This is a genomic window from Marivita cryptomonadis, from assembly GCF_002115725.1.
GTDB classification, from domain to species: domain Bacteria; phylum Pseudomonadota; class Alphaproteobacteria; order Rhodobacterales; family Rhodobacteraceae; genus Marivita; species Marivita cryptomonadis.
The window spans coordinates 1-57,671 of sequence record NZ_JFKD01000020.1; the positions used below are offsets into that span (position 1 = coordinate 1).

52 protein-coding genes and 2 pseudogenes are annotated in these 57,671 nt (G+C 59.3%); 25 read left to right on the forward strand and 29 right to left on the reverse strand.

Features of this window, described 5'->3' with window-relative positions:
* The 13 genes and pseudogenes from MCRY_RS18235 to MCRY_RS18295 all read right to left on the reverse strand — a co-directional run.
* A partial coding sequence (locus tag MCRY_RS18235) for a dimethylsulfonioproprionate lyase family protein (RefSeq protein ID WP_244897934.1) occupies positions 1–551 on the reverse strand: 551 nt, incomplete at its 3' end.
* A gap of 64 nt (positions 552–615) precedes the next feature.
* Positions 616–1,461 carry an ATP-binding cassette domain-containing protein gene (locus MCRY_RS18240; protein ID WP_244897929.1) on the reverse strand — a complete coding sequence of 282 codons (846 nt, stop codon included), beginning with the start codon at positions 1,459–1,461 and terminating at the stop codon, positions 616–618.
* 5 nt (positions 1,462–1,466) lie between these two features.
* A pseudogene (locus MCRY_RS18245) lies at positions 1,467–2,276 on the reverse strand (ISL3 family transposase); the annotation flags it as partial.
* A gap of 163 nt (positions 2,277–2,439) precedes the next feature.
* Positions 2,440–2,892, reverse strand: coding sequence for a hypothetical protein (locus tag MCRY_RS18250; protein WP_085632552.1), 453 nt, complete (start codon positions 2,890–2,892; stop codon positions 2,440–2,442).
* Positions 2,889–3,638: a tail fiber domain-containing protein gene (locus tag MCRY_RS18255; protein ID WP_085632554.1), complete on the reverse strand. Its 750-nt coding sequence runs from the start codon at positions 3,636–3,638 to the stop codon at positions 2,889–2,891. The genes MCRY_RS18250 and MCRY_RS18255 overlap by 4 nt, the downstream gene beginning before the upstream one ends.
* A 3-nt stretch (positions 3,639–3,641) precedes the next feature.
* A complete protein-coding gene (locus MCRY_RS18260; protein WP_139834115.1) occupies positions 3,642–4,703 on the reverse strand; it encodes a phage tail fiber repeat family protein in 1,062 nt (353 codons plus the stop codon).
* 308 nt (positions 4,704–5,011) lie between these two features.
* A complete protein-coding gene (locus MCRY_RS18265; RefSeq protein ID WP_085632556.1) occupies positions 5,012–5,938 on the reverse strand; it encodes a choline kinase family protein in 927 nt (308 codons plus the stop codon).
* A 10-nt stretch (positions 5,939–5,948) separates the two neighbouring features.
* Positions 5,949–8,366 carry a GcvT family protein gene (locus tag MCRY_RS18270; RefSeq protein WP_085632558.1) on the reverse strand — a complete coding sequence of 806 codons (2,418 nt, stop codon included), beginning with the start codon at positions 8,364–8,366 and terminating at the stop codon, positions 5,949–5,951.
* Between the two features lie 4 nt (positions 8,367–8,370).
* On the reverse strand, positions 8,371–10,803 hold the full coding sequence (locus MCRY_RS18275; protein WP_085632560.1) for a GcvT family protein: 2,433 nt from the start codon (positions 10,801–10,803) through the stop codon (positions 8,371–8,373).
* A 9-nt stretch (positions 10,804–10,812) separates the two neighbouring features.
* On the reverse strand, positions 10,813–11,682 hold the full coding sequence (locus MCRY_RS18280) for a choline/ethanolamine kinase family protein (protein WP_085632562.1): 870 nt from the start codon (positions 11,680–11,682) through the stop codon (positions 10,813–10,815).
* Positions 11,683–11,684: 2 nt separating this feature from the next.
* Positions 11,685–13,676, reverse strand: a complete 1,992-nt coding sequence (locus tag MCRY_RS18285; protein WP_085632564.1) for an ABC transporter permease — start codon at positions 13,674–13,676, stop codon at positions 11,685–11,687.
* Positions 13,676–14,689: a quaternary amine ABC transporter ATP-binding protein gene (locus tag MCRY_RS18290; RefSeq protein WP_085632566.1), complete on the reverse strand. Its 1,014-nt coding sequence runs from the start codon at positions 14,687–14,689 to the stop codon at positions 13,676–13,678. The genes MCRY_RS18285 and MCRY_RS18290 overlap by 1 nt, the downstream gene beginning before the upstream one ends.
* 117 nt (positions 14,690–14,806) lie before the next feature.
* On the reverse strand, positions 14,807–15,739 hold the full coding sequence (locus MCRY_RS18295; protein WP_085632568.1) for an ABC transporter substrate-binding protein: 933 nt from the start codon (positions 15,737–15,739) through the stop codon (positions 14,807–14,809).
* Between the two features lie 196 nt (positions 15,740–15,935).
* Between MCRY_RS18295 and MCRY_RS18300 the strand changes: the two genes are divergently transcribed.
* Entirely contained in the window at positions 15,936–16,706 is a 771-nt protein-coding gene (locus MCRY_RS18300) for an inositol monophosphatase family protein (protein WP_244897930.1), read from the forward strand.
* Positions 16,703–17,491, forward strand: a complete 789-nt coding sequence (locus MCRY_RS18305) for a DeoR/GlpR family DNA-binding transcription regulator (RefSeq protein ID WP_085632570.1) — start codon at positions 16,703–16,705, stop codon at positions 17,489–17,491. The genes MCRY_RS18300 and MCRY_RS18305 overlap by 4 nt, the downstream gene beginning before the upstream one ends.
* On the opposite strand, the gene MCRY_RS18310 is transcribed toward MCRY_RS18305, so the two are convergent.
* Entirely contained in the window at positions 17,469–17,657 is a 189-nt protein-coding gene (locus MCRY_RS18310) for a helix-turn-helix domain-containing protein (RefSeq protein ID WP_217808240.1), read from the reverse strand. The two genes, MCRY_RS18305 and MCRY_RS18310, sit on opposite strands and share 23 nt — an antisense overlap.
* 116 nt (positions 17,658–17,773) lie before the next feature.
* On the opposite strand from MCRY_RS18310, the gene MCRY_RS18315 reads away from it, so the two are divergent.
* From MCRY_RS18315 to MCRY_RS18330, 4 genes are all read left to right on the forward strand, one after another.
* On the forward strand, positions 17,774–18,046 hold the full coding sequence (locus MCRY_RS18315) for a hypothetical protein (RefSeq protein ID WP_085632646.1): 273 nt from the start codon (positions 17,774–17,776) through the stop codon (positions 18,044–18,046).
* Positions 18,047–18,051: 5 nt separating this feature from the next.
* On the forward strand, positions 18,052–18,270 hold the full coding sequence (locus MCRY_RS18320) for a hypothetical protein (RefSeq protein ID WP_085632572.1): 219 nt from the start codon (positions 18,052–18,054) through the stop codon (positions 18,268–18,270).
* Positions 18,271–18,366: 96 nt separating this feature from the next.
* The gene (locus MCRY_RS18325) at positions 18,367–18,591 is read left to right on the forward strand and encodes a hypothetical protein (RefSeq protein WP_085632574.1); all 225 of its coding nucleotides are present in this window, start codon (positions 18,367–18,369) and stop codon (positions 18,589–18,591) included.
* 3 nt (positions 18,592–18,594) lie between these two features.
* Positions 18,595–19,164 (forward strand): IS110 family RNA-guided transposase, encoded by a 570-nt coding sequence (locus MCRY_RS18330; RefSeq protein ID WP_085632576.1) that lies wholly within the window; start codon positions 18,595–18,597, stop codon positions 19,162–19,164.
* Here MCRY_RS18330 and MCRY_RS18335 read toward each other — a convergent pair.
* The 3 genes and pseudogenes from MCRY_RS18335 to MCRY_RS18345 all read right to left on the reverse strand — a co-directional run.
* Positions 19,125–19,511: pseudogene (locus tag MCRY_RS18335) on the reverse strand (integrase core domain-containing protein); the annotation flags it as partial. The gene MCRY_RS18330 and the pseudogene MCRY_RS18335 overlap by 40 nt on opposite strands.
* A 55-nt stretch (positions 19,512–19,566) precedes the next feature.
* Positions 19,567–20,277 carry an IS6 family transposase gene (locus tag MCRY_RS18340; RefSeq protein ID WP_085632580.1) on the reverse strand — a complete coding sequence of 237 codons (711 nt, stop codon included), beginning with the start codon at positions 20,275–20,277 and terminating at the stop codon, positions 19,567–19,569.
* 99 nt (positions 20,278–20,376) lie between these two features.
* Positions 20,377–22,032, reverse strand: coding sequence for a choline dehydrogenase (locus MCRY_RS18345; protein WP_085632581.1), 1,656 nt, complete (start codon positions 22,030–22,032; stop codon positions 20,377–20,379).
* A 238-nt stretch (positions 22,033–22,270) separates the two neighbouring features.
* Here MCRY_RS18345 and MCRY_RS18350 point away from each other — a divergent pair, with 238 nt between their 5' ends.
* Complete coding sequence (locus MCRY_RS18350; RefSeq protein ID WP_244897931.1) at positions 22,271–23,410, forward strand: mandelate racemase/muconate lactonizing enzyme family protein; 1,140 nt, start codon at positions 22,271–22,273, stop codon at positions 23,408–23,410.
* The gene (locus MCRY_RS18355; protein WP_085632585.1) at positions 23,407–24,294 is read left to right on the forward strand and encodes a DMT family transporter; all 888 of its coding nucleotides are present in this window, start codon (positions 23,407–23,409) and stop codon (positions 24,292–24,294) included. The genes MCRY_RS18350 and MCRY_RS18355 overlap by 4 nt, the downstream gene beginning before the upstream one ends.
* A gap of 27 nt (positions 24,295–24,321) precedes the next feature.
* On the opposite strand, the gene betI is transcribed toward MCRY_RS18355, so the two are convergent.
* Positions 24,322–25,005, reverse strand: a complete 684-nt coding sequence (gene betI, locus MCRY_RS18360) for a transcriptional regulator BetI (RefSeq protein ID WP_085632587.1) — start codon at positions 25,003–25,005, stop codon at positions 24,322–24,324.
* A 161-nt stretch (positions 25,006–25,166) separates the two neighbouring features.
* Between betI and MCRY_RS18365 the strand changes: the two genes are divergently transcribed.
* From MCRY_RS18365 to MCRY_RS18430, 14 genes are all read left to right on the forward strand, one after another.
* Positions 25,167–26,117, forward strand: coding sequence for an ABC transporter substrate-binding protein (locus MCRY_RS18365; RefSeq protein WP_085632589.1), 951 nt, complete (start codon positions 25,167–25,169; stop codon positions 26,115–26,117).
* Between the two features lie 162 nt (positions 26,118–26,279).
* Entirely contained in the window at positions 26,280–27,362 is a 1,083-nt protein-coding gene (locus tag MCRY_RS18370) for a quaternary amine ABC transporter ATP-binding protein (protein ID WP_085632591.1), read from the forward strand.
* Between the two features lie 4 nt (positions 27,363–27,366).
* On the forward strand, positions 27,367–29,442 hold the full coding sequence (locus tag MCRY_RS18375) for an ABC transporter permease (protein ID WP_085632592.1): 2,076 nt from the start codon (positions 27,367–27,369) through the stop codon (positions 29,440–29,442).
* Positions 29,439–31,769, forward strand: a complete 2,331-nt coding sequence (locus MCRY_RS18380; protein WP_085632594.1) for a molybdopterin guanine dinucleotide-containing S/N-oxide reductase — start codon at positions 29,439–29,441, stop codon at positions 31,767–31,769. Before MCRY_RS18375 ends, MCRY_RS18380 begins: the two co-directional genes overlap by 4 nt.
* Positions 31,766–32,947, forward strand: a complete 1,182-nt coding sequence (locus tag MCRY_RS18385; RefSeq protein ID WP_085632596.1) for an aminomethyl transferase family protein — start codon at positions 31,766–31,768, stop codon at positions 32,945–32,947. Before MCRY_RS18380 ends, MCRY_RS18385 begins: the two co-directional genes overlap by 4 nt.
* A gap of 21 nt (positions 32,948–32,968) precedes the next feature.
* Complete coding sequence (locus MCRY_RS18390) at positions 32,969–34,144, forward strand: iron-containing alcohol dehydrogenase (RefSeq protein ID WP_085632598.1); 1,176 nt, start codon at positions 32,969–32,971, stop codon at positions 34,142–34,144.
* 17 nt (positions 34,145–34,161) lie between these two features.
* Entirely contained in the window at positions 34,162–35,589 is a 1,428-nt protein-coding gene (locus tag MCRY_RS18395; RefSeq protein WP_085632600.1) for an aldehyde dehydrogenase family protein, read from the forward strand.
* Positions 35,590–35,616: 27 nt separating this feature from the next.
* Positions 35,617–36,480 (forward strand): HpcH/HpaI aldolase/citrate lyase family protein, encoded by an 864-nt coding sequence (locus MCRY_RS18400; RefSeq protein WP_085632602.1) that lies wholly within the window; start codon positions 35,617–35,619, stop codon positions 36,478–36,480.
* Between the two features lie 3 nt (positions 36,481–36,483).
* On the forward strand, positions 36,484–37,833 hold the full coding sequence (locus MCRY_RS18405) for a selenium-binding family protein (RefSeq protein ID WP_085632604.1): 1,350 nt from the start codon (positions 36,484–36,486) through the stop codon (positions 37,831–37,833).
* A 34-nt stretch (positions 37,834–37,867) separates the two neighbouring features.
* Positions 37,868–38,233, forward strand: coding sequence for a 2Fe-2S iron-sulfur cluster-binding protein (locus MCRY_RS18410; RefSeq protein ID WP_085632606.1), 366 nt, complete (start codon positions 37,868–37,870; stop codon positions 38,231–38,233).
* Positions 38,234–38,235: 2 nt separating this feature from the next.
* Positions 38,236–38,700: a CoA-binding protein gene (locus MCRY_RS18415; RefSeq protein WP_085632608.1), complete on the forward strand. Its 465-nt coding sequence runs from the start codon at positions 38,236–38,238 to the stop codon at positions 38,698–38,700.
* The gene (locus MCRY_RS18420) at positions 38,697–39,434 is read left to right on the forward strand and encodes an SDR family NAD(P)-dependent oxidoreductase (protein WP_085632610.1); all 738 of its coding nucleotides are present in this window, start codon (positions 38,697–38,699) and stop codon (positions 39,432–39,434) included. The genes MCRY_RS18415 and MCRY_RS18420 overlap by 4 nt, the downstream gene beginning before the upstream one ends.
* A gap of 12 nt (positions 39,435–39,446) precedes the next feature.
* Positions 39,447–40,085 carry a glutathione S-transferase family protein gene (locus MCRY_RS18425; RefSeq protein WP_085632612.1) on the forward strand — a complete coding sequence of 213 codons (639 nt, stop codon included), beginning with the start codon at positions 39,447–39,449 and terminating at the stop codon, positions 40,083–40,085.
* Between the two features lie 130 nt (positions 40,086–40,215).
* A complete protein-coding gene (locus MCRY_RS18430; protein ID WP_085632614.1) occupies positions 40,216–41,124 on the forward strand; it encodes an alpha/beta hydrolase in 909 nt (302 codons plus the stop codon).
* Between the two features lie 226 nt (positions 41,125–41,350).
* Here MCRY_RS18430 and MCRY_RS18435 read toward each other — a convergent pair whose 3' ends face one another.
* The 7 genes from MCRY_RS18435 to MCRY_RS18465 form a co-directional block, all read right to left on the reverse strand.
* Positions 41,351–41,866: a TetR family transcriptional regulator C-terminal domain-containing protein gene (locus MCRY_RS18435; protein WP_244897933.1), complete on the reverse strand. Its 516-nt coding sequence runs from the start codon at positions 41,864–41,866 to the stop codon at positions 41,351–41,353.
* Between the two features lie 115 nt (positions 41,867–41,981).
* Entirely contained in the window at positions 41,982–43,607 is a 1,626-nt protein-coding gene (locus MCRY_RS18440) for an ABC transporter ATP-binding protein (RefSeq protein WP_085632616.1), read from the reverse strand.
* Between the two features lie 3 nt (positions 43,608–43,610).
* Entirely contained in the window at positions 43,611–44,525 is a 915-nt protein-coding gene (locus MCRY_RS18445; RefSeq protein ID WP_217808241.1) for an ABC transporter permease, read from the reverse strand.
* A 4-nt stretch (positions 44,526–44,529) separates the two neighbouring features.
* Positions 44,530–45,483: an ABC transporter permease gene (locus tag MCRY_RS18450; RefSeq protein WP_085632618.1), complete on the reverse strand. Its 954-nt coding sequence runs from the start codon at positions 45,481–45,483 to the stop codon at positions 44,530–44,532.
* Positions 45,484–45,587: 104 nt separating this feature from the next.
* Positions 45,588–47,159: an ABC transporter substrate-binding protein gene (locus MCRY_RS18455; RefSeq protein WP_085632620.1), complete on the reverse strand. Its 1,572-nt coding sequence runs from the start codon at positions 47,157–47,159 to the stop codon at positions 45,588–45,590.
* A gap of 117 nt (positions 47,160–47,276) precedes the next feature.
* Positions 47,277–48,794, reverse strand: a complete 1,518-nt coding sequence (locus tag MCRY_RS18460) for a malonate--CoA ligase (RefSeq protein ID WP_085632622.1) — start codon at positions 48,792–48,794, stop codon at positions 47,277–47,279.
* Complete coding sequence (locus MCRY_RS18465; RefSeq protein WP_085632624.1) at positions 48,791–50,053, reverse strand: malonyl-CoA decarboxylase; 1,263 nt, start codon at positions 50,051–50,053, stop codon at positions 48,791–48,793. Before MCRY_RS18465 ends, MCRY_RS18460 begins: the two co-directional genes overlap by 4 nt.
* A gap of 391 nt (positions 50,054–50,444) precedes the next feature.
* Between MCRY_RS18465 and MCRY_RS18470 the strand changes: the two genes are divergently transcribed.
* A complete protein-coding gene (locus tag MCRY_RS18470; protein ID WP_139834116.1) occupies positions 50,445–50,729 on the forward strand; it encodes a hypothetical protein in 285 nt (94 codons plus the stop codon).
* A 521-nt stretch (positions 50,730–51,250) separates the two neighbouring features.
* Here the strand turns inward: MCRY_RS18470 and MCRY_RS18475 are convergent.
* The gene (locus MCRY_RS18475) at positions 51,251–52,309 is read right to left on the reverse strand and encodes a DMT family transporter (protein ID WP_176234522.1); all 1,059 of its coding nucleotides are present in this window, start codon (positions 52,307–52,309) and stop codon (positions 51,251–51,253) included.
* Here MCRY_RS18475 and MCRY_RS18480 point away from each other — a divergent pair.
* Positions 52,285–53,343 (forward strand): GlxA family transcriptional regulator, encoded by a 1,059-nt coding sequence (locus MCRY_RS18480; protein WP_085632627.1) that lies wholly within the window; start codon positions 52,285–52,287, stop codon positions 53,341–53,343. The two genes, MCRY_RS18475 and MCRY_RS18480, sit on opposite strands and share 25 nt — an antisense overlap.
* 797 nt (positions 53,344–54,140) lie before the next feature.
* Here the strand turns inward: MCRY_RS18480 and MCRY_RS18485 are convergent.
* The 3 genes from MCRY_RS18485 to MCRY_RS18495 all read right to left on the reverse strand — a co-directional run bounded on the left by MCRY_RS18485 (position 54,141) and on the right by MCRY_RS18495 (position 57,149).
* A complete protein-coding gene (locus tag MCRY_RS18485) occupies positions 54,141–55,340 on the reverse strand; it encodes an IS91 family transposase (protein ID WP_085632629.1) in 1,200 nt (399 codons plus the stop codon).
* A 12-nt stretch (positions 55,341–55,352) separates the two neighbouring features.
* Positions 55,353–56,240, reverse strand: coding sequence for a tyrosine-type recombinase/integrase (locus MCRY_RS18490; RefSeq protein WP_085632631.1), 888 nt, complete (start codon positions 56,238–56,240; stop codon positions 55,353–55,355).
* Between the two features lie 168 nt (positions 56,241–56,408).
* Positions 56,409–57,149: a hypothetical protein gene (locus MCRY_RS18495; RefSeq protein ID WP_085632632.1), complete on the reverse strand. Its 741-nt coding sequence runs from the start codon at positions 57,147–57,149 to the stop codon at positions 56,409–56,411.
* 43 nt (positions 57,150–57,192) lie between these two features.
* Between MCRY_RS18495 and MCRY_RS18500 the strand changes: the two genes are divergently transcribed.
* Entirely contained in the window at positions 57,193–57,594 is a 402-nt protein-coding gene (locus MCRY_RS18500; protein WP_139834117.1) for a site-specific integrase, read from the forward strand.
* Positions 57,595–57,671 lie beyond the last annotated feature (77 nt).

Genomic DNA, 57,671 nt, shown 5'->3' on the forward strand with positions numbered 1-57,671 from the left:
GCTCTTGTGGCGTGAACCATATTGGGCGGGTTCAGAATTGTGCTGCCAGCGGGATGATCGACCCACTCTTTCAGGTCGAAACGCCAGGCGGACGGGCCGGTTAAGGGCACGTAGATTTCCGGCGCGAGGTGCTTGTGGTCGCGGTAGTGCGTCCAAGGGGCCAAAAGGAATAGACCAAGCAAGTGCTCGGACGAGTGAACGAACGCATCCTGCGGCCCCAGAAGCAAGCTGTGCATATTGCCCGAGCGGTATCCATCGCCCACATCGTCGCCCGCGTCGTAGTAGCCGCCGTCGTCCACCTTCCATTGCAAATGATCCTTGGCCAACAGCAAGGAAGACTTCAGGTTCTGAAGTTGCGGGGAATCGATGGCGGCTATGGCATCGTCGAGAAGAAGACGATGGGTCGGCACTTGGCCCTGCGCCCTGCCGGCTTCACCCGTGACTTCTAGCGCGGTGCGGCAGGCCACGCGCATTTCCTCGATGGCAAAACCGTTAGCTTCGACATCTTTGAGACACTGAATCACTTCCTCCAACAGAGAGAAGGGCGGCATCGCGTTCACGCCGATATCCTCCTCATACGAGAAAAAGGCCGTGTGTCAAAGAAGGATTCCCCGCTCAATACTTCCGCGCGGCCGCTTCCGATGCGACACGAGGCACCAGCGCCTTGACCAGGTTCGTCATGTCCAGCGTGCCGGCGGGCTGACCGTCGCGCATCACGATATACCGGTGTGACGTGTCCCCGCCAGACCGGGCGATCATGCTTTCGAGTGTAGCGTCATACCCTACCTCGCCATGGGCATCGGGCGGCACCGGCTGACCATCGAGCGGCGTCATGATCGAGCGCACGCGCAGCACCCGCGCGCGGTTGATGTCGCTGACGAAGTCCTCGATGTAGGGATCGTTTGGATTGAGCAGGATATGCTGCGGCTCGCCCTGTTGGACGACATATCCGTCCTTGAGGATCACCAGATGGTCCGCCAGTTTCAGCGCCTCGTCCAGATCGTGGGTAATGAAGATGATGGTCTTGTGCAGTTCTTTTTGTAGCTCGAGCAGCAGGTCCTGCATGTCCGTGCGGATCAGCGGGTCAAGCGCCGAGAATGCCTCGTCCATCAGCATGATCGGGGAATTCGAGCTCAGTGCCCGGGCGATACCGACGCGCTGCTGCATCCCGCCGGAAAGCTGGTGCGGGTAATGGTTGCCAAATCCGTGCAGGCCCACACGGTCGAGCCATTTATCGGCCTCAGCCAGATACTCTCGCTTTGAGACACCCCGCACGCCCAGCGTCGTGCCCGCGTTTTCCGCCACGGTCCGATGCGGCAGCAGCGCGAACTTCTGGAATACCATCGACATGACCTGCCGACGCATATCGCGGAGCTTCTCTTCACCATAGGCCAGCACGTCCTCGCCATCGACACCCACCTCATCTGCCGCTTGGTCCAGCTGTGTTTGTCCTTCAGCCACATCCATCGGCTGTTTTTGAGCGCAGGGTTTTCGCGGACCTCGGCGCGCCGCACTTCTTCGAGCGCAGCATTGGCCAGCTGGATGACATGGAACCGATCGAAGGTGATGGCCGCTTCCGGCAGATGCCGACCCACGCCTGCGATATAGGACTTGCTCATGTCGATGCAGGCCGCTGTGACGAGATCAGGGTCACCGCCATGCTCCCGGAGGTCTTTGGCGAATGCCCGGACCGTGTCCGCGTCGCGACCCTCACAGGCAAAGAGCAACCTGCCAACGTTCAGGTCATGGAACAGGGTGATGTAATTGTGGCCCCGCCGCGATGCCGTCTCGTCGATCCCGACAGCCGTTACATCGCTGAAGTCCTCCTGAGCGCGCGCCGCGGGAACGTAGTGCTCGAGCACACGCCATATCCGGTCGTCTCCGATATTGAGCAGATCAGCGATGGTTTTTACCGGCATCTCCCGGGCGAGCGCGATCACGAAGGCGTCGAACAACTGGCTGAACCCGCTGCCGCTGCGCGCCCAGGGGACCGGCACCTGTCCGGTCTTCCCGCATTGACCGCAGGCGACGCGAGGTACGGCGGCATGGATGAAAGCCTTGTGCTCAAAAAAGCGCAGGTGTTCCCAGGTCCTCGGCCTCGTGTCGTGCACCGGCTGATCCGCCGCACCGCAAGACGGGCAGGCAAACCTGCTCCCCGCTTTGAAGCGCACATCGAAGTGGATCTCCTTGAGATTGGCGTCGAAACGCACGTCCGTGACACTCCACGGGGCCCGAAGGCCAAGCGCCATTGTGAACAAGCTCGTCTCGGGTCCCATCGCTCCTCCGTGTCAGGCCTCCACGCTCCCACCGTCCCTTCACGCGGGCCATAGCGCAACAGATCAGGCGCGTCTGGCGCTGCGATATATACGGTCTCCGCGCCAGACGCGCCTCACGTCCCGACTACAACATATGGTATACCTGCGGACGCGTCGCTCACCATCAACCCACACAGATCGCGAAGGGACCAGAATAATCCACCTTTTCGCGGGCAGATTGGGCAAACCGGTTGCGCCACGGCAGTGGAAACCCCGCGTTGTCCGTCATGATGTCGATCAGTGCATAATCGGTGAGTTCATCATAGCCGCGCATGCCGTCGAGGAAGACATAGGATCGACCCTTGTAGAGACCGCCATGGGGACACCCGGGAAGGTCTGGGACAAACAGACCATTTCTTTCGAGGTCCACAAAGCCTGAGCGCGTGACATAGGCAAAGGGCGTCTCAAGCAGGGGCAGCAGTTCATTCCATGGGAGCATTCCAAAGCCATCTCGCAGGCCTGTACCTGCTTCGCAAACTTCAAACACTGCAATCCCTGCATAGGTGTCCTGGACATCGACGGCGTAATGCAGGCGCGAGCCCGTGTTGTAGATGACATGCAGTCCGGTCTCGATCACGGCTCGGTCCTTTTCAGCTGATCAACCTCATGAGCGAGGTCCTTGATGGCCTCCACCAGGAGGCTCACGAGATTGCCGTAGGCCAGACGCAACACGCCTTCGGCCTCAACGACGGCCTCTGGCGCGACGGTCTGTACCTCTTGTGCGATGAGGCCCATCTGCCGCGTGTCATTACCTGTCATTGTGAAGGTGACGCCGTTGAGCGCCTGCACTTTGGCCAGCGCATCTGCGATGGGTGCGATGTCGGATTTGAGCCGCGCGTCTGAGGAGGAGACGAAGTTCGAGGCTGTCACCGCGCCGGAGAAGGTCGCCCCGGTGAGGCGGGCAAAGGCACTGGCGTGGCTGCCATCGAGCAGGTCTGCATCGATCCCGGAGCCGGACCCGTCCACAGTGACCAGCTTGGCCAGCACCTCGGCCGCGGTATCGGGAGACCCGTCCGCCCCTGCAGGACCTTGTGGGCCTGTGGCGCCGGTCGGTCCAGTTGGGCCAGCTGGCCCCTGCGGACCTGTCGGGCCAGTTGCGCCGGTATCGCCCTTGGGCCCTGTGGCGCCCTGAGGCCCGGTTGGACCCGCAGGGCCTTGCGGCCCGGTCTGCCCCAGTTCCACGACGGTTTCCGAACCCGAGACGCGTTTCAGGAAGAGCTTGCCATCGGCGACATTGACAGCGAGTTCGCCCGCGGCCAGTTGCGCCGTCCCCGGCACGCGGCCTGCCACCGTGGTGCGTTTGATCAGAAGCGCGTTGGCCATGGTTCAGAACGTGCCTCCGTCGAGCGCAATCCCGTCGATCGACCCACCGCTGATCGTGACATTGCTCGCAGCTTGCGTGGCGATGGAGCCGAGCCCGAGGTTCGAGCGCGACGTTGCCTTGTTCGGGAGGTCAGACAGGTTCGATGCGGCCGAGAGCTTGCCCGCCAGCGCATTGGCAACGCTGGTGACAAAGTTCAGATCATCGCCCAGGGCGGCAGCCAGTTCGTTCAGCGTGTCCATGGCACCGGAAGCAGCATCGATCAGCGCGCCGATGGCGGCCGCCACAAAGGCGGTCGTGGCAACCTGCGTCGTGCTGGTGCCATTGGTCGCCGTGGGCGCAGTCGGCGTGCCGGTCAATGCGGGCGACGCCAGCGGCGCCTTTGCGTCCAGGGCAGATTGCAGCCCTGTCACTTGCGCGATGGCATGGCTGTGCGTTGAGGGCGTGAAGCTGGACGGTTTGCCGGTGATGCCACCCCAGGGCACGCTATCGGCAGTCTCCGCCGCATCGACCTTGCCATCGGCGTCACTGTCATAGGTGGCTTTGAGCATGTCGCCTGCCCCAAAGCCCGCAAGGGCTGACTGGACGAAGGCCGTGGTTGCGATCTGGGTCGTGTTCGTGCCGGATGTGGGCGTCGGTGCGGTCGGCGCACCGCTCAACGCAGGTGACGCCAGGGGGGCCTTGCCGTTGAGTGCCGTCTGCAGTCCCGCTACATCGGCGATCGCATGACCATGCGCATCATCAGATTTGCCATCGAGCGCCGTCTGCAACCCGCTCACATCCCCGATTGCGTGGCCGTGGCTTGCCGCTGCCTTTCCCCCAAGTCCCGCATCGAACTGCGACTTGCGCACAAGGTCGGTTGCCGCGGACGCGTCTTGCGAGGATTTGGGGACCACGAAAAAAGTCTTTGCGCCGGTAACGGTTTGGGTGTTGCCGAGATCCATGAACGCCCCACGCCCGCCAAGCGGCAGGATCGTGGTGGCATTGCCTGATCCATCATCCCCCTTGCCGACATAGAGCGTATCGCCGACCTCGTTGTGATCATGATACGGCAAACATGTGAACAACGGCCCGAAACCCCGACGAAATCATGGCAGGCGAGGCTCCTACCGCTGTAATCCGCGGGAACGCATTCAAGCTAACTTTCGCTGACAGCCGTGTGGCGCGCCTTGCGCCATCCAAGCATTCCTTAAAGCCGTGGCAGAGTGGGGCAAGGAGAATGCCTTCCTATCTCTCCTGCTAGGCTTTTAGGGCTGCTCACCAAGTTGGCACACCAGGGATTGGGCCATTTCCAAACGCTACACAACCACCTTGGCCGGCTCATCCCAAGCTATTCTGAAAAGGTCCGATGACTGCCAGATAAATCACTTCTGGATCAACCAGCGCGGACCGCATCAAGGTGGAAATTGAAGTTGTCGTCCTGCATGAGCGCCTTGCATCGGGCGAAGCGGCCGGTGGCGTAGGCCCAAAAATCCTCGGCCGGGTTTTCGTCGGCCAGCTGGATCAGGCCCCAGAGCGTCCAGAGCAGGTCGCACATGGCTTTGTAAATAATCATCCTTCCTTGCTCGGCCACGCTTGGTGGGCGGCCGAAATAAGCAAGCATCATTTCAGCGTCTTGCTTTGCGTCCATGCCTGCTTCGACGGAAAGGTCACCGAGGTCCCAGAGCGGATCGTTCATACCGGAATACTCCCAGTCGACGATCCACATGACGCTGCCGTCATCAAGGAAGTTCTCGCACAGCGGATCGCAATGGCAGGGCGCGAGCGGCAGATCAGCCTTTGCCAGAATCTCTTTGACCGGCGCAGCCGCCGCCACGACGTCGTGATAGCCGTCGGGCAAAGTGACATCCTTGGTCGACAGCACGTTGAGATAATCTTCGATCATCGCGAAGAGCTCGAAGCGGAACTCGAATGTCTCACCAGAATTATGAAGTTTCGCGAGCGCGGCACCGGCACGGGCGGGCGAGCCGACACGGGCGTTGAAGAGCTCGGGCGTCATGGTTGCGATACCCGGCACGGTTTCGGTGATCATAAGGCCGGTGTCTGGTTCGGCGTAGACCACCTCGGGCGAAACCCCCGCACGTGCGGCGGCGTAAGCGTTGTGGGTCTCGACCGCGCGGTCGATATAGGCTTCAGTGCCTTCTCCCGGGATGCGGACAATCACCGAGCGGTCGCCCATGTCGACGCGGTGGACGCGGTTCGTAAGCCCGCCGAGACGCGTGATGCTGTCGACGGATGAAACATCCTTGAATTCCGGCGCACGGCGTAATGCCTCCATCACCTGTTCCTCGTGATCACTCATGGCATCCCTCCTATCCTTTCAACGCTGCGTTTTCGGGGTCGTAGACGGGCCCTTCGACCTGCGTGATCTGGTGGCGGTCGCCGAAGACCTCGAGCGTGAAGTCGCGTGTCTCCCAATGCGCCTTTTCCAGGTATCCGCGCAGGATGGTCTTCTGCACCGTGTGGCCATAGCCGACCGAGGTGGCGAGCGACACGACCCGATCTCCGAGCAGGATGGTCTCGCCGCCAGTTAACGGAAGGTGAGCATCCGTTACAAAGGTGCAGAGCTTGCGGATCAGATCGCCGTCTTTCTGTGCCTCAAGCACGTTGTGGCCCTTGAACTCACCCTTGGCCTTGAGATGGACACGGAACCCGACACCGGCTTCTACGGGGGTGTAATCGGGTGTGACATCGCCGGACCAATAGATGTAGCCCTTTTCCATCCGGAGACTTTCGATTGCGCGGTAGCCGACATTGACGATGCCAGCCTCCCGCCCGGTCTGCCAGAGCCTGTCATAGACATGGGCCGCGTATTCTGTCGGGATGTGAAGCTCGTAGCCGCGTTCACCGACATATCCGATCCGGGCTGCCAGCACAGGTGCTGCGCCGACGATGATCTCCCGCGCGGTAGCAAAGGGGATAGCGGCGTCCGACACGTCGCTTTCCGAGGCCGCTGCGAGAACGTCGCGGGATTTCGGGCCGGCGAGGTTGATCACCGCTTTGCCCGAGGTGACTTCGATCAGGTGGACCGATCCATCCGCGGGCATGTTGCGCCGGATCCAGTCGCTGTCATGCACGCCGAAGCCCGAGCCGGTGACCATGTAGAAGCGATCCGCACCCAGACGGATGAATGTCACGTCGGCCTCGGTGCCGCCCGTGTCGTTGCACATCTGGGTGTAGATGACGGAGCCTGACGGCTTGTCCATGTTCGACACGCACAGATTTTGCAGAAGGTCTAGCGCGCCCGGACCAAGGATTTCGAACTTGGCAAAAGACGTCTGGTCGATCAGCGCAACCCGTTCGCGCACCGCCTTGTGCTCTTCGGCGGCAAATCGTTTCCAGCCGGGGTCGAGGAAGTCGAGCTGATCGACGGGTGGAACGCCTTTGGGTGCGAACCAGAGCGGACGTTCCCAGCCGTTCTTCGATCCATAGACAGCGCCCGCGTCCTTCAGGCGCTGGTAGAGCGGGGAGAGGCGCAACTGCCTGGCGGTTTCGTGTTCCTGGCCGGGATAGCGCATCTTGTAGTGATGCGCGTAATGCTCAACCGCGCGGGGGTACATGAATGCCCGTGTCCCGTGATGCGGCCCGAACCGGCGCACATCGAGCGGCCAGAGGTCGAGCGAGGGCGACCCGTCGACGACCCATTCCGCGATCATCTCACCGGCGCCGCCGCCTGCAGCAATGCCATAAAGGAACCCGGTGGCGAGCATCAGGTTGTCGAAGCCGGGCTGCCAGCCCATCACAAAATCCCCATCGGCGGAATAGGGAATGGGCCCGTTGATGACCTGTCGAATGCCCACCTCGTTGACGACGGGCGTTACCTGCCCCGCCAGTTCGGCCAGAGGCAGGAACCGGTCGAGGTTTTCCGGCAGCAGTTGCCGCACGAACGGGCCCGGAATCTCCGGATCGCCAAAGGGCAGCGTGCCTTCTTCGTAGCCGCCGATCACCAGTCGCCCGCCGACATCGGGCTTGTAGTAGACCAGCCGTTCGGGGTCGCGCAGCGTCGGGTAGTGACCGATCTCAGAGCCGGTGGATTCTGTGACGATATACTGATGTTCGACGGCGCAGGCGGGCACGCGGATGCCAAGCTTTGCCCCGATCTCGCGGCTCCACATGCCGGTAGCGAGGATGACGTTTTGCGCCTCATATGTCCCGACGGGTGTATCGACCTCAATTATGCGGCCACCGCGCAGAGTAAAATCCGTGACATCCACACCCTGCCGGATATCGGCCCCCTGGCGGCGCGCCGCGCCCGCGATAGCCTGACACAGTGATGCCGGATCGACATAGCCGTCGGACGGGATATAGGCAGCCCCTTCGAGGCCCGTCTCGTCGATCAGGGGAAACAGCTCTTTCGCCTCGGCCGGGCTGATGATCGACATCTCAAGATCGAAGCTGCGGGCCATCGTGGCGAGGCGTTTCGCCTCGAGCATCCGATCCCGCGTGGCGGCAAGGCGCAGGGAGCCGGTCTTCTTCCAGTCGAATTGCAGCCCCTCTTCGTTCTGCAGCCGGTCGTACATCTCGACCGATTTCTTCAACATTCGCGTCGTGTTGCGAGACGACCGAAGCTGGCCGACAAGCCCCGCCGCATGCCACGTCGCGCCTTCGGTCAGGTTCGCGCGTTCCAGAAGGATCACGTCTTTTTCGCCCATGCGGGTCAGGTGATAGGCGATGGAGCATCCGATGATGCCCCCGCCAATGATCAAGTGTTTTGCCGAATGCTGTGCCATGTTCCTAGCCTCTCACCCGATCCATCTTGGGATCGTAGAGCGGACTGAGCGTCACCTCAGCGGGCACGCGTTCGGTTGCGACCTCCAACTCGTAGGTGCCGTTCAGCACGTATTCTCGGTCGATGGCCTCATTCGCGCGAATATAGCCCATGCCGATGGAGCGCCCTAGCGTATGGCCATAGCCACCGGAGGAAAGCCAGCCGCAACGTTTGCCATTGCGGTAGATCGTTTCACGCCCCGACAGGATCGTGTCGCAATCTGCGGTGAAGGTGGCGAGGATCTTTTTGACCCCGTTTTCGCGCTGCGCCGCAACGGCCTCGCGCCCTTTGAAGGGAATGTTCGATTTTATCTTAACCGCCCAGCCCAGCCCGGCTTCGTCCGGCGTGTGGTCTGGCCCGATGTCGGAGGACCAGGCACGGTAGCCTTTTTCCAGACGCAGGGTTTCGATGGCCCGGTATCCGGCGTCGCGCAGCCCATGTTCGGCCCCGGCAGTGTGCAAGGCGTCATATACCGTCAGCGCATATTCCGTCGGCAGGTGGAGTTCCCAGCCAAGCTCACCCACATAGGTGATACGCAATGCCAGCACGGGGCAACCGGCGATCCCGATCTGCCACGCGCTGCCGAAAGGATGCGCTGCGTTTGACACGTCGGCACGGGTCACGGCCGACAGAATGTCGCGTGCCTTGGGGCCGAAAAGCGACAGCACCGCGTTCGACGAGGTGACATCGACAAGCTGCGCATTCATGCCCTCGGGGATGTTGCGACGGATCCAGTCGAAATCGTGCGTGGCGTAGCCCGTACCGGTTACGATGTAGTAGCTGTCCTGCCCGGTGCGTACACAGGTCAGGTCACATTCGATCCCGCCACGGTCGTTGAGCATTTGGGTGTAGATGATCGAGCCGACAGGCTTGTCTACGCGGTTTGCCGCGATCCATTGCAACGCGGCCTCCGCATCTGGGCCTTGCAGGATGAATTTGGCAAACGAGGTCTGGTCAAATAGTACAGCCGATTCCCGCGCGGCACGGTGCTCACGCCCGACGGGATCATGCCAGTTCGGACGATCGAACGTGTAGATATCGCGCGCCTCTTCGCCCAGCTCTGCAAACCAGTTGGGCCGTTCCCAGCCAAGCTTTTCTCCGAAGACAGCGCCTGCGGATTTGAGCCTGTCGTAAAGCGGCGACCGGCGGCAGGGCCGCCCGCTTTCGTGTTCCTCGGATGGCCAGGCCATCGTGTAGTGCTTGCCGTAGGCCTCAAGCGTCCGCGTGCGCACCCAGTCGGTGTCGGTATGAGGCCGACCGAATCGGCGGATATCGACCGGCCACAGATCATAGGGAGGTGCGCCTTTCGCAACCCACTCCGCAAGCGCCATCCCGGCCCCGCCACCGGCGGCGATGCCGAAGGCATTGAACCCCGCGCCGATAAAGACATTCGCCATTTCGGGCGCTTCGCCGAGAATGAAGTTGCCATCCGGCGTAAAGCTTTCCGGTCCGTTGATAAGCTGCTTGACCCCGACCGTTTCGAGCTTGGGCACGCGCGGCAAGGCCAGTTCCATCAGCTGTTCGAAATGGTCGAAATTCGAGTCCAGAAGCTGGAAATCGAACGGGTCCGGGATGCCGTCCTTGGCCCACGGGATACCGTTCGGTTCGTAGCCGCCCATGACCAGACCCCCGACCTCTTCCTTGTAATAGGTCAGCCGGTCCGGATCGCGCAGCGTCGGCAGGTCGGAGGGCACGCCGAAGGCCTCGGTCAGCATGTATTGGTGTTCGACCGAAACAAGCGGTACGGTCACTCCGATCGTCTTGGCCAGTTCCCGGGTCCATTGGCCGCAGCAAAGAACAAGCTTTTCGCAGGCAATGTCGCCCTCAGCGGTGCGGACGCCGACAAGCTTGCCCCGCTCGGTCAGGATTTCCGTGACGGGCGTGTTTTCCCTAAGAACCGCGCCGTTGGCACGGGCCCCTTTCGCCAGCGCCTGGGTGATATCCGACGGGCTCGCCTGCCCATCGGTCGGCAAAAAGGCCGCGCCGACGATGTCTGAGATATCCATCAGTGGCCAGAGGTCCTGCGCCTCCTGCGGCGTCAGAAGCTGCATGTCGAGGCCGAAGGAATGCGCCGTCGTCGCCTGGCGTTTGACCTCGGTCCAGCGTTCATCGTTGCAGGCCAGCCGTAGCCCGCCATTCATCTTCCAACCGGTCGCCAGGCCGGTTTCCTCTTCGAGCCGGTCATAGAGCTCGATGGAATAGCCCAGAAGCTGTGTGATATTGGCGTTCGAACGCAGCTGGCCGACCAGACCGGCCGCGTGCCAAGTCGAGCCGGAGGTCAGCGCCGCCTTTTCCAGCAGCAGAACCTCCTCGCCCATCTGCGCAAGGTGATAGGCGGTCGAGCAGCCGATTATGCCGCCACCGATGATGAGGGTTTTGGCGGAAGAAGGGAGCGTCATGACGGATCCTCAGACGTTATGGAAATCTTGCAGCGCGGCAGTCAGCCGCGACATGTTCTCGGCGGTGTAGGCGGCGAAATCGAAGTCGAGTTCGGAATGGATCTCGGAAGTCATCGACCAAAGCGTCTCGCGCAGGAGAGAGGTGCATTTCATTGCCTGGTAGGCGCGCCAATGGGTATCTGCGGGCAGTTCGAAATACTGCTCCAGCATGTCCCGCTCCTGCGCCTCGGAGAAACCGTTGTTCCCGGCGAGACCCGCCAGATCGAAAAGCGGCGTGTTGAAGCCGCCGTATTCCCAATCGATCAGCCAGAGCTTTTCGCCGTCGTCCAGAATGTTGGCGGCCAGCAGGTCGTTGTGACCGATCACCAGCGTCACCTGGCCGGTTGCCGCCTCCAGCTTGTCCAGTTCGGCCATAAGAGCGGGCAGCGCCGTCGCGTGCCGCGATCCATCGGCACGCAGCCGGGTTGCGTAGGTGCGGTTCACCTGAAATGGCCAGAACGCCAGGACCGGTGAGGTCAGATGCGCGCCAAGGGCGTGATGCATGTGTTTCAGCAGATCCACGATGCGCGGCACGTTCTTCGGATCGCGCGCCATCCCTTCGCTAAAGGTCTGCGCTTCAATGAAGTCGAGAACCAGCACGCCAGGCTCGTGATGGTGAACGCTGGGCGACACACCAGCGGCCTGCGCAGCGCGGCTCAGCGTAAGTTCGTTCCACCGCATCACGCCATGTTCAGGGATATCGGCACCCAGCCGTACCACGAAACGACGGTCGCCGTCGGTGACGCGCAGGTTCACATTGGTGATACCGCCGCTCAGCGGCTCGATCTCGGTTGGCGTATTGAAGCACGACAATCCCGTCGCGCGTGCGATGGCGTCCATGGTCACAGGCCCAACCTCCGTTTCTGCTTGTCAGCGAGCGCGTGTACGATCCGGTCGGCAATGATCGCGATCACGGCAACCGACAGACCAGCAACGATCCCCTGCCCTGCGTTTGCCTTGGTCAGCGCGATGTAGACTTCCTGCCCGAGGTCACGCGTACCGACGAGCGCGGTGATCACCAGCATGGACAGCGCCAGCATGATCGTCTGGTTGAGCCCGAGCAGAAGCTGCGGCGTCGCCAACGGCAGCTTCACCCGCCACAGAAGCTGGCTTGGAGTGCACCCCGCCATGCGCCCGGCCTCGAGCAACTGCGGCGGCACTTCCCGAATCCCATGCGCCGCGTAGCGGACCGCCGGAGCCAGCGCGTAGAGCACCACAGCGATCATCGCGCTGAAATCGCCGACGCGGAAGAGCATGACCACCGGGATCAGGTAGACGAAGGACGGCAAGGTCTGCAGCGTGTCCATGAGCCCAAGGATGACGCGCCCTGCCCCGGGCTTTTGCGCCGCCCAGATGCCAAGCGGCGTCCCGATCAGGATGGCGATGAAGACCGACACGCCGCAGAGGTAAAGTGTCACCATCGCTTCGCCCCAGAGGCCCGAGGCTGCGATGAAGAGCATCATAAGCGCGGCGGCCAACCCCAGTTTCCACCCGGCCACACGCCCGACGATCAGGCCCATCGCCAGAATGCCCCAGAACCACGGGATGCCCGCGAAAAACTTCTTCACAGGCAGAAGAAGCGTTGTGAGCAGCACGGTCTTGATGGTTTCGAGCGTGTCGAAGAAATTGACGTTGATCCAAGCCATCGCGTCCGACCAGAAAGCTCCGGTGCTGATCTTCAGCGCGTCTGGGTAGTTCTGTATTGCCGGAATGATTTGCCCGAGAAGATAGGTCACGACCACGATTGCAAGAACCGTCGTCGTCCACGGGTGCCGCTGCACCACCGATCCGGTGCGGGGATGCGACATCCGTCGCTCGCTGAAGGCCTGGCTGGCACGGTCGAGCGCGATAGCCATCACGACAATGGCCAAACCCGCCTCGATCCCCGCACCGATATCGAGCCGACGCAGGCTCGCCAGCACGTCGAACCCAAGCCCACCCGCACCGATCATCGACGCGATGATGACCATGTTGAGGGTCAGCATGATCACCTGGTTGACGCCGACCATCAGCGTTGGTGTGGCCGCAGGCACAAGCACCTTCCACGTCATCTGCCGCGGCGTCGCACCCATCATGCGGCCCGCCTCGAGCAATTCCTCGGGTACCGTTTTCAGAGCCACGATGGTCACGCGGATCATCGGTGGCATGGCATAGATCACCGTCGCCACAAGCGCCGCCACCGGACCAAAGCCGAAGAGAATGAGAATGGGCACAAGATAGGCAAAAACCGGGACAGTCTGCATCAGGTCCAGAATTGGGCGCAGAAGCGTTTCGACCCACGGCATGCGATAGGCGAGGATGCCCAGTGCGAGCCCACCAACTGCTCCGATGGGCACCGCCACAAGCACTGAGGCAAGCGTAATCATTGCGCTGTCCCACTGCCCGAAGACGGCAAGGTAAAGGAAACACACGCCCACGAGCAGCGCCAGCGCCCAATCGCGGGCGTAATGCCCGATGGCGACGGCAATGGCGATCACGGCGATCCAGCTCAGCGACGGCGCGATCTGCACCGCGCCGTCCCCGATCCCGGTCTGGAAGCCCTCGATCAGCAGGTTGCGCAGGAACTGGTAGGGCAGTTCGATCATCCACGCGATGGCGCGTGTCAGGTCGCGAAAGCTGAACAGTCCGAAATGCGCCTCGTTCACCAGCCAGTCGAGGAAATTGCTGATCTCCGTATCGAGGTTCAGTTGCAGTGCACTTGGAAATCGGATCACCCATCGGGCGTCCAACAGCTTGTAAAGCTGGAACGAATACGTCGACAGCGCCCATGTCAGCGCGAAGAGGCCAAGCCAGAAGAGCCGTCCGCGCGTGATATGCCGCGACAACGCCAGCATCAGCCGCGGCCCACCAGCACGTCGATGACGGCACGCGACGTGATCTGGCCGATCACCTTGCCGTCTTTCATGACCTTCATCGGCGCATCGGCGCGCTCCACCTCGTCGGCGATGGACTCGATGGTCGCGTCATGCGCCACTTCCCCGGCAAAACGTTCGGCCGTCGCGGGCTCCATACGGCTTTGCGCGCGGATGACCTTGGCACGGGCCACGTGGCGGGTGAAATCGGCAACGTAGTCGGTGGCGGGGTTCTGGACCAAATCCTCGGGCGTGGCGATCTGTTCGATCACCCCGTCCTTCATCACCGCGATGCGGTCGGCCAGACGGATCGCCTCGTCGAAGTCATGCGTGATGAAGACGATGGTCTTGCGCAGCATGTTCTGTAGGCGGATGAATTCATCCTGCATTTCGCGCCGGATCAGCGGGTCGAGCGCAGAGAACGGCTCGTCCAGGAACCAGAGGTCAGGCTCGACCACGAGGCTCCGGGCGATACCGACACGCTGTTGCTGTCCGCCGGAAAGCTCGCGCGGATAATACGCCTCGCGCCCATGCAATCCAACAAGTTCGATCACCTTCTGCGCACTCTCGCGCCGGGTGGCCCGGTCGACGCCTTGGATTTCCAGCGGGAAGGCCACGTTCTCCAGCACGGTGAGATGCGGCATCAGCGCGAATTGCTGGAACACCATCCCCATCTTCTTGCGCCGGATTTCGATCAACTCGGCCTCGGACGCGCGCAGGAGATCCCGCCCGTCGAATTCGATCTCGCCCGCCGTCGGCTCGACAAGCCGCGAGAGGCAACGCACCAACGTGGACTTGCCCGAGCCCGACAGCCCCATGATGACGAAAATCTCGCCCTGGTGGATTTGCACATGCGCGTCTCTGACCGCGCCGATCACGTTCGCCTCGGCCAAGGCTGCGGCGTCGGGAATCCGGCCATTCGCCAGCATCGCCTCTGCATTCGCTCCGTAGAGCTTCCAGACATGACGGCAATCAAGAAGAACGGGCTTGTCCATGCACACCTCGGGCATCGCTTTCGCGCGGCATCATCAAGCGGCTGCGCGAAAACCCACGTCTTTCAGGGATTTTGAGAAAACAGGGCGCGGTGAACCGCGCCCACGGGACTCTCGGGCTTACTGCCCGATCCAGCCTCTCCAGGTGGATTCGTTCTCTGCCATCCAGGCCGCGACGACCTCTTCGACCGACTTCCCGTTCAGGTCGACATCGGCCACCATCGCGCCCATGTCCTCGTTCGAGATCTTGAAGTTTTCGATCACTGATGCGGCATTCGGCCATTGTTCGGGCAATCCGGCCCAGGCCGCTTTCCAGATCGGACCGGTCGGCTTGCCGCAATCATAAGCAGCATTCGGATTCACACCAACCGACGGATCGTTGTAGCACTCGGCCGAATACGGGGGGAACTCTACAAAGCTGCCCTCGTATTTCGCCGGAGCCCAGTGCGGCGCGTAGACCCAGAGCACGATCGGATCTTGCCGCTGGTATGCCGCTTCAAGCTCGGCAAAAAGCGCAGCGTCGGTGCCAGCATGCACCACTTCGAAATCCATGCCAAGTGCCTCGACCCGCTCTTCGTCGAATCCACCCCAAGTGACCGGGCCGCCGAGGTAACGTCCGAACGGCGCGGTTTCGGCAGTCGCGAATTCCTGAGCGCAGGCATTAAGAGCCTCCCAATCGGGAAGGCTGGGGCAGCGGTCTTCCATGTAAGCGGGATACCACCACTCTTCGATCGCTATCATCCCGGTTTCACCCATATTAACGACGTTGCCTGTGGCAACCGCTTCATCCAGCGCCTCGCGCCCGGTGGTTTCCCAGATCTCCATCGCCAAATGTAGGTCGCCGGTTTTCAAGCCCGCGAATTGCGCGATGTAGTCGGCCTGAACGTATTCAACGTTGTTGCCAGCTTCCTCTAGAACTTCGCCCATCAGCGTCGTGGTGATCAGCTGGCCGGACCAGTCATGCAGCGTCAGTTTGATCGGATCGCTGGAATCCTGCGCCAGGGCCGGTGTCGCGGCAACGCACAAGGCGGTCAGAGCGGAAATGTGTTTCATAAATTTACTCCTTGTGGGCGCCGACGCTCTGGTTCCGGGATTTATTGTGTCGCACCGGCCTGATGCGAACATTCAACAAGAACGATTTTCAAAATCAACAAAAATCAACAAAACAAAAAATAATTTGTCGTTTTTGATTATGAAGCGCCCTATACCTGTCCACATTCCATCTGTGCCCGTGAATGAGGATGTGACCGTGACAGACCTGCAAACCCGATTGGAAGCTGCCTGCAGAATCGCCACCGAGGCGTCTCCGGTGGCATTGCAGCGGTTCCGCGGAGCACTCGATGTGGAGTCGAAAGCGGATGAAAGCCCCGTCACGATCGCGGACAAAGAGACAGAGCGTGCCATACGCACCGCACTCGAGGCGGCATTTCCCGGCGAAACCATCTTTGGTGAAGAGTTTGGCCAGACCGGTACACAGAATGAGATTTGGATTGTCGATCCCATCGACGGCACGCGGTCGTTCATCACAGGACTACCGCTTTTCGGGATGTTATTGGGGTATGTCGCCGAGGGTGCGGTCAAGCTGGGTGTGATCAACATGCCTGCCCTTGGCGAGCTATACGCCGGAGCGCATGGCATCGGGGCGACAATGAACGGCGCGCCGATCAGCGTATCGAACTCCCAATCGCTGTCCTCCGCACGGCTCTTACTGAACGAGGCAGACAAGATGGCGGTCGATGCACCCACACAGTTCTCGCGCATGATCACCGCGGGCGCACTGCGCCGCCTAGGTGCGGATTGCTATCCGCATGCGCTGGTGGCCAGCGGGCATGCCGACGCGGTGGTCGATTATGGCCTGCAGCCCTATGATTACCTGCCGGTAGCCGCTGTCGTTGAAGCGGCAGGGGGCGTTATGACCGACTGGGAGGGCAACGCTTTGACGCTGACGTCAGACGGACGGACTCTTACGGCAGCCACACCCGAACTGCATTCCGACCTTCTGGAGCTTGTGCGCCTATGACCTCGCCCACCTCAAAATACAGCGACGAAATCCTTCGCCGAGTAGACATGATGGGCACCGTGACCGTACAGGAGCTGTCGCAGATCATGGGGGTGTCGGACCAAACCATCCGTCGGGTCACGCGTCCGCTCGCTGAAAGCGGCGCGCTCAGCAAAGTGCATGGCGCACTGGTGTCAAACAAGTCGGCCCTTGATCCCCCTTTCTTGTCCCGTATGAACCTCAACCGCGAGGCGAAGGTGGCCATCGCTCAAGTGGTGGCGGAGATTGTCAAGGACGGGGACAGCCTTGCCATCGACACCGGATCGACTTCAGCCTTCATCGCGCAGATGCTACGCGAGCGACGCGAACTCACTGTGGTCACCAATTCCGCCTTTGTAGCAAGCACGCTGGCAATGATACCAGGCAACAATGTGTCGATGGCCGGCACTCAGTTGCGCGATCATGATGGCGCGTCATTCGACCGGTCCGCATTTCAGGTGGTCGAACGCGCCCGCGTCGATTACTGTATTTTGTCAGCGTCAATGGCTCATCCTGACAAGGGCTTCCTTGTGCATGAGCAATGCGAGGTCGAGATGGCCGTCGCAATGATGGAAAGCGCCGCGCGATCAATAATGGCGGTCGATGCCTCGAAGTTTCAACCGCAGGAACGAAAACCCGCCCTGCGGCAGCCAAATCTACGCGATGGTGACATACTGGTCACCGACGTTGCTCCTCCTGATGCGTTCAGGGCCTCATTTGCGCATCTTGACGTCCATATCAGCTCTATTGATGCAAAAATTGGCTGATGCCCGTGGTTTCGCCGACCCCTCCAGGCATTCGAAATCCAATCAGGTCATACTGTCCCCGGTTGACTTTGGGGATCACCCCTTCCCGGCTCAGCTGTTGCACCCGGCGTTCTGACAGGTCGAGCAGCTTGGCGATCACGCCGATGGGTTGGCTTGTAGAAGACATAAAGAGCTTCCAGCCCCGTGATTAAAGCCATGATATTGCTGCGATTATACTGGATAAACACCCGGCCCAGAGCGAAGCTGATCACACCAAACGACACAACGCACGGAGCCGCCCCGATGACCATCCGCCTTAACCCGCAAACAACACCCCGCCACCAGCTCCGCGCCGAGAAGGCGCAACGTAACCGCGAAGCTGCGCTCAACGCCTTCCTCGGCAAGAAAGCCGAGATCGACGACATGCTGGCGCGGCTCAGTAGCCTCAGTGACAACCACTTCAACACCGACCCTGACGCAATCACTTGGGGCGACGTCGGCACCCTCGAGCATTACGCCCACCTCCTGAAGCGCATCACGGACAGCGCTTTCAGCGAAGGCGAGCACGCGGAGTGAGCACCATGGACACCAGCACCATTCGATTGCCGATCCGCAAGCTGCCCGAGCAGTTTGACCGCAGCCGCATGACCACGGTTCTCGACGAGATCGAAATGGCCCTCATGGATGACGGCGGTGTTTACGGACGCGCCCATACCGACAGCATGACGATCACCATTGACGTACCGACCGATCAGTTGATCGATGCCGCCGCCTGCCTGAAGGACCTCGGCCTGATCTGACGTCGGGCTGACGCCCAAACTTCGGCCGCGCGCCCTGCGCGGCTTGGGGTCGTAGGAAGGGCCGCATTCTGCGTTGCCCGCAAACCGGAGATCACCATGACCCAGCTTTCCGACACCCAAGCCCTGATCCTGAGCGCCGCATCCCAACGGGGCGGTCACATCGCCTTGCCCCTGCCAGCGCATCTGCGCGGCGGTGCCGCCGCCAAGGTGGTTCAGACGCTGATAACAAAGGGCCTCGTCGACCAGGTCGATGCCGATATGATGGGATGGACGCCTCCCTTGGCGCAACGCCAGACTGCAGGTCTGGAAACAAGGGAGTAAAGTATGACTGTCACGGTAATCGGTGTGGACATAGCCAAGCGTGTCTTTCAGGTACATGGCATCAATGCGGATGGTAAGACTGTGCTGAAGAAGAGACTGACACGAGATCTTTTTCTCGCCGAGATGGCTCGGCATCCGTCCTGTCTCGTTGGACTGGAGGCGGGCTCTGGCGCGCATCACTGGGGCCGTTGCCTGGCCGAACTGGGCCATGATGTCCGGCTCATGCCACCGCAATATGTTAAGCCGTATGTAAAGGGCAACAAACACGATGCCTCGGATGCCGAGGCATGCTGTGAAGCCGTGCAGCGCCCCGGGATGCGTTTCATCCCGGTCAAGACCGAGGCGCAGCAGGCGACATTGATGTTGCATCGGGTGCGGGACCATTTCATCCGTCGACGCACCGGGGCAATCAACGCGCTCAGAGGTCACTTGGCCGAGTTCGGTTTCGTTTCTGCCAGCCAACGCGCCGGATTGAATCGTTTGCTTGCTGCTGTGCTGAACCAGACCGGGTTTACCGGAGACGTTGGAGTTCGTCACTCAGCGGCTATTTTAGCCGTGAGCTCTGCGTTGTAAAAGTTCCTTTCTGCGGTTGCGGGTGAGATATATCCGAGCGGTCCAAAGAGGCGTTTCGTGTTGTACCAATAGACCCACTGCAGGGTGGCCATTTCGACGTCCTTCTTCCCAGACCAAGGCCCCTCATGCTCGATGACTTCGGTCTTGTAGAGGCCGTTGATCGTCTCTGCGAGAGCATTGTCGTAAGAGTCTCCAACGCTGCCAACCGAGGCACCGATTTTGGCGTCTTCAAGACGTTCAGTATACTTGATGGACAGGTATTGAACGCCGCGATCACTGTGGTGGGTGAGCCTGTCACGATCCGGATTTCGGGCAGCAAGCGCCTGGTCAAGAGCGTCTAATACCAACTTGGGCATTGCCAACTTATTTGGCGGTCCGCGAGTTCGGCCGGAAGAGCGAATATCAGGCGGTCATCTCAAGGGCGTAGTGGCGCCACAGGTCATGGGCATCGGACCTGGCATGGCGATAGGAGTTGGCGGAAAGTTGATAGCGGCGGGGGCGGAAGAGAGTGTTGATCTGGTCGTGGGCGTCGAGGAACCTCTGCGCTTGCCTGGGCGACTTGAACCTGCCCATCAGTTTCTCACGCTTGCGGGTCGGGCGGTGCGATCCTTCGATGCGGTTGTTCAAGCCTTTGTGCGCTCGGTGATCTGCCCCCGGCGCCAGCTCGCGGATCGGCTTGACATAACTGCGAAGCTTGTCGCTTACGATGACCCTCGGCGCGCCGAACCGGCCGATTAACCGTTTGAGAAAACGCCTTGCAGCCTTGGCGTTCCGTCGTGGCTGGACCAGAATATCGAGCACGTCTCCGTTCCCGTCGACGGCTCGCCACAGCCAGTGTTTCTTGCCGCGGATCGCTATGACGACCTCATCGAGATGCCACTTGTCGCTGGCGCCTGGTCTGTCGCGCTTGATGCAGGTGGCGAAGTGGCAGCCAAATCGGTTGACCCATTTTCGGACCGTTTCTCGGCTGACGATCACACCGCGCTCCGCCAACAGGTCCTCGACATCCGCTGTGCTGAGCGCGAACCGATGGTACGCCCAGACCGCGTAGGCAACGATTTCACGGGCAAAGCGGTAGCCTTTCAGGCGCGGCATCTCGGACGGTATCTTCATCCCACACGCCTATCCAACAGAACCATCCCGAACAAGTTGGCGATGCCCTAGTATGATATAGCCGATCATATTGCTCCTCCGGTGTTCGTGGAGAGCCAGTCAGCGCCGGCATGTTTCATACTCCGGATGCCGCCAGACTTCTACTTCGAGACGAGGCAAGGACGCGCGTCCCAGAATGTCATCACTCAGTTTTTCGGCAAGCATGATCGTGGGCGCGTTGGTGTTTCCGTTTGTGACAAACGGCATGATTGACGCATCGACCACGCGCAGCCCGGAGAGCCCGTGCACCCGCCCGCTGGGGTCAACCACCGCCCCTGTGTCGGTTGCAGCCCCCATCCGGGCGGTGCAGGACAGGTGCCATTGCGTGGTTGCGTGCGCATTCAGGGCCTGATCAAGATCTTCATCCGATTGGGCATCATAGCCAGGGAAAATCTCGTCCCCTTTGAGATCAGAAAAAGCCGGTTGATCGACAATATTGCGCACCAGCCGGATCCCTTTGCGCATGATGTCCCTGTCGCGGTCGTCCTGTAGATAGTTCACCATGATGCGCGGCGGATCACTCGGCTTGTTCGAGCGCAGTTCGATTTTGCCCCGGCTGTGCGCGCGCATCAGGCCAACATGAATTTGAAAGGCGTGCTCCTGAAGCGGCTCCCATGTTGCATCATCCACCGCGATGGGCGAGATGATCAATTGCAGGTCCGGATATTCGACACCCGGGCCTGATCGGATGCATCCCAATCCTTCGAACAGGTTCGAAGCCACGATGCCGCTGCGTGTCGTCAACCACTGAACACCCGCCGCAAGCTTGGCCAGCGGTTTTGTCTTGGGCCAAAAGGAAACAGGTTGCTTGCACTTGTACTTCAGCACGAAATCGGGATGGTCATTCAGGTTTTGCCCCACGCCCGGAAGGTCATGCAGCACGTCAATGCCCATCTCCTGAAGATGGTTTGCAGGACCAATGCCAGACAGCATCAGGATATGGGGGGACCCAACTGCGCCTGCGCTGAGGATGATTTCTTTGCGCACATGCACGGTCTGCGCAATCCCGGTGTCGTCGGTATATGCAACCCCCACGGCCTTGGTCCCGTCAAAGATCAGGTTTTGTACGTGCGCCTGCGTCTTGATTGTCAGGTTCGATCGCTTTCGTACGGGGTCAAGATAGGCGCGCGCTGTGCTCCACCGCTCACCTTTGAAAACGGTGCGATCCGAGACCCCAAACCCTTCCTGGCCAAACCCGCTGATATCGTCGGTGGCAGGATACCCGGCCTGTTCCCCGGCTTTGAGAAACGCCAGTGTTAGCGGGTCTTTGGGATCAGCGCGGTGCACGTAAAGCGGGCCTGTGCCCCCACGATATGCGTCTGCGCCGCCGCCATAGGTTTCCATACGCTTAAAGTAGGGCAGTACATCGGCATAGCCCCAGCCCTTGCAGCCAGCCTGACGCCAGCCTTCGTAATCCAAGGCATGTCCGCGGATGAAAACCATTCCGTTGATCGACGAAGATCCGCCTATGACCTTGCCTCGGTCATGCTGAATACGGCGTCCGTTCAACTCGGGCTCGGGTTCGCCCTGAAAGGCCCAATTGTGTTTGGTGCTGGTCAGGTTTGACAGCACAGCGGCAGGCATCTTCAGAGAAAGCGCCGTGTTTTCAGGACCGGCCTCCAGCAGCAAAACTCGATTGCTTGCATCACTGGTCAGGCGATTGGCAAGAACACAACCCGCTGATCCCGCTCCTACAATGATGTAATCAAATTCCATGTCGGTTTTCCCCTGGCATAATGGCGGACCCGGCAACGTATCCGGGGCTCAAGACGTGCTGATGTGAGCATCCTTTATCGGTCTTGCATACAAAAAAAACTTACCTTTTGACAATAAACTTACTAGTAGTTAGCTAAAGAAAATCACTTCCTGCTGGAGATTTCATATGCAGCAATTCACTGATACCTGCTTTTCTGCGCCGTTTTCACCTACCCCAACGCTCCCTGGATCGATTGACTTGAGTTTGGCGCAGATCGACACCTGGATGACGTCCCCAGCCAAAGGCGGCGATGGCTGGGGAGAGGTAAAGACATGCCTTTTCGTTTGCGTGACAACCAGCGAAGGACTGGTCGAATGGGGGGAGGCCTTTGTCCTGCCGTGCCGCGAAAAAGCCGTGGCCGAGATCATCCATGCGCTTGGGCGTTCAGCGGGAGAGATGCAAGCCGTCTCGCCCCAGGCCTTTCGCAACCACGCCGTGCGGGTCGCGGCGAAACACAGAAGCCTCGATTTTGCGGCGGCCAGCAGTGCGCTGGAAATGGCCTTGTGGGATATCTGCGGCAAGCGGGCTGGAAAGCCGCTTTGCACGCTTTGGGGCGGAGATCACAGCCGGGCCATTCCGGTTTACGGCAATATCTGGAGCGACACACAATGGGATGCCGGTTCACTGGAAAGGCGCGCAACCGAGCTTGTCGCTCAAGGATACGGGGCCGTGAAAATCCACCCGATGCTGAACCACTCGGCACAAGAGGCAGCGCATTGTGTGACCCGGGTACGAGCCGCGATTGGCGATGACATTCACCTGATGGTCGATCTGGATTCCCAGGATGATATCGCCACGCCATTGCAGGTCGAAAGGTTGATCGGCTCCGCCCGGCCGTACTGGTTTGAGGAACCGGTCGATGGAGAGGAGATTCAATCGCTTGCCAGAGTGCGTCGGATCACTGGCTTGCCGATTGTCACCGGTGAGAAACAGAGCGGCCTGACAAATTTCCGTAATGTCTTGGCGGCAGATGCTGCCGATATCCTGAACCCTGACATCGCGGGGGTGGGGGGGCTTCTGGACATGATCCAGCTATCAGAACTGGCCGACCGGCAAGATGTGAAGATCTCGCCGCATTGCTGGAATTCCATGACAGTGGCCGCTGCTGCGATGTTGCATGTCTGCGCCGCAATTCCCAATGCCGAAATGGCCGAAATCTATCCAGAATACATCGCGCACGGAGAGCTGTTTGCCACCACTGGATTCCAGCTGAATGGGGCACACGCGTATCTGTCGGGCAAACCCGGGCTGGGAGTGGAAATCGATACGTCAGCTCTGGAAAGCCTCTCTCATCACCATCATTCAACCTGTCTAACCATTGTAAAGGCTGCCACTTGAACGCGTCCGTTGAATTCAGGGCCAAACTTGCCTGTCTTTACGCAGGCGCGGTGTGGGGGCTGTTCTGGATCCCTCTCAGGGCGCTCGAAGAAGCTGGGCTGCACGGGCTTTGGATCACCTTCGTCTATTTTCTTGTCCCGACGATATGCCTGTTGCCCGTTACCCTGTGGCGATGGCAGCATGTCCGCAAGGGCGGCATAAAATTGCAGATAACAGCGATGCTGTCGGGTGGGGCATTGCTGCTCTATTCGACCTCGATCGTCTACACGGACGTCGTGCGCGCCATGCTGCTGTTCTATCTTACACCGGTCTGGGCGACATTGCTGGCGCGGATCTATCTGGGCGATGCCGTTGCTCTAACACGCATCATCGCAATGGTGCTGGCAATCGCGGGGATGCTGACAATCTTTGGGCTGGGCGCGCGGTTTCCCGTGCCGCAGAATGCCGGTGACTGGTTGGGGCTGGGGGCTGGCATGCTGTGGGCACTTGCAATGGTCCGCATCCGTATGGACCAGGGCCATTCTGCAGTTGAGTTGACGGTCGGATTTTTCCATTGGTCGCTGTTCTTTTCCGCCGCGGCGGCACTGTTACTTGCGCCACATGCCATGCCGAGTGTCGCCCAGACTCTGCCAACGATGCCCTTGCTGATCGCATTCATGGCGTTTCTGGTTCTGCCCGGAACCTACGCGTCGCTCTGGGGTCCGAAATTCCTCAGCCCCGGCATCACCGGCCTTCTGTTCATGACAGAAATCGTGGTCGGGGCGGTTTCGGTGGCCCTGCTGGCCGGAGAACCATTCGGCATCCGTGAACTGACCGGTGTCATCCTGATCTCGGGCGCAAGCATGCTCGAACCGCTTCTGGCCCTGCGCCATGCCCGTGCATAAGCGGGCTGATAAGCCGGAGGCCGCTTTCTATGCCTGCAGGGACCGGTCCTTGAACGCCTTCGAGCCGAGGGCAATGTCGGCCACGGTTTCGATCTTCTTGCGGGCTTCTTTGTGTTTCGCTGCGCTGCTTTCGTCATAGGGCAGCATTTTCGAGACCGCGTATTCCATCTCGGAAATTGCGGCGCTGCTCGACACCGGTTCCGGTAGCAGGCCCGCGCGCACCCAGATCCCGTCGATCAGCACACCCAGATGCCGCGCGGCATGCTGGGCTTCAGTTTCGGGCAGGAAGTGCTTCAGCTCATGCACAAGGTTGCTGCGGATCCGTTCGTTATTGGCAATCTGGACGCGCTGGCACCCAATATTGTGCGGCACTTCCGAGATCAGCGAAACCCAGGAGTGGCACACGCTTGGATTGAAGATCGTTTGCGAAAAGTTGGCAACGATGATTGCCCAAAGCCGTTCGTATGGCGTTTCGGCATATCGGTACAGCTCGACGACGGATTCACTCAATAATGTGTTCGACCTGCGGAATACAGCTTCAAGCAGCGCGCTTTTGTCTTTGAAATGATGCAGGACGACGCCTTTCGAAACCCCTGCGATCTCGCCCACCTTGTCCAGTGTCGCCTTGCGCAACCCATATCGAATCACGGCCTCAAACGCCGCCCGGGAAAGCTCCGCGCGTCTGATGCTTCGAATGGAATTGGATCGCATCTGATGAAAACCCCACTACTACGACGTTGCGCCTCTGGTCAGATATTGACCGCAAACGCCAAAGCTTTCAACTGTTGACATAAAAACCTTCTAATGGTAAGTTTTTATGACAATAAGACCAAAACAGAACCGTGCGTCAAATCTCAAAACCGGGAGGAACCATGGAAAAGATATTGAGCGCCGCGCAAGGTGCTGCCCTTGCTTTGCTTGTGTCGGGGGGGGCCGCCATCGCGGCTGACGTTCCGGAAAGCGATGACCCCATCAAGGTCATTCTGAATGACTGGACCGGACAGCACTTCTCAACCTATGTTGCAGGCGAGTTGCTGCAGAAGATGGGCTACACTATCGAATATGTCAGCGCAGGCGCCTTGCCCCAGCACATAGGTCTGTCGCAGGGGAATCTTCATTTTCAGACCGAAGTCTGGAGCAACAATGTCGGCGATATCTATCCCAAGGCCGTTGAAAGCGGTGAGATCGTCGTTCTGGGCGATCTCGGCCTCGAACCGAAGGAAGGCTGGATCTACCCGCCCTACATGGAGGAAAGATGCCCCGGCCTGCCGGACTACAAGGCTCTCTATGACTGCGCGCAGGCCTTTGCCAATGCCGAGACATTCCCGAACGGGCGACTGATCACATATCCGGCGGACTGGGGAACGCGGTCGCGCGATGTTGTCGACGCCATCGGCCTGCCGTTTGCCGCAGTCGCAGGCGGCAGTGAAGGGGCAATGGTCGCCGAGCTTACATCCGCGATTCAGGCCGAGGACCCGATCCTGATGATGATGTGGCAGCCGCACTGGATCTTTGCGGCGCATGAGTTCAACTGGGTGGAATGGAACCCGGTTGATGGCGAATGCGCCGAGGAAACGCAGGAAAAGGACACCGCCTGCGGGTTTGCGCAGGCAACGGTGAACAAAGTGGCCTGGAGCGGTTTTGAGGACAAATGGCCGGCCGCGTTCAGGATGCTGTCCCTGATGACCCTGACAAATGCCGACGAGAACGCCGCCATTCTGGCGGTCGACAATGAAGGCCGCGACGTGCGCGAAGTCGCGACCGAATGGCTCGCGAACAATGAGGCCACGTGGCAAGGCTGGGTCGACGCGGCGATGAACTGATCCTGCCGATTTCCTGGATCGGGGCGGTTCCCTTGACGGTCCGCCCCGAACGCCGATCTGGCTTCCATCGCCAGACATGAACGATCCGGCAACGATTCCATCGGGCGTGGCCTGATCCAATTGGCGGCCACCTTCGCCCAGCCCTTCGATCCGGAGCATCGAATGAAAACCCCGATCAACAACCATAGCGAAGTCAAGCTGTCGTGCCGGAACGTCTGGAAGGTCTATGGCGCTAAACCAGAGCAATTCTTCGGCGGGTCTGAAGGGAAGGCCCCCGATGCCGGTAAGCACGCCGATGATATCCACGCCGCGAACCACATTGTGGCCAATGCGGATGTTAGTTTCGATGTCCATGTCGGCGAGATCTTTGTCATCATGGGGCTGTCGGGGTCGGGCAAGTCCACGATTGTCCGCTGCCTGTCGCGGCTGGTGGAACCGACGGCAGGGGAAATCCTGCTTGATGGCGAAGACCTTCTGAAGAAATCGGATGCCGAACTGATCGACATCCGCCGCCACAAGATGGGCATGGTGTTTCAGAGCTTCGGCCTGATGCCGCATCTCAATGTCATCGACAACATCGCCTTTCCCCTGAAGCTGCAGGGCGTCGACGAAGCGAAATGTTATGAACAGGCCGCCCGCGTCATCGAACTGGTTGGGCTGGAAGGGCGCGAAAGCAACTTTCCCAAGGAACTCAGTGGCGGCCAGCAGCAGCGCGTCGGGATTGCCCGCTCACTGGCCGTTGAACCGGATGTCTGGTTTCTAGATGAGCCGTTTTCAGCGCTTGACCCGCTCATCCGCAAGCAAATGCAGGATGAATTTTTGCGCATTCAGTCGAAGCTGCACAAATCCATCGTCTTCATCACCCATGACTTTCAGGAAGCCCTCCGCATTGCCGACCGTATGGCGATCATGCGCGACGGAGCCGTGGTGCAGATCGGCCGCCCGATAGACCTGATCCTGAACCCGGCCGACGACTATGTCCGCGAGTTTACGCAGGACGTCCCCTGGGAACGCATCCTGCGCGCCGAGGATATTCTGGACGCTGAAACGGCTCTAACGGAAGGGCAAGAGCGTGTCGCGCAAGGGACCCTGGTTGAACCGATTCTGCCACGGCTCGCGCAGAGCAATGCCGGTGTGATCGTCGAGGCGGCGGATGGTTCCGTGCTTGGCGTTGCCACCGCACGTGGCCTTGTCCGTGCGCTTGCCGGGGGCTGTGCGGCCCCATCGGTCGCGCAGGAGGTTTAGGGCCATGCCATTCAAACTCCACCGTGGTGATCTGCATTGGCTGTGCGTGATTGGCGTGATGCTTGTTTGTCTGGCCCTGAAGAACGAATGGGACTGGCTGGCAACCTATCCCGAGAACTGGATACTGCCCCTTTCGGACTGGCTGAATGCGATCATGAACTGGATCGTGAAGTATTTCGGCTGGTTCTTTCTTGGTATCTCGTGGCTACTGGAATGGCCGATCAAGGCTGTCAGGTTCGCGCTCAACTCGCTGCCATGGTCTGTGACCACATTTCTGTTCTGTGTTGTCGCCTGGGCGGCTTCAGGATGGAAACTTGCGGGTTTCACCCTGTTTTCGATGCTCTACATGCTGGTCATCGGGTATTGGTCAGAAAGCATGAACACGCTGTCGCTGGTCGCCATTTCGGTGCCGCTGGCGATTCTGGTCGGGTTCGCCTTCGGGGTCTGGGGTTTCTTTTCCGACCGGGCCGAACGCGCGATCATGCCGATGCTCGATGTGCTGCAGACGGTGCCGTCCTTTGCCTATCTGCTGCCGATCCTGATGCTGTTCGGCTTCGGCACGGTGGTGGGGTTGATCGCCTCGGTCCTTTATTCCTTTCCGCCGATGGTCCGGAACACGATCGTGGGGCTGCGCGGAGTATCGCCCGAGGTGATCGAAAGCGGTCTGATGTCGGGCGCAACGCCCGGGCAATTGTTCTGGCAGGTGCGCGTGCCGTCATCGCTCAGGCAGCTTTTGTTGGGGGTCAATCAGGCGACGATGGCCTCGCTCAGTATGGTGATCATCGCGTCGATCATCGGCGGGACGGCCGATATCGGCTGGGAGGTTCTGTCAACGATCCGCCGGGCCGAATTCGGTGAAAGTTTGCTGGCGGGGATGGTGATCGCGCTGATGGCCATGGTCATCGACCGGATTACCGCCGGGCTTGCCGCCCGGTCTGGCGACTATGATCCGGAGGACAAGACCTTTGCACAGAAGCACCGTTCGTGGATCATTGCGGTGCTTGGGGCCGTCCTGCTTTTCGTTCTGTCCCAGATCATCGGGGCATTGAACGAATGGCCCCGCGCGTGGGAATACAGCCCCGCCCGGCCGATGAATGACAGCCTGACCTATCTGGTCGTCAATTTCCGTGATCAGATCGAGACGATCAAGAAACTTGCCTTCTTCTTTGTGATGTTGCCTGCCAAGATCGGCCTTCAGGGTGCGGTCAGCCCGTTCACCTGGGGGTTTGAGCTGATGCTGGCCCACAAGATTGCCTATGCCGCTGGCATGGCCGCACTCGCTGGCTGGGCTGCATATCGCGGCAGCGTCAGATCCGGCATCACCATTCTTATCTTTGCGATCCTGATCTATTTCGGCCTGACAGAGGTGCCATGGCCCGCGGTCATGCTGATCTGCGCGGTGGCTGGATGGAAGATTGGCGGACGCGTTCTCGGCATCGGAACGGCACTTGGGCTTGGGTTCATCGTCGTCACCGGCATCTGGCCCGAGGCGATGCTCTCTGTCTACCTCTGTGGCATCGCGGTGCTGATTTCCTTTTTCGCGGGCACGGCAATCGGTATCTGGGCGGCGCATAACGATGCCGTGTCGGCCATCGTGCGGCCGTTCAATGACACCTTGCAGACCATGCCGCTTTTCGTGCTGCTGATCCCCTTCGTGATGGTGTTCAAGATCGGCGAGTTCACGGCCCTGCTGGCGATCATCGCCTACGCGATCGTGCCGGCCATCCGCTATGCCGAACACGGGCTGCGCAGTCTGCCGGCCAATGTGATCGAGGCGGCGACGATGATCGGTGCCACGAACCGGCAGATGCTGTGGCAGGTCAAAATCCCGCTGGCCTTGCCGGTGATGATGCTGGGGCTGAACCAGACCATCATGTACGGCATCGCGATGCTGGTGATCGCCGCCCTTGTCGGGACCAACGGGTTGGAACAGATCGTCTATATCGGCCTTTCCGACGGCGATTTCGGCGTCGGCATTACTGCTGGGATCGGCATGGCCATCATCGCTATTATCACCGACCGGATGACCCATGCCTGGAGCCGCAGGCGCCAGGAAGAGCTGGGGCTGAATCTCGGATGAGCAGGCATGACGATCTTCCCCTGACCAGTTCACACTGGGGCACTTATCGCGCGCGGGTGGGTAATGGTCGGGTGCAAGAGCTGTTGGCCTTTGAACATGATCGCGATCCTTCGCCCATTGGTCCCGGCATACTGGATGTACAGCACGGCCCCACGCGGGTGGATGCGCCGATGGTGCGGGAAAGCTGGCTGACGGGTGGGCCGGGAACCCGGACAGACCTGCGCGGTACTGATCCTTTTGTTGAAGTGAGCTGGGACAAGGCCAACAGGCTGGTCGCACAGGAACTGAACCGAGTGCGCAAGACGTTTGGCAATCAGGCTATCTTTGGCGGCTCTTATGGCTGGGCCAGTGCCGGGCGGTTCCATCATGCACAAAGCCAGCTCAAGCGGTTTCTCAATTGCATCGGTGGTTTCACCCGTTCCAAGTTCACCTATAGCTTCGCCGCCGCCGAGGCGATGGTGCCGCATATCCTTGGCAGTTTCCGCGATTATCTGGACACCTGCACCAGTTGGGATGTGATCCGCGATCACACGCAACTGTTTGTCTGTTTCGGTGGGGTACCGCTGAAGAACGGTCAGATCAGTCAGGGCGGCACCGGCTGTCATATCCAGCGCGACGGTCAGCTTGCTGCCGGAAAGGTCGGCATTGATTTCGTCAACATCAGCCCGCTGAAATCCGACGTGCTGGATGATGTGGGCGGCGATTGGCTGGCCTTGCGTCCTAATACGGATGTGGCATTGATGCTGGGGCTGGCTCATACGATCGAGATCGACGGTTTGACTGACCGATCCTTCCTTCAACGCTACGCAGAAGGGTTTGACGCCTTCCTGCCTTATCTGATGGGCGACGCCGACGGCATACCCAAGACGGCGGATTGGGCCGCTGAAATCTGCGAGCTTCCTGCGGACACGATCCGCGCGCTGGCCCGGCGTATGGCGGCGGAACGCACGATGATTTCGGTCAGTTGGTCGCTCACCCGGCAGGACCATGGAGAACAGCCCTTCTGGATGGCGATCACGCTGGCGGCAATGTTGGGTCAGATCGGGCTGCCGGGCGGCGGTTTCGGCTTTGGCTACAGCGCGATGAACTTCATCGGGGGCAATCATACGATTATCCCCGGGGCGTCCTTTCCTCAAGGTCAAAACCCGGTTGAAGACTTTATCCCGGTGGCCCGGATCACTGACCTGCTGATGTGCCCCGGACAGTCTTTTGATTTCGACGGCAGGCGCTACGAATACCCTGACACGCGGTTGGTGTGGTGGGCGGGGGGCAATCCGTTTCATCACCATCAGGACCTGAACCTGCTGATGCAAGCCTGGCAAAAGCCAGACACGATCATTGTCAACGAATGGTGCTGGAACCCGCTGGCCAAACATGCCGATATCGTGCTGCCCTGCACCACGCCGCTTGAGCGCGACGATATGGCCATGACCCCGCGTGATCCTTACGTGGTGTCCATGTCCAGACTGACCGAGCCCTATGGGAAGGCCCGCGACGACTATGACATATTCGCTGATATTGCCCGCACGATGGGTTTCGCAGATGCCTTTACCCAAGGGCGCAGCACGGCCGACTGGCAACGCTGGATCTATGATCAGACACGGCAGAACTGTGCCGATCAGGACATTGAAATCCCTCCTTATGATCAATTCATCGAACAACGCTGGTTCAAGCTGGATGATCCGGCCAGGCCTATGATCATGCTGGAGGATTTCCGGGCTGATCCTGTTGCCAATCCGCTGAGCACCCCCAGCGGCAGGATCGAGATTTTCTGTCAGACCGTGGCAGATTTCGGCTATGAGGATTGCCCCGGGCATCCGGTTTGGCGCGAGCCCTACGATTGGTTGGGCAATGTCGGCGCGTACCCGCTGCATCTGATCTCAAATCAGCCACGCGACAAGCTGCATTCGCAGTTTGATCATGGTGGGGTCAGTCGGGCCAAGAAAGTCGCCGGGCGCGAACCGTTACACATCCATCCCGATGATGCCGCGATGCGAGGCTTGAAGGATGGCGATATCGTGCGGTTGTTCAATGACAGGGGGGCCTGTCTGGGTGGGGTCGTGATTGATGCGGCCATGCGCCCCAGCGTGGTGCAGATGAGCACGGGCGCCTGGTATGACCCGGACGATGCGGGCCTGTGCAAACACGGCAACCCCAACGTGCTGACCCGTGACAAGGGCACCTCGAAACTGGGTCAGGGGCCAAGCGCGCATTTCTGCCTGATCGAGGTCGAGCGCTACACCGATACCCCGCCGGTTGTTACCGCCCATGAGCCACCTTTTATCATCCGCCCCGACATATCTAACGATTCAGAGGATCAGACATGAGCAACCTTCAAGAAGCCTCCGACCTTGAAAACAACGTGTCCATCAGCGCCCGGCGCTTTGAGGAATCGCCGTTTATTGAACGCACGGATAGCCCCGGGATGATCCGCGGTGTCTACGCGGGCCGCTATTTTCCGATCTTCATGGGCGAGGATTACTTGGATAAATACTGGTGCCTGCGTCAGAAGGCGCTGATTTTCGACGTGCCGGAAAAGCCCGTTGAAATCTCGGGGCCGGATGCGGTGCCGTTCCTGGAAAAAGTGTTCGCCCGCAAGATTGGCACCATGACCGCAGGGCGGGGCTATTACGCCATCGCCTGCACGCCGCAGGGCGGCGTTTTTATGGACGGCGTGATGTTCCGCTTTGGCGAAGACCGGTTCTGGTATGTTCAGGCCGATGGCCCGCTCGAGGCCTGGCTGATGGCGCATTCCGGTGGTTTAGATGTCACCATTTCCGACCCGCACAGCCGGGTCCTGCAAATCCAGGGGCCTGCATCCATCGACATCATGAAAGCCGCGTCCGCAGGGGCGATCGACGAGAGTATGAAGTACTTCCGGTCAGGCTTTTTCGATCTGGGCGGTCAGACCCTATATGTCTCGCGCACGGGCTTTACCAATGAGCTTGGGTTCGAAGTCTACACCGATGGCGCCAACACCGATCACCTTGCCCTCTGGGATCACCTGATGGCCTGTGGCGAGCCGCATGGCATGGAATTCTCGTCCACCCGCGCGCTGACCATTCGCCGGATCGAGGGTGGAATCCTTGGCAATCTCACCGACATGACGCCGGACATGACGCCCTTCGAGGCGGGGCTGGCCCCTTTCATCAACATGGACAAAGGCGATTTCGTCGGGCGCGACGCGTTGGTGGGAAAAGACACGCGATGCTGTTTATTTGGCCTGACCTGCGCCTCCGAGACTCCGTCGGCGGGCAGCGTCGTGATGGACGGTGATACCGTGGTTGGCCGAATTACGGCTGGTGTTCAGTCGCCGACACTTGGGCTTGGCGTTGGTTATGTGCATTTCAAGGCACCCGGCGACTGGGTCGGTCGCACCCTCACGATGCGCCTGCCTGACGGCAGCGTGCATGAGGGCAGGATCGTCCAGCCCCCCTTCTTTGACCAGGAGAAACGCATCGTGCGCGGCGTAGACCGCACCATCCCTGAACGCCCTGCAATCTGATCATGAAAAGCAAAAAACATCATGACTGACACAGACATTCTGCAACCACAGGATTGGACGTTCCCCGTGCCTATCGCCTATGGGCCGGGGCGGTTGTCGGAAATCGGGCAACGATGCGCCGCATTGGGGCTGTCCAACCCGTTGATCGTGACCGACAAGGACAGCCGCGATTTGCCCTTCATTTCGCAGTTGCAGACCTATCTGGGCGAAGCCGGGTTGTCTTCGGCGGTCTTCTCGGATATCTCGCCCAACCCGCGGGATGATGAAATCGGCGCCGGCCGGCAAACCTTTCGTACGGGCGGTCACGATGCGATTATCGCTATTGGCGGCGGCAGCGCCATGGATGGCGGCAAAGCCATCTGTCTGACCGCCGGAAACGACATGGATCTCTGGGATTTTGAATGGGAGAAACCGCCGGCGAACATCGGCCCGGACCAGGCTTTTCCAAGGCTGATCACCATTCCGACCACGGCGGGCACCGGGGCCGAAACCGAAAGTACGGCCATGATCACCCATACCGGCAAGGGCATGAAATTCTGCATCTGCCATCCCGAATTGCGCCCGGCTCTGGCCCTGCTGGATCCGGAACTCACAGTCGGCCTGCCCGCCAACCTGACCGCCTGGACCGGGGCCGATGCGATGGTGCACGCGATCGAGGCCTACCTCGTGCCGGGCTTTCACCCGCTTTGCGATGGTCTGGCGCTGGAAGGTCTGGCGCTGGTGGCTAAGTGGCTGCCGGTGGCGGTGCGCGAGCCTGAAAACATGGCGGCCCGCGGCGGCATGCTGGCCGGGTCCTGTCTGGCAGGGATCGCCTTCCTCAAAGGCCTTGGGCATGTGCATGCGATCTCGCACATGGTGGGCGCGGAATTCAACACGCAGCACGGGTTGACCAATGCGATTATCCTGCCGGTTGTCCTGCGTTTCAACCTGCCGGGCATGGAGGGCAAGGTGAAACGCATGGCCCATGCGATGAACCTCGAGGATGCGTCGGTTGACACCTTCATTGCCGAGATCGAGCGGATGCTGGACGACCTCAACATTCCCCACGCCCTCAGCGAGATCGGCGTGCCTGCTGATTGCGCGGACCGCATCGCCGAAAAGGCCTTGCAGGACAGCGCGGCAGGCACCAACCCCCGCACCGCCAGCCTCACCGAGATGCGCACACTTGTCGAAACAGCCATCGCCAAGGCGCGATGAACAAGGATATGGTGTTAATGGATAATCTTCTGAAATTCTATATTGGCGGGCAATGGGTTGCACCGGTCTCGGACGCAACAATGCCCGTCATGAACCCGGCCACCGAAGAACAGATCGGCACCGTGGCCATGGGCAATGCCAAGGATGTAGACAGGGCCGTTGCCGCGGCGAAATCCACATTTGACAGCTTCTCTCAGACCAGCAAAGACGAACGCTTGGCGCTATTGTGGCGACTGAAGGCGGTCACTGAAGACCGTTTCGAGGATCTCGCCCAGGCCATGCGCATGGAAATGGGCGCGCCAATCTCTATGGCCCGCGATGCGCAGGCCGATGCCGCGATTGGCCACCTCCAAGGCTTTATTGATGCGCTGGAGACGCTTGAGGAGCGCACGACACTTGCCAATGGCGATGTTCTCCTTCGTGAACCAATCGGTGTGTGTGGCCTGATCACGCCGTGGAACTGGCCGATGAACCAGATCGCGCTCAAGGTCATTCCGGCGCTTGCAACGGGGTGCACCTGCGTTCTGAAACCCTCGGAACACACGCCGGTCTCGGCCATGGTTTATGCCGAGATTATTCACGAGGCGGGCTATCCTGCGGGCATTTTCAACTTGGTGCATGGCGACGGAGTCAACGTTGGCTCTGCCTTGTCCCGTCACGCGGATGTGCAGATGATGTCCTTCACCGGCTCAACCCGTGCGGGTACAGCTGTGATGCGTGATGCCGCTGAGACGGTCAAGCGGGTGACTCTTGAACTGGGTGGTAAATCCCCCAACCTTGTCTTTGCGGATTGCGATCTGGAAGAACGCGTGAGCGCATCCGTGCTGGAATGCATGTTCAACACCGGCCAATCCTGCGATGCCCCGACACGGCTTTTGGTGGAGAGGTCCTGTTATGACGAGGCTCTGAAAATCGCTAAACACGTGGCGGACAACATTACGGTCGGCGACCCCACCGAAGAAGGCGATCACATCGGCCCGCTGTTTGATCGCATTCAGTATGACCGCGTTCAGACCATGATCCAGGTCGGGATCGATGAAGGCGCCACCCTTCTGTCGGGAGGCTTGGGCAAACCGGACGGGTTTGAAACCGGCTGGTTCACCCGACCGACCATCTTCGTCGATGTCCGTAACGAGATGAGGATCGCTCAGGAAGAAATCTTTGGCCCGGTATTGGTGATCATCCCGTTCGAAGATGAGGACGATGCCATCTCTATTGCCAATGACACGCCATACGGGCTTGCCGCCTATGTTCAGACGGGCAGTCCGGCCCGCGCGGAGCGCGTCTCTTCCCGCCTCCGCGCCGGTGCTATTCACATCAACGGCGGGGGATTCAACTATGGCTCGCCCTTTGGTGGCTACAAACAGTCCGGCAATGGTCGCGAAGGCGGTTTGATGGGATTGGAAGACTATCTTGAAACAAAAACCCTACATGGGATCGCCTGACCGGAACTGGCTGACAGGAAGGAAGTGATGACAATGACTGCACGCATCCCGCGCCCCCGCCGAAGCTTTATTTTCACGCCGGGGCTGCGGCCCGATATGTTTCCCAAGGCGTTGGCGTCTGGGGCGGATATCGTCTGTGTCGAGCTGGAAGACGGGATTGCGCCCAAGGACAAGGCCGAGGCCCGCCAAAAGGCCCTTGCCCTGTTCGAACAGCCGCAAGCCGATGACGGCGTGGAACGTATCGTGCGGATCAATTCGATGCGTGAACGGTTCGGGATTGAGGACGTGCAGGCCATCCTGGCGACTGGTACCCCGCCACCCGCCCTGATGTTGCCCAAGGTCCGCACGCCCGACGAGGTGGTGATACTGGACCAACTGCTGACCGAGGCTGGGCACGAAACCCGCCTGCATGTGATTATCGAGACCAACGAAGGGCTAGAGGCAGCGTTTGAAATCGCCAAATGCTCGGATCGGATCGACGCGATGTTTTTCGGAGGCGTGGATATGGCTGCCGAACTGCAATGCCAGAACAGCTTCGAATCTATGATCTATGCGCGCAGCCGCGTGGTTCATGCCTCGGCAACGGCGGGCCTTGATGTGATAGATGTGCCTTTCCTTGATCTGGATGATCCTGAGGGCATGCGCATCGAGGCGGAAAAGGTGCGCGATCTGGGATTTGCAGGCAAAGGCTCGGTTCACCCCAAACAGATCGCCGTGCTCAATCAGGTGTTCACGCCACCGGCCGACAAGATCGCCCGCGCGCGCCGGATTATTGTCGAGTTCGAGGCTGCGGATACAGGGCTTGTGGTGATCGACGGCAAACTGATCGAAAAACCTGTTCTGCGTGAAATGTATCGAGTTGTTGCCATTGCGGACCGGATGGGAGGATAGTTAATGGAATGTTGCGGACCGGGCTATGCATCGCCTGCGGAGGCCATCAAAGCCCCGCGCGAAAAGCTACTTTATACGATTGCGATCTACACCGGAACCGGCATTCAAAAGCCGGATTATCTGGCGACAGTCGATGTCGATCCTGACAGCCCGACCTACAGCCAGGTGATCCACCGGCTTGAGATGCCGGGGATCGGGGATGAGCTGCATCATATGGGCTGGAATGCCTGCTCATCGTGTCATGATGACCACTCTATGAGCCGCAAATACCTGATCCTGCCGGGGGTGCGGTCGAACAATCTGCATATCGTCGACACCGCCACCGATCCGCGCGCCCCGCGCCTTCACAAGGTCATCGAAGGGGTCGAGATCAAGGCGAAGACCGATCTGTCTGGGCCCCACACGGTGCATTGCCTTGGCTCGGAAATCATCATCTCGTTTCTGGGTAATGCCAAGGGCGTGGCGCCGGGGGGTTATCTGCATCTCAACAAGGATTTCGAGATTGTCGGCCGTTGGGAGAACTCGATGGGCGAGATTAAGTTCGGCTATGATTTCTGGTATCAGCCGCGCCATAACGTCATGGTCAGTTCGGAATGGGCTGCGCCGAACACCTTCATGCCTGGGTTCGACCTGGAGGAGGTCGGCCACCTCAAATACGGGCGCGAGCTGCATTTCTGGGATTTTGAGAAACGCGAACCCATTCAAACCATGTATCTGGGCGAAGATGGCCTGATCCCGCTTGAGGTGAAGTTTCATCATGATCCCGACAGCACCCATGGGTTTTGCGGGGCTGCGCTCAGTTCCAATGTCATCCATTGGTGGAAGGACGGCGCCGGGGCCTGGCAATGGGAGAAAATCATTGATGTCGAGAATGAACCGCATCCCGAATGGCCGATCCCGATCCCCGGCGTGATGTCGGCGATCCTGATCTCGATGGATGACAAATATCTCTATCTGAACAACTGGCTGCATGGCGACATGCGCCAGTATGACATCAGCGATCCACATAATCCGGTGCTGACCGGGCAGGTGTGGATGGGTGGCTTGTTGGGCAAGGCGCCTGAGGTGAATGGCGTGAAAATAGCCGGCGGGCCGCAAATGTTCCAGCTCTCGCTTGATGGGAGGCGGCTTTACGTGACGACTAGCCTCTTCAGCACCTGGGACAATCAGTTCTACCCAGAGATCCGCGAAAAAGGCGGGGTGATGGTGATGATCGACTGCGACCCGGAAAATGGCGGCATGCAAATGAACAAGGACTTCATCGTCGATTTCGGCAAGGAACCGGGCGGCCCCGCACGCTGCCACGAAATGCGGTATCCCGGCGGCGATTGCACAAGCGATATCTGGCTATGACACTGCGCCGGACACCGCATAGAAAGCCACGCGCATGACGACCTACACCGTGACCATCGCCAACCGCGACAATGCCACCTATCAGGTCGACGCCCGCCGACCGCTGCTGGATGCCTTGCGCGACCAAGGCGTCGATCTGCCTTACGGGTGCAAATACGGCGGCTGTATCACCTGTGCCGCCAAACTAACCGACGGCCAGGTCGACCAACGCCGCCAGGTGGCGCTGAACAATCGCCAGATTGCTGAAGGATATGTCATCCTCTGCGTGGCGCGCGCGACCAGTGATATCACCCTTGAAATCGGGGTGGAAAGCCATGACCGCCTCTACCGCAATCCGTTTCTCGATCCGCTAAAGCCGCATGAACTCAAGGCGGATGTCGCCGCGCCGAAGGAGACCTGATCATGCCCGATGCCGATGTCGATCACATCTACGATTACGATCCGGCCTTCCTCGCCGATATCCTGAAATCGGTCAAAACCATCGCCATGGTGGGCGCCAGCGCCGACAAGACCAAGTTCAGCTATGGCGTGCTGCGCGTCCTGCATGAGACCGGGTATGACATGATCCCGGTCAACCCGAACCCAAAGGTCACGGAAATCCGCGGGATCAAGGTTTACCATTCCCTGCAAGAGATCGACCGCCCGGTCGATATGGTCGAGGTCTTCCGCCCCAAGGAAGAGCTGTACGGCTTTGCCGAACAGGCGATCGAGATCGGGGCAAAGGTGTTGTGGGGCCAGATCGGCGTCTACGATGACGCCGCCGCCAAGCTGGCCGAAGATGCCGGCTTGAAGGTGGTCATGAACCGTTGCCCCAAGATCGAGCTATTCCGCCCCTTCTGGAAACCAAGACTCGACCTGAAAATATGACCTCTCGCCGGGGTGTATGCACCATAGTTGGCCCTGGTCCTGGGCTTGGAACGGCGCTGGCGAAACGATTTGCGCGCGGCGGATATGATCTCGGGCTTGTCTCTCGGTCCGAGGAAAGCCGCGTCGCAGCACAGAATGCAGCCTTGGCAGAACGCCCAACCACTCAGGTCTGGCACCAGCGCGCCGATGCCAACAGCCCTGTCTCCCTCGAACGGGCGCTCAGTGCCCTGTCGGCGGATGCAGGCCCGATTGACGTGCTGATCTACAACGTCCGGGGCACGTTTGCCAGATGCGAACCGTTGGACATGACCTATGACATGCTTGAATACACCTTCCGCCTCGAACTAGCAGGGGCTTTTGCCGCCGCGAAGGCGGTGTTGCCCGAGATGCGCACACGTGGACACGGCACGATCTTTTTCTCAAGCGCAACGGCGGCATTTCGGGGCTCGGCCACGCATCCGATCTATGCAATCGGGAAGTTCGGCCTTCGCGCGCTGTCGCAGAGCCTGACAAAGGCCTATTCGAAAGATGGGGTTCATATCGTGCATATGCGCCTTGATTGCGATCTTGACGTGCCGACCATGAACGGCATCTACCGCGTGACCCGCGATCAGGCGGGCTTGGCGGATCACAAAGATGTCGTTGAAACCTATTGGCTGACACTTCAACAGCCCAAAGGGGTCTGGAGCAACGAAGTCGAAATCAGGCCGCTTACCGAAGCATGGACCTACTAGGGGACCACAGGGATGTATAGACTGTTTTACGCACTCAAGAGCGCCTCGATGGGCGTGCGCGTTTTGCTCGAAGAGATCGGCGCGCCTTATGAGCTTATTGAGACATCGGTGAAGATGGACGAGCCACGCCCGCCCGAGCAGTTGGCCGTCAATCCCAATGGCTGGATCCCGGTGTTGTTGTGGGAAGATGGAGCGATGTATGAATGCGCCGCGATCACGATGTTTCTATGCGACCGGCATTCCGAGGCAGGGTTAGCTCCGGCCACTAATAATCCAGCGCGAGCGAGGTATCTGCAGACGCTAGTCTACTTCTCCAACTCGGTTCAGAACGCTTTTCAGCTGACCTATTACCCGGACCGATTTGTTGATGCCGTCGGCGACGAACCAAGTGCGCAGCGACGTGGCAGCCGGAGACTGAGGGAAACCTGGACGGTGATCGAAGATCAAATCGGCGACAATGAATGGGTGCTTGGCGATCAATTCAGTGCGGCAGATATCTATCTTTTTATGCTCACGACATGGCTGCGCGTGGCCAAAGGACACCCGACGATGTCAGAATTTCCCAATGCCAAACGTATCGCCGACAAAGTTCTGATAAGGCCAAGCGTGCAACAGATCTACAAACCCTGGATCGCAGATCCGCAGTACTAACCATTTGTCCTAGGAGCGCCGGCTGAAGGCCGCGAGATTGCAGCGGGCACACTGCCAGATGTCTGGGCCAACATGCGGGCCCGGTCGTGGCACCTAGGCCGACAGGCACAATAACAACGGGATCCCAATCATGTCGCCCTTCCCACATCTCAGCGACGCAGCCCTGAACTTTCTCGATCAAGGCGTCCGAGCAAGAGACAGATCGACTCGAAACCTACCCGCCTTGCGGGCAAAAGCGATGGAGTTGGCCAAGGCCGAAGCTCCACGCATATGTCAGGAGCATGGCGTTAATCAAGATGAAGTAACACTTGGCGGGGTGCGCTGCTTGGACGTGCGCCCAACAACCCTGCGGGTCGACTGGCCCATACTCTATGGTTTTGGCGGTGGCATGGTCGAAGGAAGCCCGATAGAAGACCTGCCGATCATAGCCCCAATTTCGGCCCTGACCGGTGCAAGGATCATTGTGCCGGACTACCGGCTGGCACCCGAACATCCCTGGCCGGCAGCCGTTGACGATGGCTTTGCGGTCTACCGGGTCCTCGCCGACCGGCCCTTTGCCATCGTGGGGGAGTCTGCAGGGGGAAACCTGTCGCTCGTCTGGATGCTGAAAGCGAAAGCCGAAGCTTTGCGCTTGCCCGATGCTGCCGCCCTCCTGTCGCCATGGTGCGATTTGAGCAACGCAGGCGAGAGCCTGACCTTCAACGATGGCCGCGACCCCACATTGACGCGGCGCAACTCGGATATGGCGGCGAGCTATTATGCTGGGACCAACAATGTGGATCAGCCATTGATTTCACCAATCAACGGCATGTTCGATTCCGGCTTTCCTGCGGTCCTGATCAGCACTGGAACCCGCGACCTGCTGCTAAGCCAAGCGGTTCAGCTGTCACAACGGCTGCGCGACAGCGGAGCGAGGGTCGATCTGCAAGTGTGGGAAGGTCTTTGGCACGTCTTTGAATGGTATGAAGACTTGCCCGAGGCACAACAGTCAATCCATCAGATCGCAGACCACCTGACCCGGGTCATGGCCGGTGACTGACCATCAGCGTCCCATTGCGGCCTCAAGAAATGCACGCGTTCCCAGTGCGATACGTGCCACGTTCCCGATCTTTTCGCGTGCAGCCCGATGATTTTTGGATGCTTTCTTCATCCAATGGCGGAAACCGCATCAGGAAATACTCAAGGTCGCCGATTACACGGTCGCAATCGAGCGGTTCGACCCGCGAGCCAACCCGCACCCAAATGCGGTCAATCAACAGGTTGAGCTACCGCGCGATGATTTTGACTTCATCTCTTGTAACAAAGTGCTTCAACTCATGCGAAAAATTTCTGGACATGCGCGGATAGTTGGCAATCTGCACGCGTTGGCATGACCTGTTATGGGGAACCTCTGCCATAAGTGACACCCATGCCTGGCAGACTGCCTGATTGAAGATCGACTCGTGGAAATTCGCGATAATGATTGCCCAAAGCCGCTCATAGGATGTCTCAGCGTGGCGGTAGAGTTCGACCAGCGACGTGCTGAGCATTCCGTTGGTTCGGCGGATCACGGCCTCAAGCAAAGTGCTCTTGTCTTTGAAATGATGCAAGACGACACCTTCAGAAACGCCAGCGATCTCGCCTACCTTTTCAAGTGTAGTCCCACGGAGTCCATAAAGGACCACAGCCTCGAATGCCGCCTTTGAGAGTTCGGCGCGTCGGATGCTGCGGATCGACCTTGATCGCAATTGGTAGTTTCCTTTGTCAGTTTTTTCTGCGGACAGTAAATCCGAGAGAGTCATCCTTGTCTGACTAAGGCAATCAGAAACTCACCGAAAGAAAAGAACCCGACTGCGCCGTCGCTACGATAGTCTTCCTAGCGTATCGGTTCTCGACCTGCGCAAACCACCGAGTGCTTCAATCATTTGGAGTCAAGCCCGAGCGCGCAACCAAGAGGCGGTTGAGCCAGTCAGGATCCATTTCCGGAACTGACGAGAGCAGGAGCCTTGTATAATCCTCCTTCGGATCAGCAAATATCTCCGCTTTCGCTCCACGCTCGACCACGGCACCATGCTGCATCACCACCACCTCATCGGCGATGGCTTTCACCGTGGCCAAATCGTGGGTGATGAACATGTAGGCAAGGTTGAACTCGTTCTGAAGCCGGTCAAGCAGTTTGAGGATTCCCTCTTGCACGATCTGGTCCAGGGCGCTGGTGACCTCGTCGCAAATGATGAGCTGCGGTTCAGCGGCAAGGGCCCGTGCGATGCCGATGCGCTGTTTCTGCCCACCCGAAAGCTCCGACGGCAAGCGGTCGATGTACTTGTCGGGTTCCAGTTCAATCAAGGCCAGAAGGTCGCGGATGCGAGAATCCAGCGCCTTTCCTTTCAGACCCAGATACATTGCTGCCGGTCGACCGATCAACTCGCGCAGGCGAAGCTTTGGGTTCAAGGCGGTGTCCGCCATCTGATAGATCATCTGGCATTGGCGAAGTTCGTCGCGGGAGCGGGCCTTGAAACTGGCGGGCAACGCTTTGCCGTTGAACAGGACCTCGCCTTCTCGCGGTGGCAGAAGACCTGTGATAACCCGCGCCGTGGTCGACTTGCCCGATCCGCTCTCACCCACGACGGCCACGGTGCGTCCGGCGTGGATGTCAAAGCTGATATTTTTCAGCACATCGACCGCCCCATAGCCCGCCGTCACATTGCCAACCGAGGCTACCGGAATTCCGGTTGCAGACGGGTGTTCGGCGCGTGCAAAGCTGCGCACGGCCCAGAGGCTGCGGGTATAGTCCTCACGCGGGGCGGCCAGCATCGAGCGGGTGTCGGCCTCCTCCACCTCATCGCCCCTGAGCAGAACCTTGATCCTGTCGGCCATCTGAGCAACTACGGCAAGATCATGCGTGATATAGATCGCCGCCGTGCCAAACTGGCGTACGATGTCGCGGATAGCAGCCATGACCTCAATCTGGGTGGTGACGTCCAACGCGGTGGTTGGTTCGTCAAAGATAATTAGGTCTGGACGGCAGGACATTGCCATGGCGGTCATCGCTCGTTGTAACTGCCCACCTGAGACTTGGTGCGGATATCTGAAACCGATCGCATCCGGGTTGGGCAAGCGCATGCGACGGTAGAGGTCCACTGCGTCGTCCTCGGCCGTCTTACGCGGCATGACACCATGCACGACCGGCGCCTCGCAATACTGGTCGATCAGCTTGTGCGCGGGATTGAAGCTCGCCGCTGCCGATTGAGCGACATAGGCGATGCGCTTGCCCCGCAGGCCCCGTCTTCGAGTTTCGGAGGCGGTCCGCAGGTCGATCCCGTCAAAGTCGATTGTCCCGCCCGAGATGCGACAACCGTCCCGGGCAAAGCCCATTGCAGCCAGACCCAGAGTTGACTTTCCAGCCCCGGATTCCCCGATCAGGCCCAGCACTTCGCCTTTATGTAGGGTAAGGTCCACACCCTTGATAATCTCATGCCATGCGTCACCGGAGCGGCCTTCGATTTTAAGGCCCTTGATGGTCAGAAGCCTTGTGTTTTCCATGGCCTACTCCTTCAAACCGCTGGCGCGGTGCAATTGCCAGTCCACCACGAAGTTCACCGCCACCGTCAGCAGCGCGATGGCCCCGGCGGGCAGCAGCGGGGTGATGTCGCCAAAAGTGATCAGCGTCGCGTTTTCGCGCACCATGCTGCCCCAGTCGGCGGTCGGTGGTTTGATGCCAAGGCCAAGGAACGACAGCGCCGAGATCGCCAGGAACACAAAACAGAACCGAAGGCCGAACTCGGCCACCAGGGGGGCCATGGCGTTCGGAAGGATCTCGCGCCGGATCAGACGCCACATGCCTTCGCCCCTCAGACGGGCGGCCTCGATATAGTCCATGACAACGATTCCCTGGGCGACCGAGCGCGCCAGACGGTAGACACGCGTGGCATCAACAGCCGCGATGACGAGGATCAGCGTCAGAACCGATGTCCCGAAGATCGTGAGCAGCAGGAGCGAGAAGATCAGGGCTGGAATGGCCATCAGTGCATCGACAAAACGCGACAACGATTGGTCGAGCCAGCCTCCGACGAGCGCCGCCCATAGGCCAAGGAACGAACCCACAAAGAAAGCAAGCGCAGTGGTGGCAAAAGCGATGCCCACGGTATTGCGCGCGCCATAGATCAGCCCGGTCAGCATATCACGGCCCAGCTTGTCGGTGCCGAGATAGTGGGGGGATGCCCACGGCAAGAACTGGGCGCCAAGAACCTCACTCTCGCCGTAAGGGGCAATCAACGGGGCAAAGACAGCGACAAAGATGTAAAATAGGATGACCGCCAGTCCGAAGGAAGCCGTCAACGGCATGTCGCGGAACGTTGGTTTGTGATGGGCCGGAGCCACCGCCTGCAATGCGGAGCGAGCGGAAACACCGATCATGAAGAACAATGCCAGGCCGACGATTATGGAAATCAGAATGATCATGCGCCTATTTCCTGTGCATCAGGCGCGGGTTGGTGATCGTCGAGAGCACATCCGCGAGAAGGTTGAGCAGGACGTAGGCCGATGCAAAGATCAGCGTGATGGCCTGCACCACCGCGATGTCGCGATTGGACACGGCATCGATCATCAACTGCCCGAGACCGGGATAAACAAAGACCACCTCGATCACCACGACCCCGGTGATCAGGTAGGCAAGGTTCAGCGCCACCACGTTGATGATCGGGGCCAGTGCGTTCGGCACCGCGTGGCGCAGCACGACACGCATCGGTGACATGCCCTTCAGCCGCGCCATCTCGATATAGGGGCTGGCCAGCAGATTAATGATCGCGGCCCGCGTCATCCGCATCATGTGCGCCGTGACCACAAGGGTCAGCGTCAGCGCGGGCAAGAAAGCCATGTACAGCATTTCGCCCGTCGTCGTGCTGCCGGTGATGCGCACCATCGACGGGAAGAGGCCCGATTGCGCCAGCCACAAGATCAGCGTGTAAGCCACGAAGAACTCGGGAAAGGAAATCGCGGTGAGGGCCAGGGCGTTCGATGCGCGGTCGAAAATCGAATTGCGCCAGAGCGCTGCCAGAACACCAAGCAGCAAGGCGAAGGGAACAGCCAAGGCCGCCGCATATAATGCCAGGAAAAGTGTATTTCCTAACCTTGCGCCAACCAGTTCCGAGATCGGTTTCTGTGTCGCCATCGACATCCCGAAATCGCCTTGCAACACGCCGGCCAGCCAGTTCCAGTAGCGCAGCGGCGCCGGATCATTGAGGCCAAGCTGCTCGCGAAGTGCCGCGAGGGTTTCTTCGGTGGCCGATTGACCCAGCAATTCGCGCGCGAGGTCGCCCGGCAAAAGCTCCGTCGCGCCGAAGATCACCACGGAAATGATGAAAAGGGTCAGCACACCCAAAAGCAGCCGCTGCCCGATCATCCGCCAGATCTCGTTCATTTCATCCCCCCGTTTGCATGCATGGCCTGCGGTCTTGATGCCGCAACGGCCTCGAGGCTCTGGCAAGGTCGTCTCGCCAGAGCCCGTTCAGATGATCGGAAGGATCAGGCGAACCACCACCGCTCGACCGCGCGGAACCCGTCGAGATCCCAGTTCGCGCCGACGACATCGGGCGTTGCGACCGCGTTCGAAACGCCCATGACGAAGCTTGCGAACATCGGGATCACAACGCCGCCTTCGTTCGAAACGATGGCTTGCATCTCGTGGTATATCTCCGCCCGCTTGGCATCGTCCAGCTCCGACCGCCCTTGCAACAGCAGCGTGTTGAACCGCTCATTGTCCCAATAGCTTTCGTTCCAGGGCGCCCCCGCCGCATAGGCGGTGGAGAACATCCAGTCGCATGTGGCGCGACCGCCCCAGTATGAGGCAACCCATGGCTTCTGCATCCAGACGTTGCTCCAATACCCATCGTTCGGCGCACGTTCGACGGTGATATTGATGCCGGCGGCCTTGGCCCGTTCGGCATAAAGCGAACCGGCATCCGTGGCCCCCGTGAACCCGGTCTCGGCAACCCAGAGCGAAACGTCGAGCGAGTCCAGCCCGGCCTTTCCAAGATGGAACTTGGCCTTGTCGGGGTCATAGCCGTTCACCGGCAGGTCCGCCGCATAATACTGCTGCGTCGGGCCGATCGGGTTGTCGTTTCCGACCGCACCGTAGCCATAGAGGATCTTGTCAACCATTTCCTGGCGGTCGAGGGCATGTTTCAGCGCAAGCCGCACGTTGTTGTCGTCGAACGGCGCCGCCCGCGTATCCATCGGGAAGCAGAAATGCTGGTTGCCGGTCACCGAAAGCACGCGGATCGATGAGTTGCGGGACATCATCGAAACCGTCGTCAGATCGACTTGGTTGATGACGTCCACTTGGCCGGTCAAGAGCGCGTTCTGCCGCGCCACTGGATCGGGCAGAGCCAGCAGCAACAGCCCGTCGAAATGGGCGCGATCCGTCTTCCAGTATCCCGAATGCCGGGTCAGCGAGGCGCTGATGCCGGGTTCGAAATCGTCGACCTTGTAGGGGCCGCATCCGTCAGGCGAGGTCGGATCGATCTTGCCGTCCTTCGCGGGCATGATCGGCAGGTGATAGTCCGACATCAGATAGGGGAAATCGGCATTCCCGCCGCTCAATTTGACAATGACTGTATTCGGCCCGTCTGACTTCATTTCGACGATCGGATCGACGATCGGCTTGGCAGCCGACGTGCTCTCCGGGCCGCGGTGGTAGTTGATCGACGCAATGACGTCATCAGCTGTCACGGTTCCGCCGCTGTGGAAGGTGATGCCTGATCGGATCTTCAGCGTCCAGGTCATCGCATCGGGGCTGGCCTCCCAGCTTTCCGCAACTTCCCCGACCAGAGAGCCGTCGGCTGCGATTTCCGTCAGGTAGTTGTGCCGCGCTTGGGCAAAGACCTGAACGAAGTTCGTATCCCACACGCCGGGATCGTAGTTATCGGTCGTGCTGCCCGAGTTGAAGCCAATCCGCAGGGTCCCGCCCTTCTTCGGTTCTGTTTGCGCCATGGCCATACCGGCCGGCAGCACCAACCCTGCTGCCGTCATTGCCATCCCGCTTTTCAAGAGGCCCCGACGGGTCATTCCGCCTTGGCCGATCAAATGTTTGGTCATAAGTCTCTCCTCCCTTGGTTTTCTAAGTTGCGGCACCTTCCTCCTCGAAGGTCACCGTGGTCTTTTCAAACTCAGTTCGCGATGGGCACCTCAAACTTCGTTACTCTGAGAACCGCATCAGACCGTATGGACTGCATCCTTGAACTGTTCCCGAAGGATGTTTTTCTGCACCTTGGCCATCGCATTTCGCGGCAATTCCGGTACAAGGATGAGCCGTCTGGGCTGCTTGAATCGTGCGAGCGTCCCCTGAATCGCCTCCATGATCTGCTCTGGGCCCGGCGACTGGCCGGGCGCGGCCACGATCAACCCGATGACTGTCTCGCCCAGGTCACGGTGCGGCACGCCGATGACAGCGCTTTCGAGCACGCCTGGCTGGGCATCCAGCACCAGTTCGATTTCTTTGGGATAGATGTTGTATCCGCCGGAAATGATCAGATCTTTGTTGCGCCCCAGAATGTGGACATAGCCGTCTTCATCGATCTTCCCCAGATCGCCAGTAATGAAGAACCCGTTGCCTCTTAACTCGGCGGCGGTTTTCTCGGGCATCTGCCAATAGCCCTTGAATACGTTTGGTCCGCGAACCTCAATCTGTCCCACAGTGTTCTCGGGCAGAGTAGCACCGGTTTCTGGGTCAGTTACCATCACCTCCACCCCTGGAAGAGGCAGTCCGACCGTGCCCGCGCGGCGCTCACCGTCATAGGGGTTTGACGTGTTCATGTTGGTTTCGGTCATCCCATAGCGTTCGAGGATATGGTGCCCCGTACGGTCCGCGAACTGGACATGGGTCTCTGCAAGAAGTGGAGCTGAGCCAGACACAAACAGTCTGATGCCGGACGCTCGGTGGCGATCAAATTGTGGGTGATCCAGCAGCCGTGTGTAAAAGGTCGGAACACCCATCAGAACTGTTGCGTCGGGCATGAGTCCGACCAGCTGATCGACATTGAATTGAGGCAGGAAGATCATTGATGCCCCTGAAACCAAAGTCACATTGGTCGCTACAAAAAGACCGTGTGTGTGAAAAATCGGCAGGGCGTGTAACAGCACGTCGTCAGGCGTGAATTGCCACTCCTTCGCCAAAGTCTCAGCATTCGACAGAAGATTTCCTTGACTGAGCATGGCACCTTTTGAGCGCCCAGTTGTCCCGGATGTGTATAACAATGCTGCAAGATCTTCAGATGAACGATCTACCGTAGGAAACGCTTCCGGCATCACCCGCGCGCTTTCCATCAACGTCCCAGTTCCGTCCTGGTTCAGTGTTTCCAGCGAAGCCCCAAGCCGAGTGGCGATAGGTGAAAGCGCCGCTGCCACCTTGCCGTCACAGACAATCATCCGCGCGCCACTGTCTTCGATGAAATAGTTCAATTCTTCAGAGGTGTAGGCCACGTTCAGCGGTAGGAAAACCACTCCCGCTTGGACGCAAGCGGCATAGAGGGCCAACGCCTCGTGCGACTTTTGAACCTGGGCTGTTAGACGATCACCGGCTTGCAGTCCGCTTTGTGTCAGAAGATGAGCAATCTGCGCGGCGAGACTAAGAAAAGCGGCATAAGAAACGGTGGTACCGTCGACCAGTCGCAAAAGCGGTTTGCTCTCGCCTGCATGCCTCGCGAACAATCGGTCGAAGAGCGGGTTGGTCATACTGTCTTTTCCGTGTGAAGAAATTTCTCTGCCTGCGCACAAAGCGCACGCACTTGAGGTGAGGTGGCGACCTCACCTGTCGTGGCGAACCGCTCGTGGTTCTGCGCTACTTGGCTTAGGTCGTAGAGATAGTTGACCATCAGGCCTGCAGACTGACCGAGACCCTTCTCAGAGCGATCCGCATCGGCATGGACTTGATGAAGAATAGCCCCGTTGCCCAGGTGGAAACGTGCCACGGCATCGAAAGGCATCCCTTTGCGGTCTTTCGCGTGGGCAAGAAAATAGGCACCAAGCGCGCAGAGCGCCTGTACATCGACATGTTTAGTATGGACACCCGTTTCCGACAGCCATTCGGTGAATCCGGGCATCGGGGACAGCGTCACAAATGTACGGATTCCGGGCAACTCTTGGGACAGATCCGCAGCGACTTGCTTGATAAGCGAATTGCCAAAAGAAATGCCAGCAAGTCCAGGTTGGCAATTAGAGATTGAATAGAATACCGCTGTATCTGCCTCTGCTACAGACTTTTCCTCGCGGGTTTCAGACAAGAGCGATTGAATGGAATTTGCGATGCCTTGTGTAAGGGCGACCTCTACGAAGATCAGCGGTTCATCCGGCATAGCTGGATGGAAGAAAGCAAAACAACGTCGATCTCCAGGCTCCAGCCGCCGCCGCAAGTCATCCCAACTGTCGATCGCATGAACGGCTTCATAGGCGATGATCTTTTCGAGGATGTGTGCAGGGCTTTCCCAACTGACCGGTCGCAGCACCAGAAAGCCACGGTTGAACCACGACACAAAGAGGTGCCGAAAATCCAGGTCCAGCGCTTCAAGATCTGGCTCGCCCCGGCCCAAACGCAGAAAATCGGCCCGCATACGCACCAGACTACCTGTCGCTCCAGGCACCCTGTTCAGCCTACGGATCAACTCCTGCCGCGGCGGCTCAGCTGCAGCGGCGAAGTCTCGGTAGGTGGCCCTTGAAGGAGAGGCTTCATACAAATCCAGCGCTTGACGCACCTTGTCCGCGGAAATGTTCATCTCGACTGACAACATCCGGAAGAAGGCAAGCTTGCCCGCATCGTCAAGCTTGGAGTAACCTGCCAATATGGTGGCAGCTGACGCGAGTCCTGATGCTTCCCCCGCACTGCCGACCAGTTCGAACGCCAGTTCGGCAATTGATTTCTCGCTAGGTCTTGCAAGAGCAGGCCACACCTTGCGTCGGTCGAAGACGCTCGCCAGCAGATCGGCCAATGATGTCATGACCCGCCGCCGACAGTGGCTAGTGGACGGCAACAGGGTTGTGTCATGTTGACCATTCCCCCGCCTGTCCGCGCCTGCTGGCTCGGCCAGATGTTCGAAACTTGCCTCATATTTGCGATCATCTGCAGCACTTCTCCTAAGTGAGCCATCGCAGCGCCGATCTGGTTCTGCAAATATTCCGGCAGGCGGCTATAGACTGCCCAGATATCCCTTAAACTTACCAATAGTCATTAAGCATGCTAATGGTCATAAATATGATGTCAAGTAAAGATTCGGTGTCCTTAGGGCTGAAAATTTTCGCCAGCGTCGCGCTTGGTGCCTACGTTTCTGGGGTCACTGCATAAAAGTGACCTCTCCGTTCGCTCCGAGAGCGGACGAAGACACTCCAAGTGTGACGCAGTTCTATTTTCATGCTGCTTTGGGCGCGATTGGCCGCTCTTTGGCGGCGCGGCGGCGCATGGAGGCAGGCGAGTTCCCTCCTACACAGGAACTGGCCGAGGACGTCGGACTGGCCGAGAGCCATGTCAGCCGCCAGCTGCGGTTGGCGTACCTCGCGCCTGAGGTGCTGAAGCGGCTGACCTGCGGGCGCGAGACCTCAGCGGTCAGCCTGTACGATCTCTGTTTTCTGGCGGGGAAGGCTTGGGGGGAGCATGTAGAACAGGTCGTTGGCTCTTGAGCGGTACATCGACGTGATCGGCCCTTAGCCGACCTTTGTCCGGGGCTCCGTCCGCCGCGGTGCGGCCCGTCGAACCAGCCATTTGCTGCGGATGCAAAATCTTGGCCCTGGCTAACTCACACATCGCGGACCAAGCTGCCTGATGCTGGAGCAGCGACGTTCACGTCGGCGGCACGATCGAGTAACGATTTGCCTTGCGGCAGTGCAGCACGCCTTCGCCGAAGCGGTCGTTCGTGCACGGCTGAATGGGACAGATCCGAACCGGTCATTCGCCGCGCGGCAGCTTGACGTCTCACATGCGGGACTTTTCTGCCGAATGCTGAGGCAGCGAAACTTGTCTCCGCGCTACGGTGAATTTTTGGAGTCTGGCGCGGAACTGCGGCGCGGTCTCCCTCAATCGTTCATTGCGCACAGTAAAACTGGTCCAGTTTGGAAGCGGTCGTTCGCTGCGCAGGGCTAGCGCATCTGGATCATGCCAAAACCTGTAACAGATATTTTGCTTATGTGGTTGATGAACTGCTTTACGATGCCTTTGCTCGAACCGGATCAGCCCTATGAGCTGGAGTAAGCAACTCTGCGATACCCGCGATCAAGATGAGCGACGTACCCGTAACCTCGCGCCAGCCAAAAGGTTCATCCGTCAGCAGTCCAGCGCTGATCACCCCCACGACCAATTCAGAAAGAATTAGGATACCGAAGACACCAGTCCCTATCCTTGCAGGTGCCCAGATTATCACAGCGGTTGTGGGAAGAACAAAAAACAAGGAAAGGCCGAGCAGAAGCGGCAGACTGGCTAGCACGACAGGCAAGGACGGCCGGGACCCAATCGAGTTTGCTAGAATGGGATATTGCCACAAGGTGGCGGCAAACGCGAAGACAAACACAACAAATAGCAAGGGAAACACGCCGTCAGGTTGCTCAATCTCGGTTCTGGCAGCACCTGCTGCAACAAGCATGCCACCGATCAGGCCAAACCAGTCGCCGAGCTGTGTAGGCACAGGTAGACCAATGTCTAAACCGATAGCGATCCAGGCACCCGTCAAACCCAGAGCGATACTTACCGCGCGGTGCCAGCCGGGCCTTCTACCCAGAAACACCACTTCTATCAGGGTCGCCCAGACGGGAGAGAGATAAAAGAAAACAAGTGCACGAATGACGTCGGTCACGAGAAACGAGTTCGCATAAAGAATTACGCCGCTTCCAAGCAGGAGACCGCAAACCCAGTGCTTTAGGCCAATCGGTTGTCCACATGCAACGCGCCAAAGTGCTATTGGGCCCAGTACCATGAGACAGATCACGTACTGCGCTATCGTTCCCCATCCACCGGTGAGGCCCGCATCAAGTAGCAAGCGCTGCGGCAGCCAATAGAGACCCCACGACCCGGCCGCCACCGATACCATGGCGCAGATCAGAATGAAGCGGGGGTGTCGCAAAGGCAGTTCCATTAAATGCTGGCTCCAAATCCGATCAGTTTGAGACCAACGGTAGGCGTGGGAAAACTTCGGCGTAAGATCGATTATTGACAATTTCCGTCCATTTGCGCCAAAGTTCAGTAATGAATCTGCAAAGAGACTTGCCAATCGAGACTGCAATCCTGGCTACAGGTGAAACCGGTGGCGGAGTGCTCTACGGCATGGTCGACATGCTTTCTTCTGCCGGAAATCTATGGCCCGACTTCGTCGGCACAGGGGCACGGCAAACTCTTTTCCAAACGCAAGTCGTCAGCAATCAACGAGACGCCTTTCGGTGTGCGAATGGGGTTCCGATCATTGCAGACTACACGATCGAAGATGACATCGTTCCAGAGATTGTCGTGGTTCCGGAAATCTGGCGGCCACCAGAGAGACATCTCGCCGAAAACGATGCCAAACTTGCAGCTTGGCTACGAAAGTGCCATCGATCCGGCAGTCTGATATACTCCAGCTGTACTGGCGCCATATTACTCGCGGCAAGCGGTATACTTGATGGGCGCGCGGCAACAAGCCATTGGGCCTACAAGGATTATTTCAGCAGGCACTTCGACGCCGTCAACTATGTTCACGGCTCCTGCCTTGTAACTGCAGACCCATCGGGCCGTATTGTTACGGCGAGTGGATCAACATCCTGGCAAGATCTCGCGCTCCACATTATCGCACGCCATTGCGGCGCGGAAGAGGCACTCCGCATCGCAAAAGGCAGCCTTCTTCGTTGGCACGAAGAAGGTCAGAAACCCTACGCGGCGCTGGTTCAGCGAACGACCCATGAAGACTGCGTCATCATTGCCGTCGAAGATTGGCTTGGAGAGAATTTCCAACAGATCGCACCGATTAACGGCGCCATAGCATTTTCGGGTCTTTCCGAAAGAACTCTGAAGAGACGGTTCAAGCGTGCGACGGGAAGCAGCCTGATAAACCGGATCCAGTGCCTGAGGGTCGAGGAAGCAAAGCGCCGACTTGAGTTGAGCAACGATGCGGTTGAAGAAATCTCAGTGGCTGTTGGATACGATAACACCTCATTCTTCGGCCGGCTCTTCAAGCGACTTACAGGCGTTACCCCGGGCACCTACCGACGTATGTTTCAACCTGTTGCCCAAGCCGGGAACATACCGTTTGATCGAGCATCTGATCATACTTGATCGTGCTCCTTTTTCCGTCGTTGCCAGCGACGCGCCAAGGATTTGCGACCGATCTCTGTAGCATCTGCAAATGGCGCGAGCTCGAATGAAGCAAACTGGATGATCCCATCTGCTTTGGATCGAAGCTGACAACAGCTTTTGGGTGCAACGTCGACCACTGGGGACCATATGCTCGGGTATTTTCTTCGAAGGCCTAAAAGTCCCGATTGTCCGCGACCCGGACATCAGTGTCCGAAGAATGGCTGCCGCTGAGCCGAAGGGCTTTCTTGCTGCGTAGCATCTGAATGCGAGTGTCGGTCTCATTGCTGCAACCGTGCGCATCGGCAATGGGTCACGCCCGCTCTGGGCTCTGAGCTGCCTTGCGCTGGTGCAGCGAGTACGCCGGTCGGGTGGCAATTTGAATGTCAGCTTCCATCGGATTCACCCCTAAATCTCGCGCCCGCAGAGAATGTCCGGAATCCTGAAGGTTTTTCGATGCGGGCCGGGGTGCGACATTTCCTTCCGGCGGGGCGTGCGGCCCGCGTTGACAAACCTCGGAAGGAGGAAGCCGCGGGGGCTGGTTGTGACCTATGGGGAAAGAGGGCTGGCGGGTGAGGCTGCCATTGCCACTGGCGCGCTGTTTCCCGTGTCGAGTGCGCCCGCCGCAGTGCTTTTCTGCCACCCAGTTCCCGTTTGTTGCGTAGATTGGGTGGTGAGAACGCAATGCAGGTCGTCTTTTTGGATGTTGGCCGCAAGCGTGTTTAGCCGATCAGCCAGAGACGATCGAAACATATCTAAACGCGAGGGCAAGCATCGGATCATGCGGCCTGCTCCCTTGGTGGCGCGCGTGACATCGGTATCTGACCGCTCCGGAAGATCTCGATGATGCGCATAGGGCCGCCGCAGCAGGGACACGGCTCGCGCAGGGTGAGAGAGGTCGGCTCGGGCTCCAACTCTGGCTCGGTGGTTTCTTCGGTGCGTTGAGCGCCAAGCAAAGCCCGGATCTTCCTGATGTTCGTTTTGCGCGCTGAACTGGCCAGCAGACCGTAGTGGCGGATGCGGTGGAAGCCTTCGGGAAGGACGTGGATAAGGAAGCGACGGATGAACTCAGGTGTGGCCAGACACATGACCTTTTGACGATCACCGTGTTTGATCCAGTAATCCTTCCAGCGGAAAGCCACGGTATTGGCATCCGCACTGACCAGCCGATGGTTGGAGATCGCGACCCGGTGGGTGTAACGGCTCAGATAGGCCAGCACGGCCTCAGGTCCGCCGAAGGGCGGTTTGGCATAGACCACCCAGTCGGTTTTGCGGAACGGGGCGAGCCACTTCGCGAAGGCATCCGCTCGCGCCAGGCAGGCGAGATTGCCAAAGAAAGTGAGCTGGCCTGCACGGTACAACTCGAGAAGGCCTTCCAGGAACAGGCGCCTGAACAGCCGCGCCAATACCCGCACATGCAGGAAGAACCCTGGCTTGCAACCGACCCATTTGTTGCCGTCCGGTGACAAACCTCCGCCCGGGACGATCATGTGGATATGGGGATGATGGGTCAGTGCAGATCCCCAGGTATGCAGCACACTGGTCATGCCGACCTTCGCACCGAGGCGCTTAGGATCGGCCGCGATAGTCATGACGGTTTGCGCTGAAGCGCGGAACAAGAGGCCGTAGACTGCCTTCTGGTTCCAATAGGCGAACCGGGCAATCTCTGCGGGCAACGTGAAGACGACATGGAAGTACTCTACGGGCAGCAAGTCTTCGGCCCGCGCCTCCATCCAATCGCGTGCCGCTGGTCCCTGGCACTTGGGGCAATGCCGGTTTTTGCAAGAGTTATAGGCAATGTGGTGGTGGCCGCATTTGGTGCAACCTGCCACATGCCCGCCGAGCGCCTCGGTTCGGCAGGCTTCAATTGCCGACATCACCTTCAGTTGGCCAAGACTGATGTGCCCAGTATTGGCCTGCCGATACGCAGGCCCGTAGTTCCGAAAGATATCTGCGATCTCCAGTCGTGGGCGCGGCAACCGCCCGCGCCGCTACTCCAATCCCCGCCTGACGGTGTGATCCTGCAGCTTCTCCAACATCTCGTAAGGACTGACGGTGCCGCGGATGGTCTTGGTGGCGACATGGGTATAGCGCGCTGTCGTGCTGAGCTTGGAATGTCCCAAAAGCACCTGGATCACCCGCACGTCCGTTCCGGCCTCGAGCAGATGCGTTGCAAAGCTGTGGCGCAAGGTGTGCAGAGTGGCGGGCTTGTTGATCCCGGCCATGTGTTTTGCGGACGTGAAGGCCCGGTTCAGCTGACGCGGTGACAGGGCCATGATCTTGGGTTTGCCCGGAAACAGCCATCCTTCGGGCCTCGCTTCCCGCCAGTAGTCACGCAGCAGATCAAGCAAGGCGGGCGACAACATTGCTTTGCGATCTTTGTCATTCTTGCCCTCATCGACATGGATCAGCATCCGGTCGCTGTCGATGTCGGAGACCTTGAGATTGCAGACCTCGGACGCGCGCAAGCCAGCCCCATAGCTGATCCCCAAAGCAGCGCGATACTTCAGGCCGGGCCCCGGCACCGCCGCCAATAGGTCGCCAACCTCCTCGACACTCAAGACAACGGGCAGCTTCTTCGCCTTGCGCCGGAACTGCATGTATCGCTTCATCTCTTCACGCCCGCAGGTCATGCCGAAGAAGAACCGTAGTGACACGATCCTGGCGTTGAACACGCCCGTCGAGACCCCACTATCGGTCATGTGAAGCTGATACGCGCGGAGCTCATCTGGCGTCGCAGTATCGGGTGAGCGCCCTATGAACTCAGCAAAATACCTGACTGCCCTGATATGGCCTTGCTGGGTCTTCGGTGACATTCCGCGAATGCGCATATCTTCAATCATCCGCGCACGCAGCGGGCTCATCTTCTCCTCTGTCATGGGAACCTCCTGTCATCAGAATGAGAAACCTCAATCGTCAGACAGGTTAGCAAAATCGCAAAATACGCGGCCTTAGGAACAGCTCAACACCCCAGCCACAAGCGCCATTGCCGCGATAGCGGCTTCGTCCTTCCGCCCATCACGTTCGCCACGACCTTCTCGACACGCTCAGCTCTGGCTGGCGGCTGCGAACCGCAGAACATCCCGCGAGATGCGGTAGGCGCGTGGCCTGCCGGGCACCCGGCTGGGCATCTTGTACTGGAAGCCACGCTCGCCGCCGGGCTTGAGTAGATCCTGAACCTGCAGGAGATCGAAGAGCCGGCCCGGATCCGCCTCTGCGGCCTGCGCGATGCCAGCCATCGTGGGCGCGGTGAGGTAGACGAAGCTGTCGTCGAACCACCCGGTCTCGCTGATCGGAACGGTCCCGTCCGGTTCTTCCAGCGACACCAGCGCCTCGTCCCGCAGGAGGTCCCGAACCGACGTGGCCGCGCGGCTGAGCAGGGCGCGATCCTGCGCCGACAGCACGCCGCGGTGCCTGGCGATCCAGCTTTCAAGGAGCTGCACGCAGAAGGTCTGGAGCCTCGTCTGGAGCGGGCCCTGCGGCCCGGCCAGGAAAGACTTCATTCGTAAGGTTACCAGATTCCCCGCTGCGTACATCGCCCCGCAAGCGAGCACGACGCGCTCGGTTTCAGTGTCAAGGGGCAGATCATCCGGTCCGGCCACACTGTCGCGAATGTCATCGGTTCTGATACCAAGGTACTGACCGCGTGACCCGACGCCCCACTCGATGCTCGCCCGCAGGAACTCTGGACCGAAGCTGCCTGCATGCTGCGCTGTGAACCAGTCTAACGCCTGGCGTGGGCTAAAAGGCGAGGAAGAAGGGACAACGGATCCGCGAAAGAAACTCACGAGGTTCGTTCCGATTCACTCGCATCTGTTGGAACTGGGTCTGGTGGAACATGCCGCGCGCATGCGGGCACAGGGCGAAACGTTTCTGTTCCCAGATGTTATCCCGAAGCCACGGACGGGCAGCGCACGCAGCCTCAGCCCTGATCCCGCTGAGGGCGTGGAAAAATTTGGCGAAAGCATCGACGACATGTGGCGGAAGGCGCTGAAGATCGCGCTGAATGGGAATCCAAGAGAGCTCTGCATGCATAGCTTGCGACACTATGTTAATGACACCCTGTTGCACGATCCCGATGTGCTCGACGTGACCAGATACGACATCACCGGACATGCTTTCCGGCGGCAGGATCAAAGGCCCCACAGCCAGATAAATGAACAAACGTATCGTGACGATGTCAGCGTACGCATCAAAGCAGATGCGATCGAACGGTTACCCAGACTGTTCTGATAACAGAAACGAACCTTAGTTGAGGCGAGAGCAAATCGTCTGTTCGGGCGGATTTGTTATTCGGAGAATAACTACTG

Bases quoted from the DNA above. Each gene is read 5' to 3' on its own strand.
- MCRY_RS18310 (WP_217808240.1), bottom strand. From the start codon at position 17,657: ATGTCTTCTACAAGCCAACCCATCGGCGTGATCGCCAAGCTGCTCGAC.
- MCRY_RS18320 (WP_085632572.1), top strand. From the start codon at position 18,052: ATGGACACCAGCACCATTCGATTGCCGATCCGCAAGCTGCCCGAGCAG.
- MCRY_RS18370 (WP_085632591.1), top strand. From the start codon at position 26,280: ATGAAAACCCCGATCAACAACCATAGCGAAGTCAAGCTGTCGTGCCGG.
- MCRY_RS18415 (WP_085632608.1), top strand. From the start codon at position 38,236: ATGCCCGATGCCGATGTCGATCACATCTACGATTACGATCCGGCCTTC.
- MCRY_RS18405 (WP_085632604.1), top strand. From the start codon at position 36,484: ATGGAATGTTGCGGACCGGGCTATGCATCGCCTGCGGAGGCCATCAAA.
- MCRY_RS18380 (WP_085632594.1), top strand. From the start codon at position 29,439: ATGAGCAGGCATGACGATCTTCCCCTGACCAGTTCACACTGGGGCACT.
- MCRY_RS18345 (WP_085632581.1), bottom strand. From the start codon at position 22,032: ATGGAATTTGATTACATCATTGTAGGAGCGGGATCAGCGGGTTGTGTT.
- MCRY_RS18265 (WP_085632556.1), bottom strand. From the start codon at position 5,938: ATGAGTGATCACGAGGAACAGGTGATGGAGGCATTACGCCGTGCGCCG.
- MCRY_RS18255 (WP_085632554.1), bottom strand. From the start codon at position 3,638: ATGGCCAACGCGCTTCTGATCAAACGCACCACGGTGGCAGGCCGCGTG.
- MCRY_RS18390 (WP_085632598.1), top strand. From the start codon at position 32,969: ATGACTGACACAGACATTCTGCAACCACAGGATTGGACGTTCCCCGTG.
- betI (WP_085632587.1), bottom strand. From the start codon at position 25,005: ATGCGATCCAATTCCATTCGAAGCATCAGACGCGCGGAGCTTTCCCGG.
- MCRY_RS18460 (WP_085632622.1), bottom strand. From the start codon at position 48,794: ATGACCAACCCGCTCTTCGACCGATTGTTCGCGAGGCATGCAGGCGAG.
- MCRY_RS18430 (WP_085632614.1), top strand. From the start codon at position 40,216: ATGTCGCCCTTCCCACATCTCAGCGACGCAGCCCTGAACTTTCTCGAT.
- MCRY_RS18340 (WP_085632580.1), bottom strand. From the start codon at position 20,277: ATGAAGATACCGTCCGAGATGCCGCGCCTGAAAGGCTACCGCTTTGCC.
- MCRY_RS18375 (WP_085632592.1), top strand. From the start codon at position 27,367: ATGCCATTCAAACTCCACCGTGGTGATCTGCATTGGCTGTGCGTGATT.
- MCRY_RS18285 (WP_085632564.1), bottom strand. From the start codon at position 13,676: ATGCTGGCGTTGTCGCGGCATATCACGCGCGGACGGCTCTTCTGGCTT.
- MCRY_RS18305 (WP_085632570.1), top strand. From the start codon at position 16,703: ATGACCTCGCCCACCTCAAAATACAGCGACGAAATCCTTCGCCGAGTA.
- MCRY_RS18365 (WP_085632589.1), top strand. From the start codon at position 25,167: ATGGAAAAGATATTGAGCGCCGCGCAAGGTGCTGCCCTTGCTTTGCTT.
- MCRY_RS18410 (WP_085632606.1), top strand. From the start codon at position 37,868: ATGACGACCTACACCGTGACCATCGCCAACCGCGACAATGCCACCTAT.
- MCRY_RS18455 (WP_085632620.1), bottom strand. From the start codon at position 47,159: ATGACCAAACATTTGATCGGCCAAGGCGGAATGACCCGTCGGGGCCTC.
- MCRY_RS18325 (WP_085632574.1), top strand. From the start codon at position 18,367: ATGACCCAGCTTTCCGACACCCAAGCCCTGATCCTGAGCGCCGCATCC.
- MCRY_RS18275 (WP_085632560.1), bottom strand. From the start codon at position 10,803: ATGACGCTCCCTTCTTCCGCCAAAACCCTCATCATCGGTGGCGGCATA.
- MCRY_RS18280 (WP_085632562.1), bottom strand. From the start codon at position 11,682: ATGGACGCCATCGCACGCGCGACGGGATTGTCGTGCTTCAATACGCCA.
- MCRY_RS18330 (WP_085632576.1), top strand. From the start codon at position 18,595: ATGACTGTCACGGTAATCGGTGTGGACATAGCCAAGCGTGTCTTTCAG.
- MCRY_RS18440 (WP_085632616.1), bottom strand. From the start codon at position 43,607: ATGGAAAACACAAGGCTTCTGACCATCAAGGGCCTTAAAATCGAAGGC.
- MCRY_RS18465 (WP_085632624.1), bottom strand. From the start codon at position 50,053: ATGACATCATTGGCCGATCTGCTGGCGAGCGTCTTCGACCGACGCAAG.
- MCRY_RS18290 (WP_085632566.1), bottom strand. From the start codon at position 14,689: ATGGACAAGCCCGTTCTTCTTGATTGCCGTCATGTCTGGAAGCTCTAC.
- MCRY_RS18270 (WP_085632558.1), bottom strand. From the start codon at position 8,366: ATGGCACAGCATTCGGCAAAACACTTGATCATTGGCGGGGGCATCATC.
- MCRY_RS18445 (WP_217808241.1), bottom strand. From the start codon at position 44,525: ATGATCATTCTGATTTCCATAATCGTCGGCCTGGCATTGTTCTTCATG.
- MCRY_RS18490 (WP_085632631.1), bottom strand. From the start codon at position 56,240: ATGACAGAGGAGAAGATGAGCCCGCTGCGTGCGCGGATGATTGAAGAT.
- MCRY_RS18425 (WP_085632612.1), top strand. From the start codon at position 39,447: ATGTATAGACTGTTTTACGCACTCAAGAGCGCCTCGATGGGCGTGCGC.
- MCRY_RS18480 (WP_085632627.1), top strand. From the start codon at position 52,285: ATGAATCTGCAAAGAGACTTGCCAATCGAGACTGCAATCCTGGCTACA.
- MCRY_RS18435 (WP_244897933.1), bottom strand. From the start codon at position 41,866: ATGACTCTCTCGGATTTACTGTCCGCAGAAAAAACTGACAAAGGAAAC.
- MCRY_RS18385 (WP_085632596.1), top strand. From the start codon at position 31,766: ATGAGCAACCTTCAAGAAGCCTCCGACCTTGAAAACAACGTGTCCATC.
- MCRY_RS18400 (WP_085632602.1), top strand. From the start codon at position 35,617: ATGACAATGACTGCACGCATCCCGCGCCCCCGCCGAAGCTTTATTTTC.
- MCRY_RS18420 (WP_085632610.1), top strand. From the start codon at position 38,697: ATGACCTCTCGCCGGGGTGTATGCACCATAGTTGGCCCTGGTCCTGGG.
- MCRY_RS18315 (WP_085632646.1), top strand. From the start codon at position 17,774: ATGACCATCCGCCTTAACCCGCAAACAACACCCCGCCACCAGCTCCGC.
- MCRY_RS18450 (WP_085632618.1), bottom strand. From the start codon at position 45,483: ATGAACGAGATCTGGCGGATGATCGGGCAGCGGCTGCTTTTGGGTGTG.
- MCRY_RS18395 (WP_085632600.1), top strand. From the start codon at position 34,162: ATGGATAATCTTCTGAAATTCTATATTGGCGGGCAATGGGTTGCACCG.
- MCRY_RS18295 (WP_085632568.1), bottom strand. From the start codon at position 15,739: ATGAAACACATTTCCGCTCTGACCGCCTTGTGCGTTGCCGCGACACCG.